This window comes from Primorskyibacter sedentarius (assembly GCF_004342065.1).
In the GTDB taxonomy this organism is placed as follows: Bacteria; Pseudomonadota; Alphaproteobacteria; order Rhodobacterales; family Rhodobacteraceae; genus Primorskyibacter; species Primorskyibacter sedentarius.
In genome coordinates this window covers 287127-342955 of sequence record NZ_SLZU01000003.1, presented here as the reverse complement: position 1 = coordinate 342955, position 55829 = coordinate 287127, and the positions used below count along the sequence as shown (strand labels likewise).

The 55829-nt window shown below is 61.5% G+C and carries 52 protein-coding genes, 2 tRNA genes and 2 pseudogenes (2 of these 56 cut by a window edge); 27 read left to right on the top strand and 29 right to left on the bottom strand.

Annotated features, from left to right (window positions below):
- The 5 genes in view from EDD52_RS07840 to EDD52_RS07820 are tightly spaced (at most 55 nt apart) and all read right to left on the bottom strand, a layout consistent with a single transcriptional unit that may run on beyond the window.
- On the bottom strand, nt 1–275 hold the 5' portion of the coding sequence (locus EDD52_RS07840) for a 5-oxoprolinase subunit C family protein (RefSeq protein ID WP_132243562.1). Its footprint begins 739 nt before the window's first position; only the first 275 of its 1014 coding nucleotides appear in the window; the start codon lies at nt 273–275; its stop codon lies beyond the left edge, outside the window.
- The gene (locus tag EDD52_RS07835; protein WP_132243725.1) at nt 272–1012 is read right to left on the bottom strand and encodes a 5-oxoprolinase subunit B family protein; all 741 of its coding nucleotides are present in this window, start codon (nt 1010–1012) and stop codon (nt 272–274) included. Before EDD52_RS07835 ends, EDD52_RS07840 begins: the two co-directional genes overlap by 4 nt.
- A gap of 5 nt (nt 1013–1017) precedes the next feature.
- Nucleotides 1018–2313 carry a TRAP transporter large permease gene (locus EDD52_RS07830; protein ID WP_132243560.1) on the bottom strand — a complete coding sequence of 432 codons (1296 nt, stop codon included), beginning with the start codon at nt 2311–2313 and terminating at the stop codon, nt 1018–1020.
- Nucleotides 2314–2324: 11 nt separating this feature from the next.
- Nucleotides 2325–2873 carry a TRAP transporter small permease gene (locus EDD52_RS07825; protein ID WP_132243558.1) on the bottom strand — a complete coding sequence of 183 codons (549 nt, stop codon included), beginning with the start codon at nt 2871–2873 and terminating at the stop codon, nt 2325–2327.
- A gap of 55 nt (nt 2874–2928) precedes the next feature.
- Nucleotides 2929–3900: a TRAP transporter substrate-binding protein gene (locus tag EDD52_RS07820; RefSeq protein ID WP_132243556.1), complete on the bottom strand. Its 972-nt coding sequence runs from the start codon at nt 3898–3900 to the stop codon at nt 2929–2931.
- 169 nt (nt 3901–4069) lie between these two features.
- Here EDD52_RS07820 and EDD52_RS07815 point away from each other — a divergent pair, with 169 nt between their 5' ends.
- On the top strand, nt 4070–4591 hold the full coding sequence (locus EDD52_RS07815; protein WP_132243554.1) for a winged helix DNA-binding protein: 522 nt from the start codon (nt 4070–4072) through the stop codon (nt 4589–4591).
- Between the two features lie 95 nt (nt 4592–4686).
- Nucleotides 4687–4938: pseudogene (locus tag EDD52_RS23945) on the top strand (hypothetical protein); the annotation flags it as partial.
- Between the two features lie 306 nt (nt 4939–5244).
- On the opposite strand, the gene EDD52_RS07805 reads toward EDD52_RS23945, so the two are convergent.
- Both EDD52_RS07805 and EDD52_RS07800 read right to left on the bottom strand, forming a co-directional pair.
- Nucleotides 5245–5334, bottom strand: a tRNA-Ser gene (locus EDD52_RS07805).
- Between the two features lie 390 nt (nt 5335–5724).
- Nucleotides 5725–6735 (bottom strand): D-alanyl-D-alanine carboxypeptidase family protein, encoded by a 1011-nt coding sequence (locus tag EDD52_RS07800; RefSeq protein ID WP_279389258.1) that lies wholly within the window; start codon nt 6733–6735, stop codon nt 5725–5727.
- 1103 nt (nt 6736–7838) lie between these two features.
- Here EDD52_RS07800 and EDD52_RS07795 point away from each other — a divergent pair.
- The gene (locus tag EDD52_RS07795) at nt 7839–8219 is read left to right on the top strand and encodes an acyl-CoA thioesterase (protein ID WP_132243550.1); all 381 of its coding nucleotides are present in this window, start codon (nt 7839–7841) and stop codon (nt 8217–8219) included.
- A 195-nt stretch (nt 8220–8414) separates the two neighbouring features.
- Here EDD52_RS07795 and ettA read toward each other — a convergent pair whose 3' ends face one another.
- Nucleotides 8415–10070, bottom strand: coding sequence for an energy-dependent translational throttle protein EttA (ettA, locus tag EDD52_RS07790; RefSeq protein ID WP_132243548.1), 1656 nt, complete (start codon nt 10068–10070; stop codon nt 8415–8417).
- Between the two features lie 209 nt (nt 10071–10279).
- Entirely contained in the window at nt 10280–11155 is an 876-nt protein-coding gene (locus EDD52_RS07785) for a bifunctional helix-turn-helix transcriptional regulator/GNAT family N-acetyltransferase (protein WP_132243546.1), read from the bottom strand.
- A gap of 210 nt (nt 11156–11365) precedes the next feature.
- On the opposite strand from EDD52_RS07785, the gene EDD52_RS07780 reads away from it, so the two are divergent.
- Both EDD52_RS07780 and dacB read left to right on the top strand, forming a co-directional pair.
- Entirely contained in the window at nt 11366–12040 is a 675-nt protein-coding gene (locus EDD52_RS07780; protein ID WP_132243544.1) for a nicotinate-nucleotide adenylyltransferase, read from the top strand.
- Entirely contained in the window at nt 12037–13533 is a 1497-nt protein-coding gene (gene dacB / locus EDD52_RS07775) for a D-alanyl-D-alanine carboxypeptidase/D-alanyl-D-alanine endopeptidase (RefSeq protein WP_132243542.1), read from the top strand. The genes EDD52_RS07780 and dacB overlap by 4 nt, the downstream gene beginning before the upstream one ends.
- A 328-nt stretch (nt 13534–13861) precedes the next feature.
- Here the strand turns inward: dacB and EDD52_RS07770 are convergent, their stop codons facing one another.
- Nucleotides 13862–14263: a tellurite resistance TerB family protein gene (locus tag EDD52_RS07770; RefSeq protein ID WP_132243723.1), complete on the bottom strand. Its 402-nt coding sequence runs from the start codon at nt 14261–14263 to the stop codon at nt 13862–13864.
- Nucleotides 14264–14420: 157 nt separating this feature from the next.
- Here EDD52_RS07770 and EDD52_RS07765 point away from each other — a divergent pair, with 157 nt between their 5' ends.
- From EDD52_RS07765 to EDD52_RS07755, 3 genes are all read left to right on the top strand, one after another.
- Nucleotides 14421–16001 (top strand): lysine--tRNA ligase, encoded by a 1581-nt coding sequence (locus EDD52_RS07765; protein WP_132243540.1) that lies wholly within the window; start codon nt 14421–14423, stop codon nt 15999–16001.
- Between the two features lie 64 nt (nt 16002–16065).
- Nucleotides 16066–16476 (top strand): DUF4864 domain-containing protein, encoded by a 411-nt coding sequence (locus EDD52_RS07760; RefSeq protein WP_132243538.1) that lies wholly within the window; start codon nt 16066–16068, stop codon nt 16474–16476.
- A 253-nt stretch (nt 16477–16729) separates the two neighbouring features.
- A complete protein-coding gene (locus EDD52_RS07755; RefSeq protein WP_132243536.1) occupies nt 16730–19009 on the top strand; it encodes a glycosyl hydrolase family 28-related protein in 2280 nt (759 codons plus the stop codon).
- 53 nt (nt 19010–19062) lie between these two features.
- Here EDD52_RS07755 and EDD52_RS07750 read toward each other — a convergent pair whose 3' ends face one another.
- Together EDD52_RS07750 and EDD52_RS07745 are read right to left on the bottom strand one after the other, a co-directional pair.
- Entirely contained in the window at nt 19063–19365 is a 303-nt protein-coding gene (locus tag EDD52_RS07750) for a hypothetical protein (RefSeq protein ID WP_132243534.1), read from the bottom strand.
- On the bottom strand, nt 19344–19700 hold the full coding sequence (locus EDD52_RS07745) for a hypothetical protein (RefSeq protein WP_132243532.1): 357 nt from the start codon (nt 19698–19700) through the stop codon (nt 19344–19346). Before EDD52_RS07745 ends, EDD52_RS07750 begins: the two co-directional genes overlap by 22 nt.
- A 191-nt stretch (nt 19701–19891) precedes the next feature.
- Here EDD52_RS07745 and parA point away from each other — a divergent pair, with 191 nt between their 5' ends.
- From parA to EDD52_RS07725, 4 genes are all read left to right on the top strand, one after another.
- Entirely contained in the window at nt 19892–20527 is a 636-nt protein-coding gene (parA, locus tag EDD52_RS07740) for a ParA family partition ATPase (protein WP_132243530.1), read from the top strand.
- Nucleotides 20528–20560: 33 nt separating this feature from the next.
- A complete protein-coding gene (locus tag EDD52_RS07735; protein ID WP_132243528.1) occupies nt 20561–21403 on the top strand; it encodes a DUF6206 family protein in 843 nt (280 codons plus the stop codon).
- A gap of 62 nt (nt 21404–21465) precedes the next feature.
- Entirely contained in the window at nt 21466–21786 is a 321-nt protein-coding gene (locus tag EDD52_RS07730; RefSeq protein WP_132243526.1) for an antibiotic biosynthesis monooxygenase family protein, read from the top strand.
- A 175-nt stretch (nt 21787–21961) separates the two neighbouring features.
- Entirely contained in the window at nt 21962–22369 is a 408-nt protein-coding gene (locus tag EDD52_RS07725; RefSeq protein WP_132243524.1) for a universal stress protein, read from the top strand.
- Nucleotides 22370–22489: 120 nt separating this feature from the next.
- Here EDD52_RS07725 and EDD52_RS07720 read toward each other — a convergent pair whose 3' ends face one another.
- Nucleotides 22490–23533 carry an L-idonate 5-dehydrogenase gene (locus tag EDD52_RS07720; RefSeq protein ID WP_132243522.1) on the bottom strand — a complete coding sequence of 348 codons (1044 nt, stop codon included), beginning with the start codon at nt 23531–23533 and terminating at the stop codon, nt 22490–22492.
- A gap of 440 nt (nt 23534–23973) precedes the next feature.
- Between EDD52_RS07720 and EDD52_RS07715 the strand changes: the two genes are divergently transcribed.
- Nucleotides 23974–24050 (top strand) — tRNA-Arg (locus EDD52_RS07715).
- A 310-nt stretch (nt 24051–24360) separates the two neighbouring features.
- Here EDD52_RS07715 and EDD52_RS07710 read toward each other — a convergent pair.
- The 3 genes from EDD52_RS07710 to EDD52_RS07700 are packed head-to-tail and all read right to left on the bottom strand — an operon-like array spanning nt 24361 to nt 29375.
- Nucleotides 24361–26382: a S8 family serine peptidase gene (locus EDD52_RS07710; protein WP_165907479.1), complete on the bottom strand. Its 2022-nt coding sequence runs from the start codon at nt 26380–26382 to the stop codon at nt 24361–24363.
- An 11-nt stretch (nt 26383–26393) separates the two neighbouring features.
- The gene (locus tag EDD52_RS07705) at nt 26394–27590 is read right to left on the bottom strand and encodes a phosphatase PAP2 family protein (RefSeq protein ID WP_132243518.1); all 1197 of its coding nucleotides are present in this window, start codon (nt 27588–27590) and stop codon (nt 26394–26396) included.
- Nucleotides 27591–27623: 33 nt separating this feature from the next.
- On the bottom strand, nt 27624–29375 hold the full coding sequence (locus EDD52_RS07700) for a winged helix-turn-helix domain-containing tetratricopeptide repeat protein (RefSeq protein WP_132243516.1): 1752 nt from the start codon (nt 29373–29375) through the stop codon (nt 27624–27626).
- 384 nt (nt 29376–29759) lie between these two features.
- Between EDD52_RS07700 and EDD52_RS07695 the strand changes: the two genes are divergently transcribed.
- Entirely contained in the window at nt 29760–30128 is a 369-nt protein-coding gene (locus EDD52_RS07695) for a hypothetical protein (RefSeq protein WP_132243514.1), read from the top strand.
- A gap of 135 nt (nt 30129–30263) precedes the next feature.
- Here EDD52_RS07695 and EDD52_RS24360 read toward each other — a convergent pair.
- Nucleotides 30264–30359: pseudogene (locus EDD52_RS24360) on the bottom strand (IS481 family transposase); the annotation flags it as partial.
- Nucleotides 30360–30685: 326 nt separating this feature from the next.
- On the opposite strand from EDD52_RS24360, the gene EDD52_RS07685 reads away from it, so the two are divergent.
- The 4 genes from EDD52_RS07685 to EDD52_RS07670 all read left to right on the top strand — a co-directional run bounded on the left by EDD52_RS07685 (nt 30686) and on the right by EDD52_RS07670 (nt 34969).
- Nucleotides 30686–31471, top strand: a complete 786-nt coding sequence (locus EDD52_RS07685) for an HpcH/HpaI aldolase family protein (RefSeq protein WP_132243512.1) — start codon at nt 30686–30688, stop codon at nt 31469–31471.
- Nucleotides 31472–31592: 121 nt separating this feature from the next.
- The gene (locus EDD52_RS07680) at nt 31593–32687 is read left to right on the top strand and encodes a carboxynorspermidine decarboxylase (protein ID WP_132243721.1); all 1095 of its coding nucleotides are present in this window, start codon (nt 31593–31595) and stop codon (nt 32685–32687) included.
- Nucleotides 32688–32753: 66 nt separating this feature from the next.
- Nucleotides 32754–33989, top strand: a complete 1236-nt coding sequence (locus EDD52_RS07675) for a saccharopine dehydrogenase family protein (protein ID WP_132243510.1) — start codon at nt 32754–32756, stop codon at nt 33987–33989.
- A 74-nt stretch (nt 33990–34063) separates the two neighbouring features.
- Nucleotides 34064–34969 carry a LysR family transcriptional regulator gene (locus tag EDD52_RS07670; RefSeq protein ID WP_132243508.1) on the top strand — a complete coding sequence of 302 codons (906 nt, stop codon included), beginning with the start codon at nt 34064–34066 and terminating at the stop codon, nt 34967–34969.
- A 73-nt stretch (nt 34970–35042) separates the two neighbouring features.
- Here the strand turns inward: EDD52_RS07670 and EDD52_RS07665 are convergent, their stop codons facing one another.
- The 4 genes from EDD52_RS07665 to EDD52_RS07650 all read right to left on the bottom strand — a co-directional run bounded on the left by EDD52_RS07665 (nt 35043) and on the right by EDD52_RS07650 (nt 37992).
- On the bottom strand, nt 35043–36071 hold the full coding sequence (locus EDD52_RS07665; protein ID WP_132243506.1) for a DUF3618 domain-containing protein: 1029 nt from the start codon (nt 36069–36071) through the stop codon (nt 35043–35045).
- The gene (locus tag EDD52_RS07660; RefSeq protein ID WP_132243504.1) at nt 36061–36465 is read right to left on the bottom strand and encodes a phage holin family protein; all 405 of its coding nucleotides are present in this window, start codon (nt 36463–36465) and stop codon (nt 36061–36063) included. The genes EDD52_RS07665 and EDD52_RS07660 overlap by 11 nt, the downstream gene beginning before the upstream one ends.
- Nucleotides 36465–36938, bottom strand: coding sequence for a hypothetical protein (locus tag EDD52_RS07655; RefSeq protein WP_132243502.1), 474 nt, complete (start codon nt 36936–36938; stop codon nt 36465–36467). The genes EDD52_RS07660 and EDD52_RS07655 overlap by 1 nt, the downstream gene beginning before the upstream one ends.
- Before the next feature lie 283 nt (nt 36939–37221).
- Nucleotides 37222–37992, bottom strand: coding sequence for an SDR family NAD(P)-dependent oxidoreductase (locus EDD52_RS07650; protein WP_132243500.1), 771 nt, complete (start codon nt 37990–37992; stop codon nt 37222–37224).
- Between the two features lie 280 nt (nt 37993–38272).
- Between EDD52_RS07650 and EDD52_RS07645 the strand changes: the two genes are divergently transcribed.
- Together EDD52_RS07645 and EDD52_RS07640 are read left to right on the top strand one after the other, a co-directional pair.
- Entirely contained in the window at nt 38273–39442 is a 1170-nt protein-coding gene (locus EDD52_RS07645) for a pyridoxal phosphate-dependent aminotransferase (RefSeq protein ID WP_132243498.1), read from the top strand.
- Nucleotides 39443–39457: 15 nt separating this feature from the next.
- Nucleotides 39458–40405 carry a 2-hydroxyacid dehydrogenase gene (locus EDD52_RS07640; protein ID WP_132243496.1) on the top strand — a complete coding sequence of 316 codons (948 nt, stop codon included), beginning with the start codon at nt 39458–39460 and terminating at the stop codon, nt 40403–40405.
- Between the two features lie 103 nt (nt 40406–40508).
- On the opposite strand, the gene EDD52_RS07635 is transcribed toward EDD52_RS07640, so the two are convergent.
- Together EDD52_RS07635 and EDD52_RS07630 are read right to left on the bottom strand one after the other, a co-directional pair.
- Nucleotides 40509–41354, bottom strand: a complete 846-nt coding sequence (locus EDD52_RS07635; RefSeq protein WP_132243494.1) for a fumarylacetoacetate hydrolase family protein — start codon at nt 41352–41354, stop codon at nt 40509–40511.
- Nucleotides 41351–42067 (bottom strand): GntR family transcriptional regulator, encoded by a 717-nt coding sequence (locus tag EDD52_RS07630; protein ID WP_132243492.1) that lies wholly within the window; start codon nt 42065–42067, stop codon nt 41351–41353. Before EDD52_RS07630 ends, EDD52_RS07635 begins: the two co-directional genes overlap by 4 nt.
- 214 nt (nt 42068–42281) lie before the next feature.
- Between EDD52_RS07630 and EDD52_RS07625 the strand changes: the two genes are divergently transcribed.
- The 7 genes from EDD52_RS07625 (at nt 42282) to EDD52_RS07595 (ending at nt 50078) form a co-directional block, all read left to right on the top strand.
- Nucleotides 42282–43295 (top strand): TRAP transporter substrate-binding protein, encoded by a 1014-nt coding sequence (locus tag EDD52_RS07625; protein WP_132243490.1) that lies wholly within the window; start codon nt 42282–42284, stop codon nt 43293–43295.
- Nucleotides 43296–43430: 135 nt separating this feature from the next.
- A complete protein-coding gene (locus EDD52_RS07620; RefSeq protein ID WP_243651872.1) occupies nt 43431–44213 on the top strand; it encodes a TRAP transporter small permease subunit in 783 nt (260 codons plus the stop codon).
- Nucleotides 44213–45808: a TRAP transporter large permease gene (locus EDD52_RS07615; RefSeq protein WP_132243486.1), complete on the top strand. Its 1596-nt coding sequence runs from the start codon at nt 44213–44215 to the stop codon at nt 45806–45808. The genes EDD52_RS07620 and EDD52_RS07615 overlap by 1 nt, the downstream gene beginning before the upstream one ends.
- A 107-nt stretch (nt 45809–45915) precedes the next feature.
- The gene (locus EDD52_RS07610; RefSeq protein WP_132243484.1) at nt 45916–47406 is read left to right on the top strand and encodes a UxaA family hydrolase; all 1491 of its coding nucleotides are present in this window, start codon (nt 45916–45918) and stop codon (nt 47404–47406) included.
- Nucleotides 47407–47480: 74 nt separating this feature from the next.
- Nucleotides 47481–48437 carry an NAD(P)-dependent oxidoreductase gene (locus tag EDD52_RS07605; RefSeq protein WP_132243482.1) on the top strand — a complete coding sequence of 319 codons (957 nt, stop codon included), beginning with the start codon at nt 47481–47483 and terminating at the stop codon, nt 48435–48437.
- The gene (locus EDD52_RS07600; RefSeq protein WP_132243480.1) at nt 48434–49159 is read left to right on the top strand and encodes an SDR family oxidoreductase; all 726 of its coding nucleotides are present in this window, start codon (nt 48434–48436) and stop codon (nt 49157–49159) included. Before EDD52_RS07605 ends, EDD52_RS07600 begins: the two co-directional genes overlap by 4 nt.
- A gap of 7 nt (nt 49160–49166) precedes the next feature.
- Nucleotides 49167–50078, top strand: a complete 912-nt coding sequence (locus EDD52_RS07595; protein WP_132243478.1) for a DMT family transporter — start codon at nt 49167–49169, stop codon at nt 50076–50078.
- Nucleotides 50079–50090: 12 nt separating this feature from the next.
- Here the strand turns inward: EDD52_RS07595 and denD are convergent, their stop codons facing one another.
- The 6 genes in view from denD to EDD52_RS07565 are tightly spaced (at most 4 nt apart) and all read right to left on the bottom strand, a layout consistent with a single transcriptional unit that may run on beyond the window.
- Nucleotides 50091–51056, bottom strand: coding sequence for a D-erythronate dehydrogenase (gene denD / locus EDD52_RS07590; protein WP_132243476.1), 966 nt, complete (start codon nt 51054–51056; stop codon nt 50091–50093).
- Nucleotides 51053–51979 (bottom strand): sugar kinase, encoded by a 927-nt coding sequence (locus EDD52_RS07585; RefSeq protein ID WP_132243474.1) that lies wholly within the window; start codon nt 51977–51979, stop codon nt 51053–51055. Before EDD52_RS07585 ends, denD begins: the two co-directional genes overlap by 4 nt.
- Before the next feature lies 1 nt (nt 51980).
- The gene (locus EDD52_RS07580; protein ID WP_132243473.1) at nt 51981–52814 is read right to left on the bottom strand and encodes an SMP-30/gluconolactonase/LRE family protein; all 834 of its coding nucleotides are present in this window, start codon (nt 52812–52814) and stop codon (nt 51981–51983) included.
- Nucleotides 52811–53956, bottom strand: a complete 1146-nt coding sequence (locus tag EDD52_RS07575; protein WP_132243471.1) for a fumarylacetoacetate hydrolase family protein — start codon at nt 53954–53956, stop codon at nt 52811–52813. Before EDD52_RS07575 ends, EDD52_RS07580 begins: the two co-directional genes overlap by 4 nt.
- Nucleotides 53943–55349 (bottom strand): FAD-binding oxidoreductase, encoded by a 1407-nt coding sequence (locus EDD52_RS07570; RefSeq protein ID WP_132243469.1) that lies wholly within the window; start codon nt 55347–55349, stop codon nt 53943–53945. Before EDD52_RS07570 ends, EDD52_RS07575 begins: the two co-directional genes overlap by 14 nt.
- A gap of 4 nt (nt 55350–55353) precedes the next feature.
- Nucleotides 55354–55829, bottom strand: the 3' portion of a protein-coding gene (locus EDD52_RS07565; RefSeq protein ID WP_132243467.1) for a dihydrodipicolinate synthase family protein. Its footprint extends 442 nt past the window's final position; the window shows 476 of its 918 coding nt (coding positions 443–918); the start codon falls outside the window, past its right edge; its stop codon occupies nt 55354–55356.

The following is a 55829-nucleotide window of genomic DNA, read 5'->3' as shown; positions in this document are numbered from 1 at the left end:
TGCCAGGCCACGGGTTCGCCGTCGATGGTGGCACGCATGGGCGCGCCGGTGAGCGCGATGCGGATGTCGTCGGTGGCCTCGAACTCGCCGCCCATCGCGGCCATTTCCAGCGCCAGCGTATCGGCTTCGTGACCCAGCAGCGCCGCACCCTCGGCCAGCGCCAGCCGGTCCGCCGCCCCGCCGCGCGACAGGCCGAGCGCGAGACAGCCGCCGCGCCCCATGTCCTGCAAGGTCAGGCCGGGGCCTGCGCGGAGTATCCTGAGTTGTGCGCTCATCGGATCGCCTCGTAAGTCGCGCCGCCATCGGGGTCGCGGCGCATGTTTTCCAGCGTTTCGGGATCGGTGGCAATAAACTGCACCTCGTCGCCGGGGCGCAGGCGGATTGGCTCGTCCGCGTCCGGCTGGAACAGCGTGATCGCGGTCTGGCCGACATGCTGCCAGCCGGTGGGGGCCGAAACACCGAAGAGTACGAACTGGCGGATCGCCACCACCAGCGCGCCGTTCGGCACGCGCTCGGTCAGTTGACTCTGGCGCGGAATGTCCCAAGCCTCGGGCAATTCGCCGAGATAGGGCTGGCCGGGTGCAAAGCCCAGGGCCTGGACCCGGACGCGCGCTTCCGAGAGCGAGGCGACAGCCTCTGCCGCGCTCATCCCCGCCGCTGCGGCTGCCTGTTCCAGTTGAGGGGCCAGCGCTGTGCCGTAAACCGTGGGGACGCGCCAGAACCGGCGGCCTTCGGGCAGGGCGGCGTCGTACCAGTTCCGACTGTCGGCCAGGGCCTGCACCTTCGATGTAAGCTCCTGATGCGACAGGTGCAGCGGATCGAAGCGCAGGAAGCAGGAAACCAGCGTCGAAACGGTCTCTTCGATGCCGTCCCAGCCCTCGCGTACCACCGCCGCGCGAAAGGCAAGCGCGGCGCGGTTGGCAGGCTCGCTCAGCCGGTCGCCGAAGCTGACCAGCAGGCCGTCGACTCCGCCGGTCCGGATCAGCGGAAACTGTGCTTGGTCTTGTTGAATCTGGGTCACATCTGCTCCGGCAGGTAGGTCACGATGGAGGGGAAGATCACGATGATCACCAGCGCGAGGATCATCAGGAAGAAGAACGGCAAGGCCGCACGCGCGACTGTCAGGATATCGCGGCCCGTGAGCGATTGCAGCACGAAGAGGTTGAAGCCCACGGGCGGGGTGATCTGGCTCATTTCGACGACGATCACCAGAAAGATGCCGAACCAGAGCGGGTCGATCCCCGCCTGAAGGACCATCGGCATGATCACGGAAGCTGTCAGCACGACGACCGAGATGCCGTCGAGAAAGCACCCCATGATGACGAAGAACACCGTCAGCGCCGCCAGCAGGGTGAAAGTGGACAGCCCCAACCCGCCGATCCATTCGGCCAGGATGCGGGGGATGCCGGTAAAGCCCATGGCCACGGTCAGGAAAGACGCGCCCGCCAGGATGAAGGCGATCATGCAGGAGGTTACAGTGGCCCCCATCAGCCCAGCGGTGAAGCTTTCACGTGTCAGCGTGCCGGAGCTCCACGAAAGGATGAGTGCCAGCACGACGCCCACGGCGGCGGCATCGGTCGGGGATGCGATCCCGGCATAGATCGAGCCTATGACGCCGCCGATCAGCAGCACGACCGGGAGCAGGCGGCGCGACCGGCGCAGTTTCTCGCGGAAGCTGGCCGAGATGTCCTCCATCGGCAGTTTGTCGCGGTTGAGCAGCGCCCAGATCACGACGTAGCCGACAAAGAGCGATACCAGCAGAACCCCCGGCAACACCCCGGCGATAAAAAGCCGCGCGATGGATTGCTCGGTCGCCACGCCATAGACGATCAGGATGATCGATGGTGGGATCAATAGGCCCAGCGTCGCCGACCCGGCCAGCGTGCCGATCACCAGCCGTTCCGGGTAGCCGCGGCGCGACAATTCCGGGATCGACAGCTTGCCGATGGTGGCCGCGGTGGCAGCGGACGATCCGGAGACCGCGGCGAAGATCCCGCAAGCGAAGACGTTGACGTGCAACAATTGCCCCGGCATCCGGTTCATCCATGGCGAAAGCCCGGTGAACATGTCCTCGGACAGCCGCGAGCGGAACAGGATCTCTCCCATCCAGATAAAGAGCGGCAAGGCGGCCAGCGCCCAGGAATTCGAATGCCCCCACATCGTGGTGGCCATGACCAGCCCCAGCGGCGCATCGGAGAACAGCGCCATGGCGGCGATGCCGACACCGAGGAGCGAGAAGGCAACCCAGAGCCCCGCGCCGAGAAAGGCAAAGAGCAGGACCAGAAGGATGATGGAAAGCGCGGCAATGGACATGGGTCAGGCTCCTATTCGCTGAGCAGGCTTTCGCCCTTGCCGTCCCACGAAGCCGGAGCCCCGCGCAGCAGGCCGATCAATTCATCGAGCAGGGCAATGGCAAGGATGATCAGCCCGAGTGCAACGGGCAGTTGCGGCAGCCAGAGCGGCACCGACACCATGCCGGACGATCGGTCGCCATATTCGAAGGATTCGTAGACCAGAAGGATCAGGTACCAGCTTGCATAGGCGCTCATCGCCAGCGCGACGGTCACGACGAAGATCTCAAAGCCACGCTGCGCCTTTTTCGGCAGGCGGCCCAACAGCAGGGTGACGCGGATGTGCCCCCCCGCCCGCAAAGCATAGGCCAGCGAGAGGAAGGTGGAGGCGGCAAGGAAAAAGCCGGTGAAATCGGCGTAAGACGGGATCGTCAGACCGACGCCGTTGCCAGTCACGGCGGCGGCGATCTTGTCCGCAAGGTTGAGGCAGACCTGGGCAAAGACCAGCGCCACGATGGCAAAGATGAAGAAGGCCGCGAGGCCGCCTGAGGCCCGGTAAATGAAATCCAGTGTCGTGCGCATTTTGTCACCCGTGGCGTTGCGGGACCGGGCGCTCCATGGCGCCCGGCCGAATGGCTTATTGCTGGTAGGCAGACAGAAGGGCCGCACCGGCCTCGCCTGCCTCGGCTTTCCAGTTCTCCAGCATCTGCGCGCCGATCTCGCGGAGGCCGGTCATCAGCTCTTCCGATGGCTCCACCACCGTGATGCCGTTCTCGGCCAGCACTTTTGTCTGCGCCTCGGTCTCGGCCCGGCTCATGTCCCAGCCGCGTGCCTCGGCTGCGGCGGCGGCCTCAAGCACGGCGGCTTGGGTGGGGTCGTCGAGACGGCGGAACGACCGCTTGTTCACCACCACGATGTTTTTGGGAATCCAGGCCTGGATATCGGTGTAATGCGTCAGGAAATCCCACGCCTTGGAATTCACCCCGGTCGAGGGCGAGGTGATCATCGCCTCGACCCGCCCGGTGGAGAATGCCTGCGCAATGTCCGGTACTTCGACCTGTGTTGGTGCCGCCCCTGCCAGGTTGGCGAATTCCTCCAGCGTCGCGTTGTAGGTGCGGAATTTCAGTCCCGCGAGGTCGTCAACGGTGGCGATTTCCTTGGTGGTATAAAGCCCCTGCGGCGGCCACGGCACGGCATAAAGCACCATCATGCCCTGTTCATCCAACAGCCCAGCGATCACGCTCTTCTGTGCCGCCCAAAGCTTTTCTGCGTCGTCATAGTTCGTCGCGAGGAAGGGCAGCGAGTCGGCCCCGAATGCCGGGTTGTCATTTGCCAGAAGCGACAGAAAGAACTCTCCGATCGGGACCTGCCCGCTGCGCACCGCCTTGCTGATCTCGGGATGCTTGAAGAGCGAGGCGGCGGAATGCACCTTGATCTCCAGCCCGCCATCTGTGGCAGCCGCCACGTCGCTTGCGAATTCGGTGATGTTGACAGTGTGAAAGGTGGCGTCCGGGTACGGTGTCGGCATGTCCCAGGTTTCGGCGTGGGCGGGCATGGCCAGCCCGGCCAAGGCGATGGCGGCACCGCCCAGAATACGTGATGCGAACATTTTGCACTCCCTGTTTTTTTGGATATCCCGAGGCTGGCGATACGTTCGCAATTTGTCAACGTTTTGTCAGTGTCTATTGTGAATAGGTGCCTTCTGCGTTGAAACGATGCGGAATTCATGACATGATATGCTTAAAACGTCAGCGAAATGTGTATGAGGAAAGTGCCAGATGTCCGAGCAAGCCCCGGCCAACCGCCGAATCGTTTCGTCCCGCCATCTTGCAGAAGGCGAGGGTTGGGAATTGTCAGAGTTGGAATTTGGCCTGATCGTCGTCTACAACGGGTTCTCGCGCTGGATGAACCGTTGCATGGACGCCGCCGGTCAGCCCGATATGAGCCCGCTTGAGATCCTCATCCTTCACAACGTCAATCACCGCGCCCGTGACAAGCGCCTGTCCGACATCTGTTTCCTGCTCAATATCGAAGACACGCACACAGTGAATTACGCCCTGCGCAAACTCCTGCGGGCCGGGCTGTTGCTGTCTGAAAAGCGCGGCAAGGAAGTGTTTTACCGTACATCACCCGAGGGGGTAGCCCTTTGCACGGCGTATCGCGACGTTCGGCGGCAATGTCTGCTGGAGGGGTTGTCCTCGACCGATTTGGGCGGCGGCGAGCTGCGCGAACTGGCGCGGATGTTGCGGGCGCTTTCGGGCCATTACGACCAGGCCAGCCGCGCCGCCGCCTCGCTTTGAAACCGGAGCTCGTTCGGGCGTCGCGAAACCCGAAGGCTCAGCTCGACTTGGAAGTCCGGAACCGGACCTGAAGCCGAACGACGGCCACGAAGCCGCGCTCGACGGTTCTAACCAAGGCTGAGGAGGAGATGGTCGAGGCATACCGGCGGCATACATGACTGCCGCTGGATGGCGGCCTTTATGCTTTGCAACTGTTGATCCCACATCTGACGCGGTCAGCACTGCATTACTGCCTGCGGCGATACGGCATTGCTCGGCTGCCTGACGTGAAGGCCTCTTCTTGCTGCACAATGCACTGCCGGGCAGCGGACAAGCCGAAGCGCCAAAAGTTCCAGCGCTACCCGATCCATAGCCCGGCAGGCGCGTCTGAGAAATGCTTTCGAGACCCTGAAAGCCGCGCACGACCTGATGCACGCCCAGGAAGCCCTGAACGAGTTGCGCCAGTCGTGATCTTCCCCTGAGACACGCGGGCATAGACACCCCGCGTCAGGCGCGCTGGCGACCCTTCTGCTGCTACAGATGTCAGCGCGCCGCATTGTGAATGAGAGGAAATGTGTAGCAAATTGTGTAGCAACTCGATGGTGTCGGGTATGCCTTGAGTTTGCTAAGTTGTTGTTTGGATAAAATAAAACCTGAAATTGATGCAGGTTTAATGGCGGAGCGACAGGGATTCGAACCCTGGAGACGGTCTCCCGCCTACACACTTTCCAGGCGTGCGCCTTCGACCACTCGGCCACCGCTCCGTCAGGGGCGCTTAGCACAGCTTGCGGAGGGCTCGCAACCCACTAAGTGGGGCCAAAGCGTCGTCAGTGACGACTGCTGTGTTTTCCGGGTCGTTTCTGTGTCGGCCAGTGGGTATGGCGGATCCCAACGGTTGTGTTGTCCGGAGACACTTCCAGCTTTGGAGATCGGAGTGAACGGGCCGATTTGCGGAGCAAGTGCTCGGAGCAGAGCCGACGTACTTTCCTGCCCTAGTTTGCGGATCCGATTTTGGCGCGGGGGTTTGTGTCACACTAGAATCGGACGCTTTGATAGCACCAGTTTTTTCACCCGTGTCGCTTCGCCAGCACCATGTTGACTGGATGTCAGCAGCGCAACAGGCACGGGAGGAGGCGCGGCCGCGTGGGGGCGGCCTAACGCAGGATCGCGGCAAGCGCGACGCCACCGAGCTTTGCGGCGCGTGGTTTGAGGGGAGGGGTGGGCGTTTGGCGCGCCCTGGGCCGGAGGAGACCGCGCGCATCGCCGGAGATACTGTCCGGGCTGTCGCGCCTCTGGCCGTGGATTGATCCGAGCCCGGATGCGGCGCGGGAGGACACATTGATCAGACTCAGGCGTACTGTCGATTGGTCAGGGGCCGGAGCACTGACAAGAAGCGGTTTACTTTTTGGCCGGGTCTGCCTAGTGGGGGCCGGGGGGATCCATTTGACAAGCTCTGGCGCCTGTCTGAAACCTTTGTTCATAAGGGTAGACACGCGGGCAGTCCTGTCGGCAGAGGAACTCGCGCCGAACACAGTAACAATCAGCCGCTTCTTTCCCCTGTGGGCGGAGGCGGTGAGATTGTAGCCCGCCGCGCGCGTGTACCCTGTCTTGATCCCGTCAGCGCCCGAGTAGGCGCCGAGGAACCGCCGGTTGGTATGTGCGATCTTGCGTCCGGCCGACGACGCATGAACCTTGCTGAACAGGTCGAAGAATTCGGGATGATCGAAGAACAACTGGCGCCCCAGCAATGACATATCGCGAGCGGTGGACAAATGCCCCTCGGCTGTGAGCCCATGTGCGTTCCTAAAATGCGTGCGGGTCATGCCGATCCGGGCCGCCGTCGCGTTCATCCGCGCGACAAACCGTTTTGTGTCGCCTCCGATAGCCTCTGCCAGGGCGGTGGCGGCGTCATTTGCAGACTTTATTGCGGTCGCGGTCACCAAATCGCGAAGACTGATACGCTCACCGGCAGACAGGTTCAGCGAAGAACCCGGCACCGAGGCTGCGGTTGAAGAGACAGTCGTCTGGGCGTCCAGATCGATATCGCCAGAGGCGGCTGCCTGGAAGGCGATGTAGAGCGTCATCATTTTGGTCAATGAGGCGGGATGCAGCTGTTTGTCGGCATCTTCGTTAAGGTAAACCTGCCCCGTGCGCATATCCATCACAACCGCGGCGGAAGGAGCGGCCCGAACCAGGTTGGGAACAAGGAGCGACAAGATAAGGCACGCAGTGGCAATAAAAGCGCCGGTAAAAGCCCGAATGTCGTCGGATCTGTGATCTTTGTGCACCTGTCACCCCCGTTCTGGTGGCCGGGCGCGGATGGGGTGCCATCTTGCCCGTCGGGGGAGTCCTACGACATCGGAGTTTAAAGAGCGTGAAGACCGGGGGGATGGCAGGAATGTGCCGGTACCGCCTCCGGAATGCGCGTGGGGTCGCGCATTGGTTCAGATCGCCGCCCAATCGGTAAAGCGAAAGGGTTTCGGGGGCTGAGGCGCGGCTTTTGGTTTCTTCGCCGTGTCTGGTGCGGGTTGGCTATGCTTGGGTTTCATCGGATCTTTCCTCCTGCCTCCAATCATGCCTCAAGACGGGGATCGGCCACAGTCAGGTATTACTGACTGGCGCGAGGCTGAAATGCCAATCCGGCCTGCCTTGATTGCCTCTGGATGCTGAGGCGCGTCACGGGAAGGATTGGCAGCTTGGCTGTCACGGTGTGCTGCTTCGCCTTGGTAGAGTGGCTTAGTTGGCGGTGCGTGCCCCCCTTCGGGCCGTATTCGCCAACAGACGGACTGGTGTGCCAGCCGTGTCAACATAAGCAGCATGAACGCGAAGCCGCCTGCGACAGACAGCAAGATGTGGCAAAGCAACCCCTCAAGCAAAGACGCACGAAAAACGACCATGTAAACCAACGAGGCCGTAAAGCTGGCAAATCCGTTAAGTGTCAAAATGACCAATGCCATCAGAAATTCCCCTTGCGGTGCAATTCATATTCCAATCCGATGATATCAAGCTGCGGGGATGGGGGCGTCCCAGCAATTGGAGAGTGCGCGAGGACATTCGGAGCCCGCGCCTATCCGTTCGAGTAGTTCCGGCAAGTGCGGCGAACCAAACCAGTTTCGGACCGGGGGAACGGAAGCCGGACGTCAGATGCCTGTGCGATAAATGGCGTCCAGTGCTGCACCTTTTGCCGATGTTCGCAAAAACGGCGCGACGTGAAGGGCTTGGCGTCGTTCGGGGCGGTGCTATGGTGAAGAAAACCAAGGAGAGCTGCATGGATATCGAACCCGATGGAGACGTCACGCTGCGGACGTTGGCAATGCCTGCGGACACCAACGTGTCCGGCGATATCTTTGGCGGCTGGGTGCTGAGCCAGATGGACATCGCCGCGGGTATCGTTGCGGGCGAACGCGCGGACGGGCGTGTAGCGACAGTGGCGGTCGACGCGATGAAGTTCATCCGTCCGGTCAAGGTGGGCGATGTGCTGTGTGTCTATTGCAGCATCCAGCGAGTAGGGCGGACGTCCATGGCCATCGAGGTCGAAGCCTGGGTCCGCCGGGGCCGCACCCGCGGCCGCGAAAAAGTGACCGAGGCGATCTTTACCTTCGTTGCAATCGACGAGGAGGGAAAGCCGAGGGAGGTGCCGAAAGTGTAGGGCAGAATAGCGGTATTCAGCAGCCTCTTTCGGGCAAAAACGCTCAAACTTTCTGCGGTTACCCCAAATGGCAATGGGCGACCCTAAGGCCGCCCAAATCTACAAAGCTGGATAGATTTCCATACGATAGACGGTCAAAGTCCGGCGCACAGTGCGATCACATGTCCATGGTCTTCCAGACGCCAGATCCTTCTATCACCGCACAAACTTCTTGAACTTCACCCGTTTCGGCTCCAGCGCGTCGGCGCCGAGGCGGCGTTTCTTGTCTTCTTCGTAATCCTCGAAATTGCCTTCGAACCATTCGACATGGGCGTCGCCTTCGAAGGCGAGGATGTGGGTACAGATCCGGTCGAGGAAAAAGCGATCGTGCGAGATGACCACGGCGCAGCCGGCGAAATCGACAAGGGCATCTTCCAAGGCGCGCAGGGTTTCGACGTCCAGATCGTTGGTCGGTTCGTCAAGCAGCAGCACGTTGCCGCCCTCTTTCAGCAGTCGCGCCATGTGGACGCGGTTGCGTTCCCCGCCCGATAGCTGGCCGACCTTCTTCTGCTGGTCGCCGCCCTTGAAGTTGAACGATCCGCAATAGGCGCGGGAGTTGACCTCGGCATCGCCCAGCTTGATCACTTCGGCCCCGCCAGAGATCGCCTGCCACACGGTGTCATCGGGGTTCAGGTCGTCGCGCGACTGATCGACATAAGACAGTTGCACGGTGTCGCCGTAAGAGACCGTGCCTTCGTCGGGCTGTTCCTGCCCGGTGAGCATCTTGAACAGCGTCGATTTACCCGCGCCGTTGGGGCCGATCACACCGACAATGCCGCCGGGGGGCAGGCTGAAGTCCAGATCCTCGATCAGCAGCTTGTCGCCCATCGCTTTCTTGAGATGTTCGACTTCGATCACCTTGGCGCCAAGACGCGGGCCGTTGGGGATGACGATCTGGGCCTTGCCGACCTTTTCGCGCTCTGACTGGCCCGCGAGTTCTTCGTAGGCCTGAATACGGGCCTTGGACTTGGCCTGGCGGGCCTTCTGGCCTTGCCGCATCCATTCAAGTTCGCGCTCCAGCGTCTTCTGCTTCGACTTGTCTTCGCGCGCTTCCTGCGACAGGCGCTTGGCCTTCTGTTCCAGCCAGGCGGAATAGTTGCCCTCGTAGGGGACACCGCGGCCGCGGTCGAGTTCGAGGATCCAGCTGGTGATATCGTCAAGGAAGTAACGGTCGTGGGTGACGATCAGGATGGTGCCCTTGTAGGCGATCAGGTGGTTTTGCAGCCAGGCGATGGTTTCCGCGTCAAGGTGGTTGGTCGGTTCGTCCAGAAGCAGCATGTCGGGCGCTTCAAGCAGCAGCTTGCACAGCGCCACGCGGCGTTTCTCGCCGCCTGACAGGGTCGCGACATTGGCATCGTCGGGCGGGCAGCGCAGGGCCTCCATCGCAACGTCGATCTGGCTGTCCAGATCCCACAGGTCATTGCTGTCGATCTCGTCCTGAAGGGCGGCCATTTCGTCGGCGGTCTCGTCCGAGTAGTTCATCGCCAATTCGTTGAAACGGTCAAGCTTGGCCTGTTTCTCGGCCACGCCCAGCATGACGTTTTCGCGCACGCTGAGGGTTTCGTCGAGCTGCGGTTCCTGCGGAAGGTAGCCAACCTTGGCACCTTCGGCGGCCCATGCCTCGCCGGTGTAATCCTTGTCGATTCCGGCCATGATTTTCATCAGCGTGGATTTACCCGCGCCGTTGACACCGACGACACCGATCTTCACGCCGGGCAGGAAGCTGAGACGGATGTTCTCAAAGCATTTCTTGCCGCCGGGATAGGTCTTGGAAACACCATCCATGTGGTAGACGTACTGATAAGCTGCCATGTCTGAAACGATCCCGATCTGTGCTGAGGCTTTCCTGAGCGTATAGACCGCCTGTGTGTCGGCTGCAACGCAGGCTATAGGGGGCGGCCCGCGTTTGTACGTTGCGCGAGCCGGGATAATCGGTGGCGCTGCGGGAAGGGTGCTGGAAAGGGCATACTCAGGTGTCTGGCCAAGCCCTCAACCTGACATCTCAGTCTGGGGTGGCGCGGTTACAGGTGCTTTTCGAACCAGTGATGCGCGTATCGCTCGGTGTTGAAGGCGTCAATTTCGTGCCAGCCGGTGCTCCGGTAAAGCGCGATTGCTTCCGTCAATGCCTTGTTCGTATCGAGCCGCAAGGTGGTGATGCCCAAGTCGCTGGCGCGGTGCTCTGCTGCCTGCATCAGCTTGCCCGCCAGCCCGATGCCGCGGGCCGATGGCGCGACCCAAAGGCGCTTGATCTCGGCAAGTTCAGAGCCGTCCCCCTTAACGCCAACGCATCCCAATGGCGCGCCTTCCAACGTGGCGACAAGAAAGCTGCCTCTGGGCGGGGTCAGGTCGGTAATGTCAGGGTCCCGGCTTTGCGCGACGTCGAAACCGGTCTCGAAGCGGCGGGCAAGCGTGTCGTAGTAGCGTTGCAGGCAATGCCGTGCATCCGGGGTTTCCGGGTGATGTTCTGAAATCTCGATGCGGTGCTGGCCCAAAATCGTGGTGATGCGGTCCATCGCCTCAAGCATCGCCTCGGACTGCGCGCCGGACAGGTCGAGAATCCGGCCGGCCCGTTCATTCGACAAGGCATCGTAGGCGAGGATCTCTGCGCATCCCGCTTCTGTCGGGCGGGCGACACGGCGACGGCCATCTTGATCGCAGGGTGTTGTGGTGATCAGACCTTCGTCTTCCAACCCGCGCAGCAGGCGGGACATCAGGCCGGAATCAAGGCCAAGAAGGTCACGTAATTCCGATACCACGGCGCCGGATTCCCCGATCGTGCAAAGCACTCTGGCGGCGCCCAAGGGGCGGCCCCGGCCCAAATAGGAATGGTCAAGAGCGCCAATCTCGGTCGAGACTGCGCGGTTGAAACGTCGGATGCGGGAGATTGCGTCGGTCATCTTGTCTGACTAATCTCAGATAATTCGTGCTGTTGCAATGAACTGTGCGGCTGCCGTTGACAGACATTCCCCGCGCCACTTCCTGATGCGCCCCATTGCGGCATTTGTCTCCTCTTCAAGGCAATTAGCCGTTGATCTTCCCGCCCAAGGGTAGTTTCTGAATTGCGGGCCGTTGGTCGCTGGAACCACGCGAGGCCCACGGGGAGGAGAATGCTGCTGCGGAAGACATATTTGCGTGCGGGCATGCGCGTCGGGCTGCTGGGAGGATCGTTTGATCCGCCGCATGCCGGGCATGTGCGTGTGACGATGGAGGCGCTGCGTCGCTTCGAGCTTGATCAGGTCTGGTGGCTCGTTTCGCCCGGCAACCCGCTCAAGAAACGCGGACCTGCACCGATGGAAGAGCGGATCGCGGCAGCGCGCGCCCTGATCCAACATCCCCGCGTCAGGGTCACGGATTTCGAGGCTCAGGCGGGGACGCGGTACACGGCTGAGACGCTTGCGCAGTTGCAAGGCAGCTATCCCGGCATCCGCTTTGTCTGGCTCATGGGGGCGGACAACCTGGTGCAGTTCAACCGCTGGGACAATTGGAAACAGATCATGGCGACTGTGCCCGTGGGGGTTCTTGCGCGACCGGGCGACCGGATTTCCGCGCGCACCTCTGTCGCCGCGCGCGTTTTCCGCAGCGCAAGACTGCCTGCCAAGGCAAGCCATCTTCTGGCGCTGTCAAAGCCGCCGTCCTGGTGCTTCGTGAATATGCCGATGGTTGATCTCAGCTCTACCGCGATCCGTGCAGCGCGTGCGGCACAGGGGGGCGGTGCCGCGACCGCCGATCACGAGAACTCGACTTGTCGTCCGAATGCGGGGGAGGGTATTGGTCGGGTATGAAGGGACCAATTTCAAGACGGGCATTTCTGGGCGGGGCGGCTGCGTTCGCGGCTGCCGCGCCTGCACTTGCCAATGCGCCGGCACAGTCGTTGCGGCCCGTGGCACGCGGCGAGATGTTGCTGGCCATGGCGTCGACCCCACCGGAAGAGCTGATCGCCAAGGCAAAGCTGAACGGTCAGGTGACCTATTGCGTGGCAGACGTCGCAACGGGTGAAATTATCGAACGGATGGGCCCAAATGTGGGGTTGCCGCCTGCCTCTGTGGCCAAGGCGATAACCGCCGCTTATGCGTTGGAGGTTCTGGGCCCCGATCACCGTTTTCGCACGCGGCTTCTGGCTGCAGGGCCGGTGGTGGATGGCGTGTTGAAAGGCGATCTTATCCTCGCGGGCGGGGCCGATCCCACGCTGGATACGGACGGACTGCATGGCCTTGCCAACGCGTTGAAGGACGCGGGCATCACGGGCGTCGAGGGCGGTTTTCTGGTGTTTGGTGGCGGATTGCCCACCGCTCCGGCGATTGACGCCGCCCAGCCAGACCATGTCGGGTACAATCCCGCCGTGTCCGGCCTGAACCTGAATTTCAACCGCGTGCATTTCGAGTGGCGCCGGAATGGCAGCAACTATGCGGTTTCGATGGATGCGAGATCCCGGACATTGCGACCCGACGTCCATGTCGCAAGGATGAAGGTCATCACCCGCGATGTCCCGATCTACACCTACGAAGACAGCGGTGTGTCGGACAACTGGACCGTGGCGCGCGGGGCGCTTGGCAATGGTGGCGCGCGCTGGTTGCCGGTGCGAAAGCCGGAGATCTATGCCGGCGAAGTCTTCCAGACATTTGCGCGTTCGGTGGGGATAGAGCTGTCGGCGGCAAAACTGCTGGCGGATTTGCCAGACGGGGTCACAGAGCTGGCCGCGCATGTCAGTGCGCCTCTGGCTGTGATCCTGCGGGACATGCTGAAATTCTCGACCAACCTGACGGCAGAGGTGGTGGGGATGGCGACCACTGCGGCGCGTTTGGGTGAGGTGACGTCCTTTCGCATGTCTGCCGCAGAAATGAGCGCCTGGGCCAATGAAAGCTTTGGCACCGATGGTATCGCATTGGTCGATCATTCCGGGCTTGGCGACAAAAGCCGGGTAGAAGCGCCGGACATGGTGGCCTTGTTGGTCGGCGTGCGCGACCGGTTGGAAATGCAGCCGCTGTTGAAGGAAATCCCGATGCGGGACGGGAACCGGAAAATCGTTCAGAACCATCCGGCGAAGGTTCGGGCCAAGACGGGGACGCTCAATTTCGTGAGCGGGCTTGCAGGCTATCTGGACGGGGCAGACGGAAAAACGCTGGCTTTTGCCATATTCGCCGCGGATACCGACCGAAGGGACGGGCTGACCAAGGACGAACGGGAAAATCCGCCGGGAGCGGCATCCTGGAATGCGCGCGCCAAAATCCTGCAGCAAAAACTTCTTGATCGCTGGTTCGCGCTTCACGCCAGCTGACGCGCGTGTTTGGGGCGGGCGGCCATGAAGACCGCCCGCAAGGGAGGAGTCCCGACCTCAGATCGGAAGGGACAGTCGCGGTGCTGCCGCACCGATAATGGGCATCAGACAAAGCAGAAGGATGCCCACAAGGGTCAGTTGTCTGCGGTTCATTTCCAAAATCTCCGGCAAATGGATTTCGCATAAATAAGGACAGGCGGTAATTGCCTGAGCGAAATATAGCACGGAAACCTGTCTGCGGCAGTCAGGAATGGCTTACCCTGCCGCTGGACAGGCAGGATGCCGCGCATGATTGCGCGGCGTCAGAATGTGACCGGGGCGCCCGTTCTCAGGCGCGGACATGGCGCGCCCGCGCTCCGCGTTCGATCGCTGCGGCATGCAAACGGTCCAGGTCCAGCTCGTAACGGATTTCCTCCAACAGGCGAAGCTCTGGTTCGTAAAGCTGGCCATCGGCCGCGGCCACGTCGCAGGCCAGCGCATAGGCAGTTTCGAACAGCCGTTCCGGCAGGTTGTCCCGGATAAGCCCGAACAAGGCGTCCAGCCCGTCCTCTTGTTCGAACAGGTCAAACACCATCTGCGAGGTCTGGTTCATGCGGTCGATGTCATATTCCGCGAAGACGGGCAGGTTGTTGACTGCCGACTGGATCTTGACCAGTTCCGCCGTGCGAATGTTCTCGTCCGAGGCGGAGATAGCCACCATCAGTGCAACCAGACAGTCCTGAGGCGTCATCGGATGGTTTGGCGTGTCGTCTTCGGTGCTCACTGGGTGCGGTCCTTGAAAGAATGAGAGGTACGTTTCAGATTATTGACCTAAGCGGCCCCCCGCAATAGGTACGCTTGCGCTGCCTGCCCCGCGACGGGGCACGCGACCCATGGAGAGTACCCGCATGTCCGAGATCCGCGACGCTGCCCTTGCCTCGAAAGCCTGGCCCTTCGAAGAAGCGCGCCGGATACTCAAACGCTACGAGAAAGCCCCGCCCGAGAAAGGCTATGTGCTGTTCGAAACGGGGTATGGCCCCAGCGGATTGCCCCATATCGGCACATTCGGAGAGGTCGCGCGAACCACGATGGTAAAGCGCGCCTTCGAGCTGATTTCGGATATTCCGACAAGGCTGATCTGTTTTTCGGACGATCTGGACGGCATGCGCAAGATACCCGGCAATATTCCCAATGCGGACCGCTTGCAGGAGCATTTGCAAAAGCCGTTGACCAGCGTTCCCGATCCGTTTGGCGAGTATGAGAGCTTTGGCGATCACAATAACGCCATGCTACGCCGGTTCCTGGACACGTTCGGATTCGAGTATGAATTCTACTCGGCCACCGAATTTTATCGTTCCGGCCAGTTCGACGAGGTGCTGCTGCGCGCCGCTGAACGCTATGATGACATCATGAAGATCATGCTGAAATCGCTGCGCGACGAGCGTGCGCAGACCTATTCGATCTTCCTGCCGATCCACCCTGAAACCGGGCGGGTTCTGTATGTCCCGATGAAAGAGGTCAATGCCAAGGACGGCACGATCACCTTCGACGACCCGGATGGGCGCGAATGGACCCTGCCGGTGACCGGCGGCAACGTGAAACTGCAGTGGAAGCCGGATTTCGGCGCACGCTGGGCCGCGCTGGGTGTCGATTTCGAGATGTACGGCAAGGATCACAGCACCAACACGCCAATCTATGACGGCATCTGCCGGGCGTTGGGGGCGCGCGCGCCAGAGCATTTCACCTATGAGCTGTTCCTTGACGAGAACGGGCAGAAGATCTCGAAGACGTCGGGGAACGGCGTGTCGATCGACCAGTGGCTGACCTATGCCTCGACGGAATCGCTGTCCTATTTCATGTATCTCAAGCCGAAGACGGCCAAGCGGATGCATTTTGATGTGATCCCCAAGGCGGTGGACGAGTATCACCAGCAGTTGCGCGCCTATCCAACGCAGGATCTGAAGGCGCAGCTGAACAACCCTGTGTGGCACATCCACGGCGGCGAGGTGCCCGAAAGCAAAATGGTGGTGCCGTTCTCGATGCTGCTTAATCTTGCCAGCGTGGCGGGGGCCGAGGACAAGGAAACGCTGTGGGGCTTCATGCGTCGCTACGCGCCGGATGCCAGCCCAGAAACCCATGCTGATCTGGATCAGGCGGCTGGGTTCGCGGTGCGTTACTACAACGACTTCGTCAAACCGGCAAAGGTCTTCCGTGCGCCGACAGATCTGGAACGCGAGGCGCTTTTGGCGCTGCGGGACGGGCTGGCCACATGGGACGGTCCCGCCGATGGGGAAGCGTTGCAGGGCTTGGTTTTTGCCTGCGGGCGGGAGCGGTTCGACCCGATGCGCGACTGGTTCAAGGCGCTCTACGAAGTGCTTCTTGGGGCCAGCCAAGGTCCGCGGTTCGGCGGGTTCATCGCGCTCTACGGCGTCGACGAAACCGTTGCCCTGATCGACAAGGCGCTGGCCGGGGACCTGCTGGCCGCCTGAGCCGACGTTTTGACGTGACCACATACTGCCCTATCTCTTCGCACATGCTGCGAGGAGATAGGGAATGCGCAAACTGATTTTCGGGCTGATTGCTGCCATTGCGATTGCAGGAAGCGTCACCGCGCAGACCACACCTGACCCGGATATCGAGAGTGTCATCTCTTCCCAGCTTGACGCTTTCAAAGAGGATGATTTCGCCCGCGCCTTCACCTTTGCCAGCCCGTCGATCCAAGGCATGTTCGGAACGCCAGAGAATTTCGGTACGATGGTGCGCAGGGGCTATCCGATGGTCTGGCGACCGGGGACGGTTGATTTTCTTGAACTGCGCTACCTTGACGGCGCCTTCTGGCAAAAGGTCCAGATCATCGACCAGAGCGGCAGGGTGCACCTGCTTGACTACAAAATGGCAGAAGGCGCGGATGGCTGGCGCATCAGTGGTGTCCAGCTTCTGGAACTGCCGGGTATGGCGGTCTGACGCGACACGCCAGGCGTTTTTCCTTTCATGGCGGCATCATGTCTGTGGTGCCTCAGGTTATCGCGAGGCTGCGAGAGCACTGTCGCGCAACGCCTACCGTCACGGTGCTGTCGGCGGGCGTTAACGCGGTGTTGGTATTTCCCTCAATGCGGTCGGGCGGGCCCCGACACATCTAATCGGCAGGTCGGGAATCCGGCCCTGCGGCGGGCGTGCCCCGTTTGCAGGTGGACTGCGTGCGCGGAAAGGGAATGGAATGAACAAAGCGATTACGGACGGGGTGCAATTTATGCCACCTTCTTTCGGGGCAGGCCTGGCAAGCTGGTCGCGCGGTGACGGCGAGCCGTCATCCGCTACGTATCACAATGTCGCAACGGCGGCCTATGTCCCGGCGGATCAGGATTTTGGCGGGTGTCTGGAACTGCAGAAAACCGACTCAGTGCAGAAACTGCGCTACAAGGGCCAAACCCCGATCCTGCCGGGCTGCTATATCCGGGTGACGGCACGGATCAAGGCGATGTCGGGCAATCTGCCATCTGTCCGTATCTCTGGCTGGGCAGGGGACGCTGATGGCGACCACGTGTCGGGCCTGCCAGAAACGGATGTGGCCGTGCCGCTGACCGCCTACGGCGAGGTTGTCGAGGTGTCGGCCATCATCGGGTCCGGCAATCGCCCGGGTGTTGACCTCGTCTGGGGGACAGGCGCGATTTACGGACATTTCGGGATCGACTTGACCGGCCAGAATGGTGCTGTCGTGCGGATCGATGACATCGTGATCGAGGATGTCACGCAGGTCTTCCTTCGCGATCTGATGAACTGGGTCGACGTGCGGGATTATGGCGCGGTCGGAGACGGGATCACGGATGACAGTGCTGCGTTCGAGGCTGCAGATGCGGCTGCGGATGGCAAGCGGGTGCTCGTGTCCAAGGGGATTTACTACCTTGGAAACAGTGTCACGCTGGAAAACCGCGTTCAGTTTGAGGGCAACGTGGTCATGCCGGATCACGCGATCCTGTCGTTGACCCGCGATTTCCACCTTCCGGCCTATATTGATGCATTCGGGAATGAGGAGCTGGCCTTTCGCAAGGCGTTCCAATCCCTTCTGAACAATTCCGATCACGAGGGGCTGGATCTTGGCGGGCGCCGGGTTTCCATCAGCGGCCCGATCGACATGCAGGCTGCCGTCAACAATCGCACCACCTTTGCGCAACGCCGCCTGATCCGGAATGGCCAGTTGCGGGCAGAGGGCGGCGCCGCCTGGGAAACCGAAACGGTGACCAGTCAGGCGACATATTCTGCGTCGCAGCCCTTTACGCTAAGCAACGTGACGGATGTTGCCAACGTCAAGGTCGGCTCGCTGATCGAGGGCAATGGGGTCGGTCGCGAAGTCTATGTCCGCGCGTGCAACGTGGCGGCGCAGCAGATCACTCTCTCGCAACCGCTTTCCGATGCGGTCGGGACGCAGAATTATTCGTTCACCCGGTTCAAATACATGCTGGATTTCAGCGGGTTCGACAAGCTCACCTATTTCTCGATGTCTGATATCGAGTTCCAGTGCAATAACATGGCAAGCGGGGTTCTGATGCCGCCGCTTGGCGGGATCTTCCAGTTCCGCGACTGTTTCTTCAACCGTCCGCAGAACCGCGCCATCACCTCTCATGGTTCGGGCTGTCAGGGGATGCTGGTGGACCGGTGCAACTTTGAAAGCCCCGAGAACGGGCTTGAAGCGTCGGACCGGCAGGCTGTGGCGATCACCGCCAACGCGAATGACGTGAAACTGCGCGACAACCGCGCCTCGCAGTTCCGCCACTTTGCGGTTCTGTCCGGGTCGAACAACGTCGTGACGGGCAATCACTTCTTCCAGGGCTCTGGTGGCGGGGTACGCACTGCGGGGTTGGTGCTGGCGCTTCGGGCGTGCAACACGACGGTCACCGGGAACTACGTTGACAACTGCTTTATCGAGTGGACGAACGAGCGTGAGCCAGAGCCGGACTATGTCGGCGGGTTCGGCTTTGCCGGGCTTTCCATCACCGACAACGTCTTTCTGGCCGGGGGGGTGGCGAGCTGGTTCTCGTTCATCATCGTCAAACCCTACGGGACCGGGCATTTCGTCAACGGGTTGAACGTGTCAGGCAATACGTTCCGCTGCGTGGATGCGGTGATGAACCGGGTGGAGCGTGTGGATACGAGCTTTGCCAATCTCGAGCTCGACAAGATGCGCAAGATCTACATCTCCAACAATACTCATCACAACGTGGAATATCCGGCCCATAACCCGTTGATCGTCAACCACAGCCAAAATTCGGTTGCCCAGACATGGCAGGTGGATTGTGCGCCCAATCTTCCATTCAACGGGTATGCGATGAATGTCGACGGGGTGAGCCTACGAGGCAAAGTGGCCAACTCAAGCAATACCGCTCAATATGTCATGCCGCATGCGTTCGAAGAGCGCGGCACAGGGCGCAACGAGGTTCATCTTGTCTGGCCCGTCGCGGTCGAGGGCGGTGTGAATGTCCAGGTCCGCATGGACAGGTAAGATTGGCGTGGGCCGGGGCGATGCTTTCGCTCCGGCCCCTTCGTTTCGGGGCGTCAGAAATCCTGCCAGAGTCCGAATTTGAAACTGTAGCTTTCACGATCGTTCAGTGACATTGCGCCGCCGATTTCCAAATGGCGTTTCTTGCCAAAGGGCAGCACGACGGATGGGGCGACGGCCGTCTGTGTTGGCGCCATGATCGGCTTTTCGTTTTGCAATTGCAGGATCAGCATGTGCCCGGCCTTGCTTTTCAGCCCAAACGTCACGTCGAGTTTCAGCGTGACATTCCCTGTCTCGTAAAGCTCTGCCAATCCGTCCGCTGCCAGCCAGCCGTATTTCAGACCGCGTCCCCAGGACATGCCCGGCCGCAGGACGATCTGTTCGTCGATTTGCCCAGTCCCAGCTCTATCGCAACGGGGTTGCCGCGCTTCGTTTCGAAGAGAGGCATGCGAAGGAAGGCAACCGTCCGTGTGGCGCCATCGCTTGACTGACCGGCATCCACACCCAGCGTGTGACGACCATTCAAACCGTATTCGAGGTAAATTGAATTATAGGATGGCGAGAGAGTGTAGGTCTCGTCGAATTCCAGCCGGGTCGCGATACTGGCGAACCCGCTTCCTTTCTGTCTTGGCCAGGCGCCAGCGGATGCCTGCGTGGCCACAAGGCAAAGCAGCAGGATCAGATTCCTCAGCATTTTGACCCGCCCTCGTATCGAGACAAGAAGCATTGCGAGAAGTGATTAATGGCCGGTTAATGGATGCACGGACCACTCTTTCGGGCTCCGGGGCTTGACGTCTTGATTTCCGCGCCGCAGCTTGACCCAAAGCGCGTTTCCAAAAGACGCGAATCAGCGACGAATTGTCGGCAACGAGGAACAAAAACCACATGACAGGAAGCGTCATCACCGTCGCGCAGCAAAAGGGCGGGTCGGGCAAAACTACGGTGGCGGTCAATCTTGCCGTTGGATTTGCCCGTGCGGGCAAGAGCGTCGCAGTCGTGGATGTGGACCCCCAGGGCAGCCTCGGGCGTTGGTTCATGACCCGGGTGGAACGGTTCGAGGACGAAGAGATCGAATTTGCCACATCCTCGGCCTGGGGGGTGACCTATGAATGTCGCAAACTGGCCGACAAACATGATATCATCATCGTCGATACACCGCCGAAGGCCGACAGCGATCTGCGCCCGGCCCTGCGTGCGGCTGATCTGGTGGTTGTGCCCGTCTCGATGAGCCATGTCGATCTTTGGGCGACCGAGGGCGTACTGGATCTGGCGCGGCGCGAAAACAAGCTGGCGATGGTGGTGATGAACCGCGCCCGCGCGGGCACAAGGCTAAGCGCGGATGTCGCCGAAGCGGCCTCCAAACTGGATGCTCAGGTTGCATCTTCGCAGCTTGCGAACCGCGTTGTCTATGCTGAGACGCTGGGGCAGGGGCTGGGTGCGATAGAGGCGCCGCGTGGCCCCGCACGTGCCGAAGTGGCGGCGCTGTGCGAAGAGGTGGCGCTTTTGCTGTCAGAGGGGTAAGCACACCGCAACCGACTGACGGAGCCGCGTGCCATGACAGATCCCGACGCGCTTGTTGCGCTGATCAAAGCCGAACCCTCTACGCGGGGGCACACAATCTCGAAGCTGGGATATTTCTGCGCGCCGTTCCGGCCTGCGAGCGGCCCGCTTTCGGACAAGGTGATCAAGGTTTACCGCGGCCTTCCCGACGCGGCTGCACTTGATCGGCTCAAGCAATGCCATGACGATTATTTCGCGGCCCTTCGCCAATGCGGCGTCACGATCCCCGACACCGAGATGCATCTGGTGAGCATTGACGGTGCGCGCCAGCCCGTGATCGTGCAGGAGGCGCTGCCCGAAGACAGCCTTATGCGACCCCTGATGCAGCGCGCCGGTCTGGATGACGCGCTTGGCATGATGGAAGCGGCGGGGCAATGCATCGCCAGTTTCTGGCACGGATCGCAGAAGATCGACACGCGCATCGGCTTTCACCCCTCGATCCGCAATTTTGCGATTATGGACGGCAAGGCCGTGTTCTTCGACACTTTCCCGCCGCTCATCCATTATTCCCGCGATGAAATGGGCCGGATGTTGCTGCAATATTCCGACAAGCGCCTGATGCGTCTTGTCGGTCCGCTGATGCAGAAACGCGTGACGGGCATTCAGGATGAATGGTATTCCCCGCCCGAAACGCTTGTCGGGCTGGTCGGGTCGGCCTGCCGTCTGCGCCCGCCCGAGGCTGAGGCTTTCCTGGACTGGGGGCGCGATTTTGCGACCCGCGCGATGCAGCCATGGGCCGAAGAGGCGCTGCGCGGCATGCAGGAACCACCGCGCTTGCCCGGATACTGGACCGGATTTCGCAAGATCCTGGGTCTTCAGGGAGAGCCCAACGTCTAGGCACGCAAGGGGCTTTGCCTGTCGCTCCGAACCTGCCAAACTGGCAGAAAACGGAGGATGCCATGCCTACTACGATTGAATATCCAAGCAAGATCCAGACAGTCATCACGACGTTCGAAATGACGCCCGGCACCTGTCAGGATCTTCTGGACGAATTGACAGAGGCCTACGAGGTTTTCATTTCCAAGCAGCCGGGCTTCGTTTCTGCGGGCCTGCATGTCAATGATGCCCAGACCCGGATTGCCAACTATTCGCAATGGAACCGGCGCGAGGATTTTCAGGCGATGCTGCGCAGCCCCGAGATGCGTGAACGCAACCGGCGGATCAACGGGCTGTGCCGGGCCTTCGAGCCGGTGATGTACGAGGTCACGAGCACATTCTGACATGGCATGGATAGTGGCCGCTGCCGCCTGATCGTGCGGCGCTTATGCGGCCGGGGCGCTGAACAAGTTCCTTGCAAGTGTCGCGGATTGCTTTGCGGGACCTGACCTGCGTCAATGATTTGAAAGTGGTTAGCTGTCAGGCTGACACCAAATTTGGATGAAATGGAGTGCGTAGATGTATTGCAATATTCTGGTCCCGGTTTCGTTTGATGAGGACAGGGACATCAAGGGGGCGCTGGACATCGCGCGAGCCCTGTCGATCGAGAATGCAAAGGTCACCCTTCTGCATATCATGGAACAGGTTCCGGCCTATGCGATCAACTACATCCCGGATGACTACCTCAACGAAAGCCGCAACGCGATTGCCACGGAATTGTCAAAAATGGCGTCCACCCTGCCAAATGGCGAGGGCGTGGTGCGGCAAGGGCACTCGGGGCGGGCCATTCTGGATTACGCCGCAGAAATCGGGGCCGATTGCATCGTCATCGCCTCGCACCGGCCGGGCATGCAGGACTACCTTCTGGGCTCGACCGCGCATCAGGTCGTGCGACATGCGCGCTGCTCGGTGCACGTGCTGCGCTGATCCGGTCGTCGCAGTCGGCGAGTCGGGCATGCGGGCGCGGACGGAGGTAACCGCTTTTGCAGGGCCGCAGATCCGCTTGCGCGGGGCCGGGGGGTGGCGCCGCGCAAGCCCGCCTTTGTCTCAGCCCGCGAAGGTCAGGTGAACCTTGACGGCACGTGTTCTGTCCGCAGCGGTTTCGAACGCGGCAAGCGCATCCTCGACCGGAAAGCTTTGCGAGATCATCGGGCGCACATCAATGCTGCGCGACGAGATTGCCTCTGCGGCTTGGGCGAATTCGGGGTGGAACCGGTGGCTGCCCCGGAACGCGATTTCCTTGCCCACCAGCAGGTTGACGGGCAGGGCCACATCGCCCGTGACGCCGACTTGCACAAGCGTCCCCCGTGGGCGGATCGCCTCGATCGCGCCGCGAATGGCGGGTTGCGCCGCAGAGCATTCGAAAACCACGTCGAAATGCCCCTTGTCAGCGCTGAACCGGTCCATGGCAGCTGCGTTGCGCCCCGTGTTGATGGTTTCCGTGGCGCCCATTGCCTCGGCCACTTTCAACGGCACGTCCTGAAGGTCGGTGACGACAATTTCCGAGGCTCCGGCCTCTGCCGAGACAGCGGCGCAAAGTGCCCCGATCGGGCCCGCACCCGTGACCAGAACGCGCTTGCCCGACAGATCACCTGCGTTGTTGCGGGCATGCAGGCAGACCGCCAGAGGTTCAGAACACGCAGCCTCGCTGAGCGAAACGGTATCGCTGACCGGCACGCATTGCCCGGCATCAATCACGATGCGGTCGCGAAACAACCCCTGCTCATGCGGAAAGCGCATCGCGGACCCGCGAAAGCGCATGTTCAGGCAATGCTGATACAGCCCCTCGGAACAATAGCTGCACGCGTTGCAGGGGCGGCTGGGGTTCAGCGCCACATGCTGCCCGACCGTCAGGCCGGTGACGCCCTCGCCAAGTTCCACGACAACGCCCGCAGCTTCGTGCCCGAGGATGATGGGTTCCTTCACCCGGATCGGGCCGAAACCACCATCCTTGTAATAATGCAGGTCGGATCCGCAGATCCCGCCGGCGGCAAGGGCTACAAGCACCTCTCCGGCACCCGGAGAGCCCAATTCGGTGGTCTCAATACGGATATCGGCGGCAGCGTAGAGGCGGCAGACGCGGGTTTGCATGGCGGCTCCTGTCAGGTTTTTCGCAGCGAAATGGCTGCCGCGCCGGTATAGACCGCGCTTTTTCCCGTTGCGAGCGGATTTGATGCGGTGCCGCCCGGAAATCAACCCACCGTCCTGAACCGGGACAGCTGGTAACTGTCGGTCGCGGTTGCGGCCCTCGCAAGTCTTGCATCGAATAGCTTGGGTGCCTGGGGTACGCCCTTGCCATTAAACGGATCGTTCCTGCCGATCACCCTGCGGGAGGCCGCTTCCGCTTGATCAGAACACCAATGTTGCCTGCCGATTTCCTCTTGGGGACGTCCGCGAAATGGCCACGATCCGCATTCGATCCGCATTCGATCCGCATTCGATCCGCATTCGATCTGCCTTCCATGCCCCCACGCCGTCACAGGCCATCAGGTTGACACCGGTCGGAACTTGAATAGAAGGTGGTGCCGTGCGCCCACGTAATTCAACTGGATAGAATATCCGACTTCTAATCGGGCTGTTGGGGGTTCGAGTCCTCCCGTGGGCGCCATTTTCTGGATATATCAGCGCGTGGAAGTGCCTTTGGGACGCCGGTTACTTGCGGGGCGTTGTCAGTTTGGAACTCGTGACATCTGTGCGGGCGGCTTCCATGAACTATGAAATGGCGTGTGAAGCCCGCTGATCCCCTTTGCGAACCGCTGACAGTTGCGCGCTATGAGGCTGGTTATTCAGCGAGCTTCCACGCAAAGGGTTCCCGTCGGCGTCAACGGTGAGCCGTGGCATCTGCAGACGGCAAAGCGATGCCACGGCAGATGCACGCCAAGACCGATGCGGTCTTGTTGCGGCTGCACCGAGCTGGACTACTTTGCCGCGTTTTTCCGCCAGTCCACCTGAATATCGACGCCGCCCGCACCTGTTCTGGTCTCGCCAGTGTCGGGGGGGAGTTCGAACGGATGTTCAGACGCCGCGTGGGCAAGCCAATCGCGCGCCGTAGAAGGCCAGTGCGTGATCTTGTCCGAGGCCAGCCGCGCCACGCGCGGACAGGCGACGCTGGTACCGTCGAGACGCACATATGATCCGCTGCGCGACCCCGCGCTCAGAACGCCCCACCGGACAAGCGACTCGTCGGCCAGGGCCGAGGCGTCCGGGCCATTGCGAGAGGGTTCTGGCGTCATCGGTGTATGGGTCATCGGCCCTGCGGCGGAGTAATCCGAGAGCTGATGGTTCTGTTCGGTATAGCCCGCAACCACCATCGGGGACGCTCCGCCGGCAAATCCGCTCAGCATCCCGGCGCGCCGCACCGGGCAGGGATCGTCTGGCGGATCGACCGGCAGGGGCCTGCCCAGCGGGCCGAACCGTTCATAGCATGCATTGTCGAAGAAGGATTGCCGCCCGCCGGGGCGGTATCCGGGCAAGGTTTCGTCCCGCCTGATCCAGACTTCTATTTGTTCATAAGGCGCGATCACCTTTGGCCGTGTGGTGATCTTCCAGCGCCCCGACGGCGCAAGCGGGGTGTCGGGTTTCAGACTGGCCGTGGGCTCTATTGCCAGGGTGATCAGCCCGCGCGCCGTAGGCAGCGGCTCGAACGTGTAAAGCAATGTTGCGATCACCCGGCCATCGCTGTCGTGCAGCATCTGTATCTGGCCTTGGCGGGCTTCAACCGTCGCACTTTCGGGGCCGAACGGGGGCGTCACCGTCACCGAGACATAATTCGGCGGGAGGGATTGTTCCGAATAAGGCATCCAAAGCTCGACATGGCTGGCCGTTTTGTCATCCGGCAGAACACGCAGATCGAGAGAGATCTCTTGCCGGTCGGCGTCGTCGAACTGCAAGACCGCGTGGGACCGTGCCAGATTTCCGTTCCCCGAAGGCAGGGTCATCCAGCGCTTCTGCGCGGGATCGTCGGCGATGAACTGTTCCAGCAGGCGGGCGACTTCGCTGGTCCCGTCATGCGGGCCGGAAAAATTGCCGAAAGAGAAGTTCAGCACCAGCGGGACCGGATGCCCGCCACATTTGAAGCGCGACGCCTGCTTGCTGAGCAATTGCAGCGCCAGACACAGGGATGGAAGCAAGCTGATGCCAGAGGTGTCTTCGACCACGCGCGGCGGCAAAACCGTGCAGATGATGGGCCGACCCGTCTCTGCGATATCGGGGTCGAACCCTGCGGCGATCCCCATGATATGCGTTCCGTGCGAACGGCGCAGAGAGACCGGCGAAAACTTGCCCTGAGCCAAGTCGGTCTGGCCGGTCCTGGCATAGAACGCCTCTTCATCCAGCAGGTCAGAGAATGTGAGGCTGTGCAGGTAGGTGTCGATCTCGTCCTTGCGCAGAATACGGCCCTGTGTGGCGTCCCCGGCGCTCGTGTCCGGGGGGGTTGGCAGGACCGCGCAATATTCCACCCGTGTCGTTTCGCGGCTTGCGCGAAACAGTTCGTGCGCGATGGCCAGCCCGTCGTCGATCATGCCCATCACGACCGTGCCGGGGGCAACCTCGATATCAGGCAATTCGCCGGGGGCAGCATCGTGGTCAAGCCAGTCTTCGGACGTCACCATGCCCAGATGCACGTTCCTGACGCCGAATTCGTTGCCGGTGTGGTTCATCGCTTCAAGCAGGGGCTTGCGCGCGAAGATCGCGATGAATTGCCCGTCTTTCCGGGCATTTCGGTCGGCCTCGTCATAGGCCGCCGGGATCAGCAGATCTTGCGGAAAGCGCTGCGCGACGGATGCTGCGAATTCGGCAATGCTGGTATCGCCCAGATCGATCATTGCGGACCACCACGCCGTATCGAGAAACGAGGCGAAATCAGAGGCAAGACGTCTGAATGTGAGCGCGTCGATCGGGATGTGGTCGCCCGTGTCCGGCGCTGTCCATTTGGTAACCATGTGCGTGTCTCCTAGCCCTGCGTGCAGGGTTCGAAATCGACCCATTCGGCATGCGCCTTGTCCCAAAGCCAGGCAAGTGCGGGGGATTTGCCGCAATGCGACTTGTGCGACTTGGATTTCGCCCAGACACCGCATGGCCCTTCGGTCTCGGGCCGCTGGGTGTCATCGGCCGCGATATAGAGCTTGTGCCAGTCGAAATCGGCAGAGGGGCTGTAGTGGTGCCCATTGAACCTGGCCGAGGTCCAATCCTGACCTGTGCAGCGTTCGGTGATGAAATCCGCCAGCGTCAGGCCAAGAACGGCACCGGCAGAGCTGTCGACCGGGAAATGCACCCCCGCGACCGTCCGGTTCACCGCGATCCGCGAGGCCAGACGCATCAACATCTCGCCCCAATGCCCGCCGGCCTGATATTGCGGCGCCCCGCCTTGGCGCATCAGCTTCCAGATGATCCGCGCCATCACGAAAGCCTCTGTCGCGTGGCCACTGGGCAGCGAGCCATGTGTCGGTGTCGGGATCATAGGCTGAACCTGCGGTGACAGCTCTATCGGGCGTTTCACCGCCAGAGCATATTTGACCCGCTGTTCACAGAAATTGGTAAAGCGCAGCGCGGTCGCGATAAGCTCTATCGTGTAGGGCGTGCGCTGCGGGTCAAGAAAGCTGATCGTCTGGTAGAACGGGACCGGGGCCGCGACCTGTGACAGGATCTCCGGGCCGCGGTCCTGACGAATGTCGGCATAGCCGTTGACATAGTCCAGCTGTGCCTTGAACACATCCATCTTGGGCGCGGTCAAGGCGGCCAGCTTGTGGTAATCGCAATGCGGGCGATGCTTGCCATCCTTTGCCTCGCGGCGCCAAAGGGTGGCCGTGGCTGTTTCCTCGACATCGACGGTCATCTCGACCTGCGAATCCAGTTCAAAGGAAAAAATGGCTGCCCGCACTTCGCGTGACAGGCGCTTTAGGTTTCGGACATCCTCGGGCACGCCAGGATGCGGCGAGGGGATATTGCCCAGCGGGGCCCCCACGATACCGTCGCGCGTGGTGATGAATGCCTCCGCCGAGATGGGGCTTTCCGGCAGGCCGTATGCTCCGTAAGCGCCCTGTCCGCCATATGCGCCCTGCCCACCATAGGCACCCTGTCCACCATAGGTCCCCTGACCGCCAAAGGCCCCTTGGCCGCCCTGAGGGTATCCGAAAGATTCAGTCGTCATTTCAATATTCCTTGGTTCGGGTAAATTTGGAGGTCATTCGGGCACACCGGCCTCGCGCAGGGCCTGCGCAAACTGTCGGCCAGTGTCGAATTGGGCGCTGGGCGAGGACTTCAGCCAACTTTGAACATGCAGGCCCGGCTGAAGCCGCATCAGCTCCGCTACTGTTTCGCGCGCGGCCTTGATCTTTCCTGACATTTGCTGCGCCACCGCCAGCATGCGCAGGGTCGAGGTATGGGTGCGGTTCAAAAGCAAAGAGGCCTTGGCGTATTTCTCGGCCTTTTCGAAATCACCGGGGGTCAGACAGGCCCCGGCCGCCATGGCGAGGTAGAAAAACCTGTGCGGGTCGAGAGGCGACAGGTGCAATGCGCGTTCGGTATCGCGCACGCCTTCGGCCCCGCGTCCCTGAAACGCCAGCATCATGCCGCGCAAAGACCGGGCATTCGCATCATTCGGGTTTGCCGCCAGCGCCAGGTTGTAACGGTCCTCGGCATCGTCAAGCCGGTGCAGAAGGTTTGTCAGCACATGGCCTTCGCAGGCGAGCGCCAGCACATTCTCGGGGTCAAGATCGAGCGCGCGGCTGGTGCAATGCAGGGCCGCGCGCGCATCGGCATCGGTATCTTCCGACCACCCCTGTACCACCCGCAGCAGGTGCCATCGCGCCGTCCAGGCCAGCGGCACCGGGTGGTTGGGGGCCCGTTCGGACAATGCCTCCAGCATGGCGCGGGCCTTGCGGAAATCGCTGGGTGACAAGCGGTGCATCAGGCCCACGGCTGCAAACATCAGCGAATAGTTCCGCATGTCGGACAGGGGCGTGGTGTTCACGCGCCGGATCTCGTTGATCAGGATCGCGCGCCGTATCTTGGCTATGACCTCGTGGGCGCTGTCGAACTCGCCCAGAAGCTCTGCAACGGGCACATTCAGTCGGAGCGGCCAAAGCATGCGCTGATTGGCAACCTCGGCGAATTCCAGATTGATCTGGAGCGTGTCACCTTGCGGGACAAAGACGCCTGACAGCACGAAATCCGCATTCAACCGCCGTCCGATTTCGGCCAGACCGACATCCCCGTGCACGAATGTGGCCGATGACAGGCGTGAGGTGACATTGATCTCTTCCGAGCTTCCCAATGCGGCGGTCATGAAATCGGCAAAGACGCTTCCCAGAACATCGGGGCCATTCTGAAGGGCATTTTTCAACGGAAGAACGGCAATCGTGGGCAAGAGAGGCTGGTGCGAATGCGAGGACACAATGGGGCCGCTATCCGTCTCTGACAGCAGCCGCCCTGCTCGCGCGTCCGGCTTGTCGTCCAGACATGCAAGGTCTTCGAGCCGCAGGCCCGGATGCAAATGTGCAAGGTCAGGCACATCGGCACTGGTCGGTTTTTCCCCGCGCCCCTTAGGGCGGCGCTTGGGCTTGGACGCGCGCGCCGTCTCCGCCGTCTTGACGGCAGACGCGTGCGAGGGCGAACCGGGCGCGCCGTTCAGGACGTAGCCGCGCTTGGGAATTGTGTTGAGGATCTTGCGGTCCTTGTCGCCAATGGCGCGGCGCAGATCCGCGATGCATTGCGTCAGGCTGTCATCGGTGACGGACAGGCCGGGCCACACATGTTCAATCAATTCGTCACGTGTCACCAGAACACCCAACCGCAGCGCCATGTAGCGCAGCACACGCGCGGATTGCGCGCGCAGAAAGATCGGTGCTCCGTCGGGGCCAAGCAATTGGTCATCTTCGGGCAGGTAGCACGCAGATCCAAGAGCGATCTTTCTGTCGATGTCCGTTTCAGCCATCACACCGAATTCAGCCCCCCCGATCTGAGTCAGCACTTGCTGCCCTAGAGTTGAGCAGGGGGGCGAAGTATTCAACAAAAAAGTGAGTTTTATGGCGCAAGGGATGACCAGCTGTCGGCGTGACTCGTCCCGATTGGCGGGGCCTTGGACCTACCCGACCGGCCCGGCGCGCCAGTAACCCCAATTGCTGTGCTTGAATGACCCGCCTTTGCGCGGTCGCTGGGCGGCCGGGGCCGTTTCGATTTCGGAAAGGTTTCGTACCGGTTTCAGGACGTCAGCACCGTTTGGGACGACACTGATGATGCGGCGGGCGACCTGACACCTCCCAACCCTGAAAAACGCCACGCCGCGGACCTGAAAATTCATTTGAAACGGAGAAAATTTATGGCCGACACAGTTCACAGTTTCGACGAAGAAGCCATCCAGGCCGCCCTTGACGCGGCCAGAGGTCACCAAAACGAACGGCTCAGCGCAGGGGCGCTTGGCACGGAGACACTCAATGCCTACGACGACGGGCATATGTCGCTCGCGGCGAGCTGCATTTCCGTCACCGTTGAAAATGGCAAGGTTTGCCTGAACCTGCCTCTGGGGATTGGAAAATTCTGCTTCCCGATCCCCAGCGTCATTCCGGACGGTACCGCAGCCGAGGCGTGTCTGAGCATTTGCACCACCTTCGGAATCCCGACCGGCGTTCGCGTGACCATCAGCGTTGCGGGCAAGGTGATCCTGTCCAAGAGCTTCGGCAAGTGCTGATCTGAACGCATTGTAACCGGGCCATGAAGACCATTGCTCATGGCCCGGCCTATTCCGAGTAAATCCATTTATTCAAATCCCCTCCGATGCCGACATCTGTCGGTATCGGAGGGTTTTTTGGCATTGCCACCGAACCTGCACCGACGCACGTTTGCGCCACTTCGCGGCGGTCTTCGGATTGATGCCCAACTCCAAGCTCAGCTGCGCGAGCGGAGCCTGCGATCGCCGTATTGCAGCTCTGGCGGCGTGCGTTGTCGTGGCGCCCCCGTGTCGAACTTATCCCGTAAGACGTCCTTCCATTCCTGAAAAAGGATCGCACCATCAAATCGTCGGATTAGACACTAGATCAATTGCGCCGGTTCCGGGTGGGATACGAATGCAACCAGCTGCCCTTCATCTGCTTGCCGGACACTGCCTTGGCGAAGCAGGCGATCGGTGTCATCACGACGGGTCGTCATCGACACCCAAAGGGTGGTAGAGAAAACATGTATTCTCTGGCTCCCGCACACACACGCCGTGACCGGAGCCGCCGCCCGACACAAACCGAAAGACGCCGCATGACCACTTTCAAACAACGCATGGCCTCTGGCGAGATTCTGGCCGGAACGTTTCTCAAGACCCCTGCGCATGAAATGATCGAAGTTTTGGCGAAGTCGAGGCTCGATTTCGTCTGCCTTGATGCGGAACACGCGCCGTTTGACCGTGCCCGCATGGACATCTGCCTGGCCATGGCGCGGGCGCTGGATTTTCCGGTGCTGGTGCGGCTTCCGGTGGGAGCGCCGGTCGAGATGCTCAAGGCGCTCGACAGCGGTGCGGTGGGTGTCGTCGTGCCACATGTGGACAGCGTCGAGAAGGCTCAGGATATCGCCCGCGCGGCCCGCTTCGGAGAAGGCGGGAGGGGCTATGCCGGTTCGACCCGGTGGGCGGGGTTTGCCACGCGGTCGATGGCGGACGTGCTGCAACAAAGCGCGGATGAAACCATCGTGATCGCCCAGATCGAAGAGCCAGCAGGCGTCAAGGCGGCGGCCGGGATCGCAGCGGTCGACGGGATAGACGGGCTGTTCGTGGGGCCTGCCGACCTTGCCGTGTGCTATGGCAAAACCGACATGTCCGACCCGAAAGTGCTTGATGCAATGCGCGAAACCGGTGCGGCGGCGCGGGCGGCGGGCAAGGCCTTCATGACCTTTGCGGCCAATTCCGATGCCGCGCCCGATTTGATGGATATGGGGGTGAGCATGTTCTTTGTCGCCTCCGAACACGCGTTCCTTCTGCGCGGCGCGAATGCCGAGGCAGAGGCGCTGCATGCGGCGGGCGCGGATAAGGGTGCTGGCCCAGAGAGGTGATGCCTGAGTTGAAGACCGCAGGGCGCGTCCCGGGCGTCGTGCCTCTCAGCGCCTTGCCCGGCAGCGGCAAACGACCTATATGGCGAGGCTCCTGCCAGCCGGTCCGAGGGCGAGTAACATGCTGCAAACACCCTATTACCTGATCGACAAGTCGCGGCTGCTGCCAAACCTTGAAAAGATTGCGCATCTGCGCGAGGCATCCGGCGCCAAGGCGTTGCTGGCATTGAAATGTTTCGCCACATGGTCGGTCTTCGACATGATGAGCGACTATATGGATGGCACCACCTCCAGCTCTTTGTTCGAGGTAAAGCTGGGACGCGAGAAATTCCCCGGCGAGACGCACGCCTATTCCGTCGCCTGGGCGGAACATGAGATCGACGAAACGCTCGCCAATTCCGACAAGGTGATTTTCAACACCGCGGCCCAGCTTGGCCGTTTCGAAGAGGTCAGTCGCGGCCATACCCGCGGGTTGCGGGTCAATCCCGGCGTGTCGACATCCGGCTTTGATCTGGCCGATCCCGCGCGCCCCTTCAGCCGGTTGGGCGAACACGATCCGGCGGATATTGAACCTGTGGCGGACCTCATCAGCGGCTTCATGTTCCACAACAACTGCGAGAATGAGGACTTTGACCGGTTCAACGAGATGCTCGGCCTGATCGAGGCGCGTTTCGGCCACCTGATCCGCCGCATGGGCTGGATCAGCCTTGGCGGCGGCATCCATTTCACCGGCGAAGGCTATCCGCTGGACAGGCTGGCGGAGCGGCTCAAACGCTTTGCGGGCGAGAATGAGGTGCAGGTCTATCTGGAACCGGGCGAGGCCGCGATCACCAATTCGACCACGCTGGAAGTGACGGTGCTGGACACGCTTTTCAACGGCAAGGACCTGGCCATCGTCGACAGTTCGATCGAGGCGCATATGCTGGATCTGCTGATCTACCGCGAAAGCGCCAGGATCGCGCCGAATGACGGGCCCGAAGAGTGGATGATCTGCGGCAAGTCCTGCCTTGCCGGCGATATCTTTGGCGAATTCCGGTTTCCCGCGCCGATCAAACCCGGCGACAGGCTTTCGATTCAAGATGCGGCGGGTTACACAATGGTCAAGAAAAACTGGTTCAATGGCGTGAAAATGCCTGCCATCGCGATCCGCGAGATGGATGGGACCACGCGGCTGGTCCGCGACTTCACCTACGAGGATTTTGCGGCAGCCCTGTCGTGACCCTCTAGCCCGGGCGCAAAGAGTAGCGCGCCACGATTTTCCTGCGAACAAAAGGGGTTCTGTCTGTTGAAAAAGAACGTTCTCATCATCGGGGCCGGGGGTGTTGCCCAGGTCGTCGCGCATAAATGCGCACAGAACAACGACGTGCTGGGCGACATTCATATCGCCAGCCGGACCAAGGCCAAATGCGACGAAATCATCGCATCGGTGCATGAAAAATCCGCGATGAAGCAAGACGGCGTCATTGCTGCGCATCAGCTCGACGCGTTGAACCTTGCCGCGGTTGTGGCGCTGATCGGCGAGACCGGCGCGCAGATCGTGATCAACGTGGGCAGCCCATTCGTCAACATGACGGTGCTGGATGCCTGCATCGAAACCGGTGCGGCCTATATCGACACCGCGATCCACGAAGAACCCGACAAGATCTGCGAAACCCCGCCGTGGTACGGCAATTACGAGTGGAAAAAGCGTGATCTCTGCGCCGAGAAGGGCGTGACCGCGATCCTTGGTGCTGGCTTTGATCCGGGTGTGGTCAACGCGTTCGCCCGCTTTGCCGCTGACCAGATGGACGAGGTCAGGAGCATCGATATCGTTGACATCAACGCAGGCTCTCACGGCAAGTATTTCGCAACCAATTTCGACCCGGAGATCAATTTCCGTGAATTCACCGGGACGGTGTATTCCTGGCAGAGCGGCGCATGGCAGGAAAATGCCATGTTCGAGGTTGGCCGCGAATGGGATCTGCCCGTGGTGGGCAAGCAGATGGCCTACATGTCGGGCCATGACGAGGTGCATTCGCTTTCGGCCAACTATCCCAAAGCCGACGTCCGGTTCTGGATGGGTTTTGGCGAGCATTACATCAACGTCTTCACCGTGTTGAAGAACCTTGGGCTGCTGTCCGAACAACCCGTCAAGACCGCCGAAGGGCAGGTAGTCGTTCCGCTGAAGGTGGTCAAGGCCGTACTGCCTGATCCCGCCTCGCTGGCGCCGAACTACACGGGCAAGACCTGTATCGGTGATCTGGTCAAAGGCACGAAAGACGGCCAAGAGGTCGAGCTTTTCGTCTATAACGTCGCCGATCATGCCGAGGCTTACAAAGAGGTTGGCAGTCAGGGCATCAGCTACACGGCCGGGGTTCCGCCCGTCGCGGCGGCGATGCTTATCGCCACTGGTGAGTGGGACGCGAAGACGATGAAAAACGTCGAAGAGATGGACCCCAAGCCGTTCTTCACGCTGCTTGACCGGATCGGTCTGCCGACCCGCGTGCGGGACAAGGATGGCGACCGCGCCTGGGACGCGTGATCTGAGACAGGGCAGGGCGGCGCGTCCGCCCCTCGCCTCTTTTGTTCCGCACGGCCTTGCGCCAGAGTGTGGCGATGATTGCAAAACTCGAAATGCTGATTGCACTGGCGCGGACGAAGCATTTCGGCCGCGCGGCAGAGCATCTGGGCATCACTCAGCCAACATTGTCCGCCGGCATCAAGCAGTTGGAAAAACAGCTTGGGGTGCAATTGGTCCTGCGCGGCTCCCGATTTGGCGGGCTGACGCCGGAGGGGAAACGCGCGCTGGTCTGGGCGCGGCAAATCGTTGGCGACACGCGGCGCCTGCGCGATGAAATGCGCTTTCGCCGCGAAGGGCTGTCAGGGCTTTTGCGGATTGCGGTGATCCCCACGGCGCTGACCTGGGCCTCGCGTCTGGCAGCAGAGTTCAACCGGGTACATCCGCAGGTGGAATTCACCATCCTCTCGCGGTCTTCGGCCGATATTCTGGAGATGCTGGAAAACCTCGATATCGACGCGGGCATTTCCTATCTTGATAACGAACCGCTGGGCAGGGTGTCGAAGGCATTTCTGTACACAGAGAATCACACGCTGATCTGCCCTGCGGATCATCCCCTCGCAGACCGGGCAGAGCTTGACTGGGCCGAGGTCGGGGCGCAGCGGCTATGCCTGCTGACGCCCGACATGCAGAACCGGCGCATCATCAACAAGTTACTGAATGACGCGGGCGTGGCGCCGGTGACCGGGTTCGAATCGAACTCTACTGTGGTGCTGGTCAGTCAGGTCCGCGAGGCGGGCCTGTGCGCCGTATTGCCCGAAGATCTCGCGCGGTTTCTGACCCTCGGGCGGGATCTGCGCATGATCCCCATCGTGCAGGGCGAACCGGGGCATTCTGTTGGTCTTGTGGCGCAATACCATGATCCGCACACCCCGGTGTTGCAGGCCCTGCTGGACGTTGCGGCGAAGCTGTCGCGCAGGCACGAAGCGCCCGTCGACCGGTGATCGAAACCCTTGCAGAGCAAGAAAAAACCCCCGGAGCGATGGCGCCGGGGGTCGGGGTCTTACAAAGATCTTGTCAGTGCGTCGTCTTGCCCAGATCTTCGTTCTTGGCGGTGGTCTTGGCCGCCTCTGCCGCGCGGTTTCCAGCCTCTTCCACGGCATCCTTCACGTCGGATACAGAGGGGTTGCCGGTCTTTTCCTTCAGCGTGGCCTTGCCTTCCTCATAGGCGGCGCGGCCCGCGTCCAGCGCCTTGCGGCTCTCTTCTTCCAGCACGCGCTCTGCCTCGGACAGGAAGCGGTCGGAATGAGACCCGAAGGCGCGGTTTTCCCGCTCTGTCCGCTGCAACATCGCACCGACAGCAGCGCCACCGGCCAGGGCCAGAGTGCCGACGATCAGCGGATGCTCTTCATAGAAGCTGCGGGCGCGGCTGGCGCCTTCGGTCGCGGCATCCTGAGCGCGGCGGCTCAGCACATAGGCACGCTCGCGGGCTTCGACGACGCGGGCGCGCGCCTCGGTGCCCAGATGCTCTGTTCCTTCGGCAAAACGTGCACGAAGGCGCTCGGCCTGAGCTTGCAGACGGGCCCGACGCAGGGCGACGGCTTCGCTGATCTCTTCGCCCTTCGCGCGGGCGGCGTCGCGCAATTCGTCAACGCGGCTTTGCGAAACCTGCGGCGTGTCGTCTAGATCCGCCATCCATGCGGGGGAGCGCCTGTCCATTACGGGCGTGGCCCTTACGGTGCGCCCCTGAACCGGCGCACCGGTCGCGCTGTCGCTGTCACCGCCCGAGCCGGGCAGATTGTCACGAACACGCCGGCCCAGATCGCGGCCTTTGCCGCCCAGCCGTTCGCCGCCGCGACGGATATCGCCTGCGGAGGGGCCGGTGTTGGACAAGGCAAGCGCCAGTCCTGCGCCAACAAGTGCCAGCGCCAGAGGGTTGCGCTTTGCAACCGATACGGCGGCGGTGCCCAGATCATTCGCAAGTTCAGATGCGTTTTGCAGGGCGTGTTCGGGCGACAAGCGGTCACCCAGATCTTCCAGCGTCGCCCCAAGGCGGGCACGACGGCGTTCGAGGTCTCGTTCGAGTTCATTTGAATCAACCGACATGGGTTTTCTCCTTCATGACTTGTGCGTCCTTGCGGACATTGTTCGCGGTACGCTCGGGGGTGAGCGATGTATTCTTGACCTTGGCCAACCCGGACTTGATGAGCACGAGCGCGACCAGCGCGAGGACCGCGCCAACGGCGAGCGCTGCGTAGCCCGCGTGCAGCCCGTATGCGATCAGTCCGAAGATGGCCGCAGCGGCGAGCGCGTGCAGGGCGACAAGCACCACCACAACGCCCGCGACGACCATCCCCATGGCAGATCCGACGGTCTGGGCCTTCTCGGACATCTCGGCCTTCAGCAGGTCGACCTCTCCCCGAAACAGGCCGGAGATCTGATCGACAAGCGATTGCAGCAGGGCCGTTGTCGAGGGTCTGCCGTGATCGTCATGCGGCATCAGCTATACTCCGGCCAATCTTCGGACAGGGTATCGGCGTTTGGTGCCGTATTGTCCGAAGCCTTCAGAAAGCGCGCCCCGGCAAAGCCGAGAAGCGCTGCCGCGCCGAGAAAGGCAACCGGTTGGCGGCGGGCATAGCCTGCCAGCTCGTCAACCCCTTGCCGCAGGTCCGCTGTCGCGATGTTGTCGGACAGGTCGGCAATCCCGTCAGCAACACGCGACATCGCCTGTTCCTGAATGGTGCCATCCTGAAGGTCACGCGCGGCCTTGCGCAACGCGCCACCCAGGCTGCCGACCTCGTCTGCCACACGTTGGCGCGCTGCATTGGCTTGCTGCTGTGCAATCCGCTCTGCTTCGCCACGCACGTGATCGACCGTGCTGCGGGCGTCTTCCTTGATCTCTTCGGCCGCGGCTTTGACCTCGGCCTTGGCATTCTCAAAGTCCTTGTGGACGGTGTTACCTTGCGTCGCCATATCCATCCTCCTGAACGTCCCGCAGATTGGGTTCATGCGGGGTCTTCGCAGCGACCATCATGGCCGCCCATTACAGGAAGAAGAGCGCAGAGAGCGCATTGGTTCCATGATCTGACACAAGAAACGCGAGAAAACCACAGATTGCGAAAGACGTGCGGTAACTGGCGAAAACAAGGGAACCGATGCCGTTTTCGCGCGTTGTAACACGCGCCGACATGCTCAATGCTGTCGTGCCGCGCAACGGCCGATCTGCGTGGGTATCAATAGCTTTATTGGTCTCGGATCAGCCCGTCATACCCACGCCGCCATCCACGACCAGCGCCTGACCCGTCATCATCCGGCTCGCATCAGAGGCGAGAAAGAGCACCGGTTCCACGATGTCGACCGGGGCGAGGTGCTCTTTGAGGCACATCAGCGCCATATGCGCGTCGAGCTTTTCCGGCGTCGCCCATTTCTCCTGCTGCTTTTCGGTCAGAACCCAGCCCGGCGCCAATGCGTTCACCCTGATCCCGTCGGGCCCGAATTCGCGCGCAAGGCTGCGTGTCATGCCGTTGATGCCGGAATTAGCTGTCGTGTAACCGGGCATGCCGGTCGCGCCCATCAGGTAGCTGACGGAGGTGAAGTTGACGATAGATCCGCGTCCTGCGGCCTTCATCGCGGGAAGCACCGCCTGTGCGGCAAAGAAATAGGATTTCAGGTTGATCGCCTGGCACCAGTCCCAGAATTCCTCGGTCACGTCGAGCGTGTCGTGCCGCAGATCATTGGCGGCATTGCTCACAAGGATGCGGGCCGGGCCCTGCATCTCGGCGGATTTGGCGACAGCGTCCCGGATCTGGGTGACATCCGTCATGTCGCAGGGCAGGTAGATGGGGCGATTGCCGGTGGCCGCGGCCATTTCCTCACAAAACGGGTTGCCATCCGACCGCTGCACGAAGGTCACGCGCGCGCCCTGTCGCAGAAAGCCTTCGGTCAGCGCCGCACCGATGCCAGAGCCACCGCCGGTGATGAACACGCTGGCCCCGTCAAGATCGTGATAGCTGCTGGACAATTTCATGGGTCTGGGCCTCGTCGTCATGAACCCCGATCTTGCGGGGCAATGGTTTGGGGAGGGGCGAAATCGCGCTGACTGTGCCGGGTGCCCCTTTGCTTGTCAACGCCACGGCAGGCCCCCTTTTGCGGGCACAGGATTGGCGGATGGTGCGCATTTGTCCGCAGTCGCGATTGCCGCGCCGATCCACTTGGTATACCAAAACCGCGGAGAGATGCCCTGACCCGTGCCGACCCGTCCATCAGGTGGGAGGCGCCGCGCCCGGGCGAATGTGGGAGGCCCCTTGATGACCCAATTGAAATTCGCCGAATCGCTGAGCCGACTCGGCACCGAATCCGCCTTCGAAGTCCTGGCGCGTGCCGGAAAGCTTGCCGCAGAGGGGCGGGACATCATCAATCTGGGCATTGGTCAGCCGGATTTCCGCACGCCCGAACATATCGTGGAGGCGGGGATCAAGGCGCTGCGCGACGGCCATCACGGCTATACCCCGGCCAATGGTCTGCTGCCGCTGCGCGAGGCGGTGACTGCCGACCTGCATCGCCGCCACGGGGTCGAGGTCAATCCCGACAACGTCGTCGTCGTGCCCGGCGGCAAACCCACCATGTTCTTTGCCGTGCTGATGTTCGGGCAGCCGGGGGTAGAGATCATGTACCCCAACCCCGGCTTCCCGATCTACGAATCCGTCATTCGCTATTCCGGTGCCACGCCCGTGCCGATTGCGCTGGAGGAAAAGAACGGCTTTGCTTTCTCGGCAGATGCGCTGCTGTCGCAGATCACTGATCGCACGCGGCTCATAATCATCAACTCCCCCGCGAACCCCACTGGCGGGGTCACGCCCAAGGAAGAGATCGACAAGCTGGTTAAAGGGCTTGAGGCACACCCGCATGTCGCGCTGATGTCCGACGAGATTTACTCCAACATGCTCTATGGCGGGCGCGAACATGTCAGCCTGCTGCAATATCCCGAAATTCGTGACCGGCTGATCATGCTGGATGGCTGGTCCAAGACTTATGCGATGACCGGCTGGCGCCTTGGATATGCCGTCTGGCCGGATGCCTGCGTGGACCATGTCACCCGGCTTTGCATCAACGATCATTCCTGCGTCAATGCGGCCACGCAATTTGCCGGGATCGCGGCGCTGAACGGCCCGCAGGATGCGGTGCGCGAGATGGTTGCGCAATTCGATGCCCGCCGCCAGGTGATCGTTGATGCGCTGAATGGTCTGCCGGGGTTTCGCTGCCCGGATGCTGCGGGGGCCTTCTATGCCTTCCCCAATATCGAAGGCACCGGCATGACCGCCCGCGAGGCGCAGGACCGGTTCCTGAACGAAGCAGGCGTTGCGACTGTTGCTGGCACCAGCTTTGGCAAATGGGGAGAGGGCTACCTGCGCTTTTCCTACGCCAACTCGACCGAGAACATCCAGACGGCGATCGAACGCATCGCCGCAATACTTTAAAACAAGAGGTTTTCCATGTCTGATCCCGTCCTTCTGATCTCTGGCGCCGCGTTCACCGACGAAGAGCGCGCCCGGCTTGAGGCATCGATGCCATTTGCCTTCGTGTCAGGCCCGCCCGACATGGCCGCGCTGGAGGAGGGCACGCGCAAAAGCATCCGCGCGATTGCTTTCAAGGGGCATCATGCGCTGACCGGGGCAGAGATGGACCTGTTCCCGAGCCTGGGCGTGATCGCCAATTACGGCGTGGGGTATGATGCCATCGACATCGCTGCCGCCACCGCGCGCGGGATCAAGGTCACCAACACGCCAGACGTGCTGAACGATGATGTGGCTGATCTGGCCGTGGCGATGCTGATCGCCCAATGCCGCAACATGGTGGCGGGCGATGCGCTTGTGCGTTCTGGTCGCTGGTCGGCGGGCGAAAGCTTTCCGCTGAACCGCCAGATGAGTGGCAGCACGGTCGGCATTGTCGGGCTGGGCCGGATCGGGCGTGAAATCGCCAACCGGCTGGCCGCGTTCAAATGCGAGATCCACTACACATCGCGCTCCGAAAAAGAGACCCCCGGGTGGACCTATCACAGCTCGCCGGTGGAGATGGCGAAAGCCGTCGACGTCCTCGTGGTGGCTCTGGTCGGGGGCAAGGAAACGGAAGGGCATGTCTCCAGGCAGGTCATTGACGCGTTGGGCCCGCGTGGCATCGTCATCAACATCTCGCGCGGCAGCACGATTGACGAAGGGGCGCTGCTTGACGCGCTGGAAGAGGGCCGGATCGCGGGCGCGGGGCTGGACGTTTTCCTGAACGAGCCGAAGGTCGATCCGCGCTTTCTGAAGCTCGACAATGTGCATCTTCAGCCGCACCAGGGCTCTGGCAGTGTGGAAACCCGTCGCCGCATGGCAAAGCTGCAATTGGCGAATATCGAGGCGTTTCTTGCCGGTGAGCCGCTGCAGACGCCGGTAAACTGACCGTCGCTTGAGTGGTGAAACGTAAGGCGCGCGGGAACGAAAGTTCCCGCGCGCCGGTCGGATCGGGCGCAAGCCTGATCCGAAGCTATCAAAGCGCCACGACCTATTCGGCTGCGGTGGTTTCCTGCCGTTGCGCGCCAAGGCCCACCACTTCGACTTCCATCACATCGCCGGGGCGCAGGAACCGCTGAGGTTTCATGCCCATACCCACGCCCGAAGGGGTGCCGGTGGCAATAATGTCGCCGGGAACGAGCTTCATGAATTGCGACATGTGCGAAATGCACTGCGCGACCGTGAAGATCATGTCGGACGTGTTGGAATCCTGCACGACCTCGCCGTTCAGGGTCAGCTTCACATCAAGGTTCTGCGGATCGCCAACCTCGTCCGCGGTGACAAGGTAGGGACCGGTCGGGCCGAATGTGGGGGCGGATTTGCCCTTGATCCACTGACCGCCGCGTTCAATCTGGAAAGCGCGTTCCGACACATCGTTGATGGTGCAATAGCCCGCCACGTAATCCAGCGCGTCGGCCTCTGACACATAGAGGCACTCGCGCCCGATCACGACGCCCAGCTCAACCTCCCAGTCGCCCTTCTCAGAGCCGCGCGGGATGATCACCGGATCGAACGGGCCCGACAGGGCAGAGCTTGCCTTGGAAAAGATGATCGGCTCCTTGGGGGGCTCTGCGCCCGTCTCTGCGGCATGCTTGGCATAGTTCAAACCGACGCAGAAGAAGTTCGGCACATTGGCAAGACAAGACCCGATCCGGCCCGGATCGTTCACGATGGGCAGGCTGGCCGGATCGATCTGGCGCAGCGCCTCCAGTTCGTCCAGCGACACTGTCGGCCCGGCAAAATCCGCCACATGCGCCGACACGTCCCGGACATTGCCATCTGCATCCAGAATGCCGGGTTTTTCCTGTCCGACGGGGCCGAACCTGAGTAGTTTCATTTCTCTTCCTTTCGGGGTTGGTCATGGGGGTCGCTTTGCGTGCCTTCAGGGATGGGCCCCTCACCGGCGTCGCGCGCGTGGAAGTAATCTCCGATGTTTACAACGAGATGTTCCAGATGTTCTTCGATATCACGGGTGATCGCGGTCTCGTCGCGCGTTTCCAGCGCGGCCACGATCTGGCCGTGTTGGCGCAGCACCCTGTCGCGTGCCTTGCGTCTGCGGGCAGACAGGAACCGGGCCCGCCAAAGCCGCTCTAGATAGCTGCGGTGGGTCTCTGCCAGCGGCAGGTTATGCGAGGCCTGCGCAATGGCCACGTGAAACGACATGTCGACCTCGAACAGGTCAACCGGGTCGGTATAGTCGTAGATTGCGCTGAAATGTTCGTGGATGCCGCGAATCCCTGCGATCTGGTCAACTGTCGCGTGGCGGCAGGCAAGTTTGCCGGACAGAACCTCAAGCGCGGAAAGAACCGCAATCGCGTCGGTCACTTCCTTCAGCGTCGGATCGGCCACCACCGGGCTGCGCGAAGGGCGCAGCAAGACCAGCCCTTCCTTGGCGAGGATGCGGATCGCCTCGCGCATCGGCGTGCGGCTGACGCCGAGCTCTGCCGCGCTGTCGCGTTCCTTGATCTGGGCACCCGGTGCCAGCGTGCCGCGCAAGATGTCCCGGCGCAGCGAAGCGGCGATCTTCTCGGGCAGGCTGTTGTCAGTCATCAGTCTCTTTTCCAAATCAAAGCCGAGAAAATCGCATTCGTTTCAAAGAACTGCGGGTTCGCGCAAGCTTTGTTTCAATCTGGTATACCAAAAATGATTGATTGTCGATAACGACATCGCTAGCGTGCCTGTAACTGGTTACGACCAGCTGGCGTGTCGCGGGCCATGATCGCGGCAGAATAAAAAGCAGAACATGTCTTTTAGGGAGGAAAACATGAAGATTGCTCAGATGATGAAGACGGCTGCCGCGGCCGCGCTGATTGCCGGAACGGCAAGCGCACAGGATGTCACCCTGCGGATCCAGACCCATTACGCGACCGAACACCCCACCGGGCAGATGTTGACGCAGTTCATCGATGACGTGCAGGTCATGTCGGGCGGCGAGATTGCCATCGAGATGTTCTATTCGTCCTCTGTCGTGGCGACCACGGAAACCTTCGATGCCGCGATCAACGGCATTCTGGATTGCGACGCCACCGGTGGTGCCTACCAGACGGGCAAGAACCCCGCTTTCCAATTCGTTGGCGACATCATGGGCGGATATGAAACCCCCTGGCAGCAGTATAGCTGGCTCTATCACGGCGACGGTTACGAGGCCGCGCAAGAGCTGTACAACGCGCAGAACATGCAACTGGTCGGCTGGTCGATCTATGGCCAGGAATCGCTGTCCTCCTCAAAGCCGATCGCCGGTTTCGAGGACGTGAAAGGCTGGAAGTTCCGGTCGCCCCCGGGCATGGAAACCGAGATTTTCGAAGAGCTTGGCGCCTCCCCGATCGTGATGGATTTCACAGAGATTTTCACCGCGCTTGAGACAGGCATCATCGATGGCGCCGACGCGTCCGGCCTTGCCAACAACGTGGGTCTTGGCCTGTATGACATCGTGAAGCACGCGACCTATCCGGGCTTTCACTCCATGCCGTCCGACCACCTGGCATGTAACCTCGATATCTGGAACGGTCTGAGCGATCAGCACAAGCGCATCATCGATACCGCCTGGCAGAAGCTGGCCTTCCAGATTGCGCTGTCCAACGAAAAGCTGAACGCCGAGGCTGCTGCACAGCTGACAGCCGACGGTGTGACCTTGTATGACTGGTCGCCCGAAGACCGCGCGACATTCCGCAAGGCCGCGCAGACCGCATGGGCCGATTGGGGTACACGCTCGCCCGAGGCCGGCAAGATCCTTGAAAGCCACATGGCCTACATGAAGCAGCTGGGCCTGGTCGAGTGATCCGAAAGGCTTGACCGCAAGGTTTGGCCATATTGGACAAGGCGGGTCCCTCAGAGCAGGGGCTCGCCCTTTTTTCACCTGACAAGTTAGGGGGGGCTGACTTCGATGCAGAACAACAGTCTGTGGCTGGGCTCCATGAGGCGGCCCATCAAATTGGCGATGATCGGTTTCAGTGCGCTGACCGCACTTCTTTTCGTCTGGCTCGCGATCAACACGATCATTTCCGAAGACGCCATCGGCATGCACGAGATGATCCGGCCAGCCGGTCGGCCCGTCGTTACTGTGATGCTTTTCCTGATCATCGCGACCCTGCTTTCGGCGTCGCTTTACCTGTCTGACACGAAGGGCGTGATCGAACAGGAACCGAGCGGTTTCTTCGACATCATCTCCTTGGTCTGTTCGCGTCTGGCGATGATCGCTGTCGGGCTGATCGTGCTGGTGATGTTCTTCGAGGTGGTGTCGCGCTACGTGTTTTCAAGGCCGACGCTCTGGGCGAACGAGCTTTCCTTGTGGATCGCGTCCTTCGTCTTTTTGCTGGCCGGGCAATACGCGATGCAGCAGCGCAGCCATATCCGGATCTACGTGGTCTACGACATCATGCCCCGCTGGATGCAAAAGACGGCCGATGTCATCTCTGTCGGGTTGATCTGCACGTTTACCCTGGCTTTGGTCTGGGGTGGCTATAACGACGCGCTGCGGCGCTTTCTGCGGATGGAGACGTTCGGCACCGCATGGGATCCGCCCATTCCCGGCACTGTCAAACCTGCGATCCTGTTCATCATCGTGCTGGTCACGATCCAGGCGGTGTCCAACCTGATTGCCGACTGGAACAAGGCGCCAGAGCATCATTCCGCAGCCGATGACATCGACGAGGTGGAGATCGAGAACATCCGCCGCACCCTTGAGGGAGACAAGTAATGGTCGATATCGGGACACTCTCCCTGATACTCTTGCTGGGCATGTTCGCGCTGCTGGCAATCGGTATGCCACTGGGGTTTGCCTCGGCTTTCCTGGCCGTGGTGACGCTGGTGCTGAAATTCGATGTCGACATCCTGTTCCGCACCTTCGGGCAGGGGCCGCTATCTGTTCTGGGGCAGGCGGTCTACCGGCAGATGACGAATTACGTGCTGATCTCGGTGCCGTTGTTCATCTTCATGGCAGCGCTGCTGGAACGATCTGGCATCGCGCGGGACATGTATTCCTCGCTTAACGTCTGGCTGTCGCGGACGCGGGGTGGCATCGCGTTTGTAACCTCGATCATGGCGGTCATCATGGCGGCGATGTCCGGCATCATCGGCGGTGAGGTCGTTCTGCTGGGTCTGATCGCGCTGCCGCAGATGCTGCGCCTTGGCTACAACCAGAACCTCGCCATCGGGACAATCTGTGCCAGTGGCAGCCTGGGAACAATGATCCCGCCCTCGATCGTGCTGATCTTCTACGGTCTGGTGACAGAGACTTCGATCAAGGCACTGTTCACCGCGTCATTCCTGCCGGGCTTCATGCTGGCGTCGTTCTTCATCCTCTACATCTTCATCCGCACGCAGCTGGACCCCTCTCAGGCCCCGCTTCCGCCGGACAATCCGGATGACCCGAAGGGGCGCGAGAAGGGGCTGCTTTTCCTTGGCTTCCTGGCGCGTTTCGGCATGTGGATCACCGCCGTGCTGATCCTGCGGGCGCTGTTCTTCACCGCGACAAGCGCCAATGTGGTGACGGAAGGGGTCGATCCGATCTTCCTTGGCATGGTCAGCGATCTGCCCTGGCTGATCGGCGCTTTCGTCCTCTTCGCCATTGTCGTCTTTGTCGTCGTCGGGCGCGAACGCACCGCGATTGGCTGGGAAATGGGCAAGGGTCTGATCGCGCCAACCGTTGTGATCGGCGTTGTTCTGGGCTCGATCTATGGCGGGATCACAGGGATTACCGAGGCGGCCGGGATGGGCGTCGTCGCGGTCTTTGTCATCGGCGCGCTTCGCCGCGAGATGAGCTTTGAGATCGTCTGGGACAGCCTGATGCGCACGCTGAAATCCACCGGCACGATCATCTGGGTGACCATCGGTGCGGCAGCGCTGGCGGCGGCCTACACGCTTGCAGGGGGGCCGACCTATGTGGCCAACCTGATCGTGGGGGCGGATATGCCGACGATGGGTGTCATCCTGGTGATGATGTTCATCTTCCTGATCATGGGGATGTTCATGGATTGGGTCGGGATCGTGCTGCTGATCATGCCGGTATTCCTGCCCATCGTGGTGCGCCTTCCGGCGGAAGAGATCGGCTTTCTTGGCCATGTCGACCCGCGCTATGTTCCGATCTGGTTCGGCGTGGTGTTCTGCATGAACATGCAGGTCAGTTTCCTGTCGCCACCTTTCGGGCCCGCGGCCTTCTACCTCAAATCAGTTGCCCCGCCAGAGATTTCGCTGACCGATATCTTCAAGGGCTTCCTGCCGTTCATTGCCATCCAGTTGATTGCATTGTCGGTCTTGCTGATCTGGCCGCCGATTGTCACACTCTTCTTGTAGCAAGGTATAGCGGTACCATCCGGCCCGGCGATCTCGAAACGCCGGGCCCCTTTTTCAAAAGACCTTCCGGGCCTGATTTCGGCCCGTTTTCCGTGTGAGGACACAACATGAAAACCGTTCGACTGTCGCCCGAGGACAATGTCGTCACCGCCATCTCGCCGCTCGCGGTGGGGGATGAAGGGGCCACGACCCTGATCCCGCGGGGGCACAAGATGGCGGCGGTGGCGATTGCGAAAGGCGCGCCTGTCACCAAATACGCGCAAGTGATCGGATATGCCGCCGAAGACATCGCGCAGGGCGCGCATGTGCACACCCACAACCTTGAATTTCGCAACGTCGATACGGAATACGAATTTTCCACCAACCTGCGCCCCGTCGCCCCGGCAAAGATGCGTGATACGTTCATGGGCTATCGCCGTCCCTCGGGGCGTGTTGGCACGCGCAACTATATTGCCGTTCTGACATCGGTAAATTGTTCGGCCACCGCGGCGCGCAACATAGCCGCCCATTTCACCGAGGAACGCCTTGCGGCCTATCCAAATGTCGACGGCGTCGTGGCTTTCGTGCATGGCACGGGCTGTGGCATGGCCGGGTCCGGTGACGGGTTCGAGGCGCTGCAACGCGTGATGTGGGGCTATGCCCGCAATCCCAATGTCGCCGCCGTGCTGATGGCGGGGTTGGGCTGCGAGATGAACCAGATTGACTGGCTGATCGAGGCCTACGGCCTGGTGCCCGGCCCGCTGTTCCAGTCGATGAACATTCAGGACGTCGGCGGCCTGCGCAAGACGGTCGAGCTTGGCATCAGGAAGATCGAAGCGATGCTGCCTCTGGTCAACGATGTGCAGCGCGAGGAATGCCCGGCCTCCGAGTTGATGGTCGCGCTGCAATGCGGCGGTTCTGACGCGTGGTCCGGCATCACCGCCAACCCGGCGCTGGGATATGCCTGTGATTTGCTGGTCGCGCAGGGGGCAACGGGGGTTCTGGCCGAAACGCCCGAGATCTACGGCGCAGAGCATCTTCTGACTGCCCGTGCTGCGGACCGCGAAACGGGGGAGAAGCTGATTGGCCTGATCCGCTGGTGGGAGGATTACACCCTGCGCAACAAGGGCAGCATGGACAACAACCCCAGCCCCGGAAACAAGAAGGGTGGCCTGACCACCATTCTGGAGAAATCGCTGGGTGCTGCGGCCAAGGGCGGGACGACGCCGCTGACCGGCGTTTACAAATATGCCGAGCCGGTGACAAAGCCCGGTTTCGCCTTTATGGACAGCCCCGGCTACGATCCGGCCAGTGTGACCGGGCAGATCGCATCGGGCTGCAATCTTGTGACCTTCACCACCGGGCGCGGATCTGCGTTCGGGGCAAAACCTTCGCCGTCGCTGAAGATCGCGACGAATACCGAAATGTATACCCGAATGACCGAGGATATGGACATCAACGCGGGCCGTATCCTTACTGATGGGGCCAGTGTCGAAGAGGTCGGGCGCGAGATTTACAAAACACTTTTGCGGGTGGCCAGCGGAGAGCAGACAAAATCCGAGGCACAGGGGCTTGGCGACTACGAGTTTGTCCCCTGGCAGATCGGCGCGGTGATGTAGAGGCCCCGGGTCAGGCCCGGGGCAGGGCGCGACAACCGCCACCCGTTCCCCCCTGTTCCGGCATTGGTCCTGTGATGAATAGATTTCCCCGCATCCATAGGTGCAGGGGAGCATGGTGGCGGCAAGAAAACATGGAGAAAGACATGAGCAAACCAAGCATAGGTTTCATCGGACTGGGCCTGATGGGCGCGGCCATGGTTGGACGGCTTCAGGACATGGGCTACGGCGTGACGGTGATGGCCAACCGGTCCCGCAAGGCGGTGGATGCGGCTGTGGCGCGCGGCGCGGCAGAGGCTGAGACCGCCGCCGCTTTGACGGCGGTCAGCGACATCGTCATGTTCTGCATGGACACGTCTGAGAGCGTTGAAAGCCGCGTCTACGGTGCGGGCGGCGTGCTGGAGGGGCTGCGCACCGGGTCTGTGGTGATTGACTTCGGCACTTCATTGCCGGGTTCGACCCGCAAGATTGCCGCTGACGTGGCGGAGCGCGGCTCTGCCTATCTGGACGCGCCTCTGGGCCGCACGCCCGCCCATGCCAAGGACGGGCTGCTGAACATCATGTGCGCGGGCGACGAGGCCGCGTTCGAGCGGGTGAAGCCGGTGTTGGAGGATCTGGGTGAGAACGTCTTTCACCTGGGCGCATCCGGCGCGGGCCACACGATCAAGCTGATCAACAACTTCTTCGCCATGACAACCGCCTGCGCCATGTCCGAGGCCTTTGCGATCTGCGACGCCGCAGGCATCGGGCGAGAGACGATGTACAGCGCGGTTTCGGCCGGGCCGCTCAAATCCGGAATGATGGAGTTCATCCACAATTACGCCAAGGACGGGCAGATCGATCTGGCGTTCTCTGTCGCCAATGCCAAGAAGGACGTCGGCTATTACCGGTCTATGGCCGAAGGACTGGGTGCCACGTCGCGCATGTCGGGGGCTGCGGATGCGACCCTTGGCGAGGCGGTCTCTGAAGGGTTCGGCGACCATATGGTGCCCGAAATGGTAGATTTCCTGAGCAAGAAGATGACCACCAAATGAGATTGGAAGGCAAACGCGCCTTCATCACGGCGGCAGGGCAAGGTATCGGCCGCGCCATCGCCGACGCCTATTTGCGCGAGGGTGCCATCGTGACAGCGACAGATCTGAATGCCGGTCTACTGAAAGGGCTGGACGGCGCGACGTGTTTTGCGCTGGATGTCACCGATAAGGCGGCGTTGCAATCTGCGGTGGTCGAAGCTGCCCCTGACATTCTGGTGAACTGCGCGGGCGTGGTGCATGCGGGATCGATTGCAGATGCGACGGACGCGGAATTCGACGTTGCCATGAACCTCAACATGCGGTCGCAGTTTCACGCGATGCAGGCAGCGTTGCCGGGCATGGTCGACCGTGGCGGCGGATCGATCATCAACATCGCCTCCGTCGCCTCGACGGTTCTGGCGGCACCGAACCGGTATCTTTACGCGACATCGAAGGCGGCGGTCATTGCGTCGACGAAAGCCGTCGCGATCGATTACATAAGGCAAGGCATCCGCGCCAATGCGATCTGTCCCGGCACGGTCGATAGCCCCAGCCTGCACGAGCGCCTGAAGGCCACGGGCGATTACGACGCGGCCAAAGAGGCATTCATCGCCCGCCAACCGATGGGCCGTATTGGCCTGCCGGAAGAGATTGCGCATCTCGCGGTGTATCTGGGATCGGACGAAAGCAGCTTTACCACCGGACAGGCGCATGTGATCGATGGTGGGTGGGCCAACGGTTGAAACCCGAATGAGCGTCTTGAAACCGAAAGAAGACCGGCCGGGACTGGGGCTCTTGCTGATGGCAATGGCGGTGCTGGGCTTCACCTGCATCGACACGTCTGCCAAATGGCTGATGCTGTCGGGGCTCGCGGTGGTGCAGGTGGTTTTCCTGCGCTATCTCGGCCACTTCATACTGTCTCTGGTGGTGTTCCTGCCAACGGAAGGGGCCGAAGCGCTTCGTTCCAAAAGTCCCAAATTGCAGATGGCCCGCTCTGCCTGTCTGCTGGGCAGCACCGCGCTTAATTTCGTGGCACTGCAATTCCTGCCGATCACCGTAACGACCGCGATCATGTTCAGCATGCCGGTCACGGTGACGGTCCTGTCAGTGCTGCTGCTGGGCGAGACGGTGGGCCTGCGGCGTGTGCTGGCGGTGCTGGTGGGGTTCTGCGGCGTTTTGGTTGTGGTGCAGCCCTGGGGAGTAGATTTCCACCCTGCGATCTTTCTGTCGCTGGGGGCGCTTTGCTGTGCGTCGCTTTACTTCGTCATGACGCGGATGCTGGCGGGCAAGGAATCCAACGCCACCAGCCAGATCTGGTCGAGCGGTCTGGCGGCGCTCTGCATGCTGCCTCTCGTGATACATCACTGGCAATGGCCCGACAGTACCGTAGGCTGGGTGGTGATGGGGCTGATCGGGACGTTTGGCTTTGGCGCCCATGCGGCGGCGACCGTGGCGCACAGGCTTGCCGATGCGTCGCTGCTGGCGCCGATGAATTACCTTCAGCTGATTTCCGCCTCGGCGGCCGGGGTGCTGGTCTTTGGCACCTGGCCCACGATGTGGACGCTTGCGGGCGCGCTCATCATCGTGGGATCGGGGCTGTATATCTGGCGGCGCGAACGGCGGCTTGGTCGCGAGGCGCGCCAGACACCGCCGGTTCGCTGACGCGCCCAAAGCCTAGGCGCCGGGCAGATCATCCTTGATATAGTAGCGAACGTTATCCTCGAAACTGTCATCGGCCTTCAGGCCAAGCGATAGCGCCTTGGCGGGGTTGAGGTCGTATTTCCAGCCTTTGACGATTGCGTTGATCTCGGGCTGTTCCTCGAACCGGATAAGCTTTGCCGGATCGGGGCCCGCCACGGCAGTCATGGCATCGATCATCTGGCCGATGGTCCAGGTCCGTCCGGGCATCATCATGGACCGGCTGCTGCCCATCGCATCACCGTCGATCTCTGCGCCGAGGATCAGGTTTTCCACACAGCGCCGTGGCGACAGATAGTAATGCGGGAAATCAAGATCGACCGGGCAGACGGCCTCTTGCCCGTTCAGCGGTTCGCGGATGATCGACGACATGAAGCTGGACGCCGCAAGGTTGGGTTTGCCGGGCCGGACCGAGATGGTCGGCAGCCGGAAAGCGCGCCCGTCGATGAAACCGCGCCGGGAATAGTCGTTGACCAGAAGCTCCCCGATCGCCTTTTGCGCCCCATAGGAGGTTTGCGGATTGGGGATCGTCCAATCTTCGATCGGGTCGGGCACATCGCCCCCGAACACGGCCAGTGACGAGGTAAAGACCAGCACCGGTGCGGATTGCAGCGCCCGGCAGCGTTCCAGCACGTTCAGAACCCCGTGCAGATTGACGCGCATGCCGATATCGAAATCGCTTTCGGCATGGGCCGAGACGACGGCGGCCAGCAGATAGATCACATCCGTGCTCTCGTCGATCAGGCCTGCTACCGCCGCGGCATCGGAAATGTCGCAGCTGGCGGATGCCACGGGGAAGGGCGCCTCTGGCTGCGGTGGATCGGCGATATCCGCCAGCACCATGCTGCTGATGGTCTGTCCGCGCAATTCGCCGCGCTCTGCCAGCCGTCGGGCGAGCTTTTGGCCGACGACGCCACCGCCACCGATGATCAGGATGTTCAAGACGCTGCCCCCTCTATATCGGTCATGTCCAGATCAACCAACGCGCCGCGCGCCTGCACGACCTGCGCGGCGACGGCCATGGCCAGATGGGCGGCCTCGGCAATGCCGCGTTCCATGGCTAGTCCCGCGAGGAAGCCCGCGCCGAAACTGTCGCCTGCAGCCGTGGTGTCGATCACCGGGTCGATCTTGACGGGCTGGAATTCCTGCGTGCCTTCGCCATGATCCCAGACGGTCAGCGTGCCCGCCCCGTCCTTGACCGCGATCGTTTTCGCGCCGCAGTCGCGGTAGCGGGCGATTGTCTCTGCCGGGGCGGTGTCGCCGAATAGCCCCTGTTCCTCGTCAAAGGAGGGCAGAACTGTGTCCGACACCTCGGCCCCCATGCGCAGCCCCGCGCGCATCGTGGCCTCGTCTTCCCACAGTTGCGGGCGCAGATTGGTATCGAACGCGACATGCGTGCCATTGGCACGGGCGCGCGACAGCGCTTCGCAGAACGCCTCGCGCCCCTCCGGGGGCAGGATTGCAAGGCTGATGCCGGAAAACTGCGCGACATCCGCACCGTCCAGCTGCGCGCGGAGCCAGTCAGGATCATCTGCCAGAAGCTTTGCCGCCGATTGCCCGCGCCAGTAAGAGAAGCTGCGTTCGCCATCCTTCAACTGGATCATGTAAAGCCCCAGAGTGCGGTCCGCGACCTGCCGGATCGACCGCGTCTCGATCCCGTGCCCGCGCATCAGGTCCAGCATGTCGTCAGAGACCGCATCCTGCCCCGCGACCGTACAGTAACCGACGGCCCAGTCCTGCGGCAGCAGGCGGCGGGCGTAATAGGCAGTATTGAACGTGTCACCGGCAAAACCGCGGCGATAAAGCTGGTCTCCGGCTGGTGCAAGTTCCACCATGCATTCGCCAAGTGTCAGAAAACGCTTCATTTCAAAGGATAACCTCGAATTCTTGCTGGCCTTCGCCATCGGCTTCAATCTCGAACGTCTGCCCATCCATCGGGCTGGGATCGGACAGGCGCTGCGCGGCGCTTGTAATGAACATTCGCGAACTGCCCTCTCCCGCGAAGGCAGGGCAGGTCACCTGCTTTACGGGCATTTCCATTTGCTGGATCAGGTTGCCTTCCTTGTCATGGCAGGTCAACAGACCGGGGCCGTAATTTGCGCACCAAAGGTTGCCTGCCTTGTCGACCACCGCGCCATCCGGGCGGGGCAGTTCCGCGAACTTCTCGGGGTCGCCCTTGGGCCAGCCCTCCTTTTGGTCCAGCGGCTGGCGCCAGACCTGCCGGGTCGGGGTGTCGGTGAAATAGGCGCAGGACCCGTCGGGGGCAAAGCTGATCGCGTTGGGAATGGTGATCTTGCCGAACATCGCCCGGACCTCGCCGCGGTAGAAGCGATGGATCGTCCCGGCCTTTTCCTCTGCCGATTTGCCCATCGTGCCGATCCAGAACCCGCCCCATGGATCGGCGCGCCCGTCATTGGACCGGGTGACCTTGTTGTCGGCCTCCAGCGGTGCGATGTCTTCGCGGTCGCCCGTGGCGGGGTCAAAGGCAAAAATTCCGGTCTCTCCGGCCACGAACAGCCGGTCGCCCAGACGCCCCAAGGCCGAGACATGTTCGCCCATCTGCCAGAATGCGGTATCCTCGACGCCGCGTGTCAGGATGCGTCGATTGTTGATGTCGCACCAGAACAGAGCCGAAAGACCCGGATGCCAGAGCGGCCCTTCGCCCAGCGAGCAGCGGGTTTCGTCATAGATGCCGATCATAGCAGGCCCCTTTTTGAAAGATTGCGCATCAGCGCGCCAGCGCCGAAGCGCCATTCCGGACATTCGGTGGACAGGCGCACGGTGTTCGTCAAGGCCCCAAGGCCGGGTTCGCTGATCGTGACTACGTCGCCCGTCTTGTGGGTGAAGCCCTGTCCGGGCGTGTCACGGTCCTGTATCGGCGCGAAAAGCGTGCCCAGAAACAGCATGAACCCGTCCGGATACTGATGATGCCGCCCGATGGTCTGGGCCACGATATCCTCGGGGCGGCGGCTGATCTTGGTCATGCTGGAATGGCCATCAAGGACAAAGCCATCCTCGCCTTCGACGCGCAGGGTCAATTCGGCGCTGCGCACGTTCTCCATACCATAGCTGTCGTCAAGGAGCCGAAGGAACGGGCCAATTGAACAGGAGGCGTTGTTATCCTTCGCCTTGCCCAGCAGCAGGGCAGAGCGGCCTTCGATATCGCGCAGGTTCACATCGTTGCCAAGGGTTGCGCCCAGGATACGCCCGCGGCTGTTGATGGCCAGCACGATTTCGGGTTCCGGGTTGTTCCAATGTGACATCGGGTGCAGCCCGACGCTGGCACCGTAACCCACGGCAGCCATGGGTTGCGACTTGGTGAACACTTCGGCATCCGGGCCAATGCCGACTTCCAGATATTGCGACCAAAGCCCTTCGGCCTGAAGCACGGATTTGACCTGCATCGCCTGATCGCTGCCCGGTTCGATCCCCGACAGGGAATCGCCGATGACGGATTGCACCTTTTGCCGGATCTCCTGCGCGCGGTCGGCATTGCCTGCGGCCTGTTCTTCGATGACGCGTTCGACCATGGATTCCGCGAATGTCACGCCGCTCGCCTTGATCGCCTGCAGATCGCAGGGCGGCAGAAGGCGCAGCCCATTCGCGCCCTCGGTTGAACCCGCAGCAAGATCGGACAGCGTGGTGATCTGTTCGCCCTGCGCTGCGCGGACATGTGCGCCGGGGTCGTCCAGTTCCAGCAGGTCGCGCATGGTGGGTGCCTCACGCGAGGTGATGTCGATGACAGCATCGCCGTCCAGTCGCACCAATGCAGGGCCCACATCATCGCGCCAGACCCGACCGACCAGCGTGGCATTTGGATGTTCGTTGCTATTGGGCAGCATTTGCGTCTCCGTCAGGATGGGGTGGGGGCAGGATCTTGCCGGGATTGAGGATGTTGTTGGGGTCGAGCGCCGCCTTGATCGCGCGCATCGCATCCAGCGCATCGGGGCTGTGTTCCTTGCCCATGTATTTCATCTTGCCCAGGCCGATGCCGTGTTCGCCGGTGACCGTTCCGCCAAGGCGCAGGGCCATATCCGCCAGTTCGCCGGCAAATCGCGTGATGCGGGCGACCTCTTCGGCATTGGCAGGGTCTACGCGGCATCCGCAGTGAAAGTTGCCGTCGCCCACATGGCCCACGATGGTGCAGGTGATGTCCAGCTCCCGGCTGCGGCGCTGCGCGGTTGTCACGGCCTCTGCCAGCTGGGAAATCGGCACACAGACATCTGTTGCCAGCGTCTTCTTGCCGGGTTGCAGCGCATTGTTGGCATAGTGCCCGCCATGCCGCATCCGCCACAATTCATTGCGATCCTCTGGCTTTTCGGCCCAGGTGAAGCCAGAGCCGCCGAAGTCTTCGGCTATCGCGCCGAAATTCGCGGACTGTTCGGCAACGCCCGCGGCAGAGCCCTGAAATTCGACAAACAGATGCGGCGCTTCGGGGAGGTCTTTTTTCATATACAGGTTGAAGCCGCGCACCATCATTTCGTCCACCAGTTCGATGCGGGCCATGGGAATACCGGACTGGATGGTGGTGATGACGCAGTTCACCGCATCCTCTATCGATGGAAAACGGCAGGTTGCGGCGGATACGGCCTCTGGCTGGCCCTGCAGGCGGAGCGTCTGTTCCGTGATGATGCCCAGCGTCCCCTCCGACCCGACCATCAGCCGCGTCAGGTCGTACCCTGCGCTGGATTTGCGCGCGCGGCTGCCGGTGCGGATGACGCGGCCATCGGCCAGCACCACCTCCAGCGCCAGAACGTTGTCTTTCATCGTCCCGAACTTCACCGCTGTCGTGCCAGAGGCGCGCGTCGCGGCCATACCACCCAAAGAGGCATTGGCGCCGGGGTCCACGGGGAAATAGAGACCCGTCGCCCGAAGCTCCACGTTCAGCTCTTCGCGGGTCAGGCCAGGCTGGATCACCACATCCATATCCTCGGCATTTATCTGCAACACCCTGTTCATCCGGCTCATATCGAGGCTGATGCCGCCTTGCACGGGCAGGTGATGCCCCTCCAGCGAGGTGCCGGTGCCAAAGGCCACAACGGGACAGCCGTGCTGGTTGCAGATCCGCATGAGGTCGGACACTTCTTGCGTGGTCTCGGGAAAGACAACGGCGTCGGGCAGGGCCAGTGCGAAATGGCTTTCATTGGTGCCGTGTTGTTCAAGAAGCGCCTCAGACGTTGCCAGCCTGTTCCCGAATAGCGGGCGCAGCGCATCAATGGCAGAAGCGATGCTCATGGTGTCATTTCCCCCATGACAGGACGATCGGATCAAGCGGGCGCATGAGGTCCAGCAAGAGCCCGCGCGTGTCGGGATGCAAGGGCGGAATGGGATGCCGGCAGAAGTCTGACGCGATCACGCCGCCTTCGACCATGGCCGCCTTGGCCGCGCGAAAGCCGCATTGGCGGTTTTCATGGTTCACGACAGGCAGCACCCGTCCATAGCCGTCGATAGCGGCCTGGCGATTGCCCGCAAGAAAGTCGGTCACGATCGGGCCGATCAGATCGGGGATCAGCGCGCTGGTCATTGTGCCAGTGGCGCCCGCATCAAGATCGGCCAGAAGCGTGATTGCTTCCTCGCCATCGAACGGGCCCTCGATGGCGTCGCCGCCTTCGGCAATCAGGCTGCGCAGCTTGGCGGCGGCTTGCGGGCATTCTATCTTGAACAGCTTCAGCATCTCAATCTCGCGCGCCATCTTGACCAGCAGAGATACCGGCA

What these genes read in the sequence shown, in the direction of transcription:
- EDD52_RS07830 (WP_132243560.1), bottom strand. Translation starts at nt 2,313, where the DNA reads ATGTCCATTGCCGCGCTTTCCATCATCCTTCTGGTCCTGCTCTTTGCC.
- EDD52_RS07825 (WP_132243558.1), bottom strand. Translation starts at nt 2,873, where the DNA reads ATGCGCACGACACTGGATTTCATTTACCGGGCCTCAGGCGGCCTCGCG.
- EDD52_RS07820 (WP_132243556.1), bottom strand. Translation starts at nt 3,900, where the DNA reads ATGTTCGCATCACGTATTCTGGGCGGTGCCGCCATCGCCTTGGCCGGG.
- EDD52_RS07815 (WP_132243554.1), top strand. Translation starts at nt 4,070, where the DNA reads ATGTCCGAGCAAGCCCCGGCCAACCGCCGAATCGTTTCGTCCCGCCAT.
- EDD52_RS07795 (WP_132243550.1), top strand. Translation starts at nt 7,839, where the DNA reads ATGGATATCGAACCCGATGGAGACGTCACGCTGCGGACGTTGGCAATG.
- ettA (WP_132243548.1), bottom strand. Translation starts at nt 10,070, where the DNA reads ATGGCAGCTTATCAGTACGTCTACCACATGGATGGTGTTTCCAAGACC.
- EDD52_RS07785 (WP_132243546.1), bottom strand. Translation starts at nt 11,155, where the DNA reads ATGACCGACGCAATCTCCCGCATCCGACGTTTCAACCGCGCAGTCTCG.
- EDD52_RS07780 (WP_132243544.1), top strand. Translation starts at nt 11,366, where the DNA reads ATGCTGCTGCGGAAGACATATTTGCGTGCGGGCATGCGCGTCGGGCTG.
- dacB (WP_132243542.1), top strand. Translation starts at nt 12,037, where the DNA reads ATGAAGGGACCAATTTCAAGACGGGCATTTCTGGGCGGGGCGGCTGCG.
- EDD52_RS07770 (WP_132243723.1), bottom strand. Translation starts at nt 14,263, where the DNA reads ATGACGCCTCAGGACTGTCTGGTTGCACTGATGGTGGCTATCTCCGCC.
- EDD52_RS07765 (WP_132243540.1), top strand. Translation starts at nt 14,421, where the DNA reads ATGTCCGAGATCCGCGACGCTGCCCTTGCCTCGAAAGCCTGGCCCTTC.
- EDD52_RS07760 (WP_132243538.1), top strand. Translation starts at nt 16,066, where the DNA reads ATGCGCAAACTGATTTTCGGGCTGATTGCTGCCATTGCGATTGCAGGA.
- EDD52_RS07755 (WP_132243536.1), top strand. Translation starts at nt 16,730, where the DNA reads ATGAACAAAGCGATTACGGACGGGGTGCAATTTATGCCACCTTCTTTC.
- EDD52_RS07750 (WP_132243534.1), bottom strand. Translation starts at nt 19,365, where the DNA reads ATGTCCTGGGGACGCGGTCTGAAATACGGCTGGCTGGCAGCGGACGGA.
- EDD52_RS07745 (WP_132243532.1), bottom strand. Translation starts at nt 19,700, where the DNA reads ATGCTGAGGAATCTGATCCTGCTGCTTTGCCTTGTGGCCACGCAGGCA.
- parA (WP_132243530.1), top strand. Translation starts at nt 19,892, where the DNA reads ATGACAGGAAGCGTCATCACCGTCGCGCAGCAAAAGGGCGGGTCGGGC.
- EDD52_RS07735 (WP_132243528.1), top strand. Translation starts at nt 20,561, where the DNA reads ATGACAGATCCCGACGCGCTTGTTGCGCTGATCAAAGCCGAACCCTCT.
- EDD52_RS07730 (WP_132243526.1), top strand. Translation starts at nt 21,466, where the DNA reads ATGCCTACTACGATTGAATATCCAAGCAAGATCCAGACAGTCATCACG.
- EDD52_RS07725 (WP_132243524.1), top strand. Translation starts at nt 21,962, where the DNA reads ATGTATTGCAATATTCTGGTCCCGGTTTCGTTTGATGAGGACAGGGAC.
- EDD52_RS07720 (WP_132243522.1), bottom strand. Translation starts at nt 23,533, where the DNA reads ATGCAAACCCGCGTCTGCCGCCTCTACGCTGCCGCCGATATCCGTATT.
- EDD52_RS07710 (WP_165907479.1), bottom strand. Translation starts at nt 26,382, where the DNA reads ATGGTTACCAAATGGACAGCGCCGGACACGGGCGACCACATCCCGATC.
- EDD52_RS07705 (WP_132243518.1), bottom strand. Translation starts at nt 27,590, where the DNA reads ATGACGACTGAATCTTTCGGATACCCTCAGGGCGGCCAAGGGGCCTTT.
- EDD52_RS07700 (WP_132243516.1), bottom strand. Translation starts at nt 29,375, where the DNA reads ATGGCTGAAACGGACATCGACAGAAAGATCGCTCTTGGATCTGCGTGC.
- EDD52_RS07695 (WP_132243514.1), top strand. Translation starts at nt 29,760, where the DNA reads ATGGCCGACACAGTTCACAGTTTCGACGAAGAAGCCATCCAGGCCGCC.
- EDD52_RS07685 (WP_132243512.1), top strand. Translation starts at nt 30,686, where the DNA reads ATGACCACTTTCAAACAACGCATGGCCTCTGGCGAGATTCTGGCCGGA.
- EDD52_RS07670 (WP_132243508.1), top strand. Translation starts at nt 34,064, where the DNA reads ATGATTGCAAAACTCGAAATGCTGATTGCACTGGCGCGGACGAAGCAT.
- EDD52_RS07665 (WP_132243506.1), bottom strand. Translation starts at nt 36,071, where the DNA reads ATGTCGGTTGATTCAAATGAACTCGAACGAGACCTCGAACGCCGTCGT.
- EDD52_RS07660 (WP_132243504.1), bottom strand. Translation starts at nt 36,465, where the DNA reads ATGCCGCATGACGATCACGGCAGACCCTCGACAACGGCCCTGCTGCAA.
- EDD52_RS07655 (WP_132243502.1), bottom strand. Translation starts at nt 36,938, where the DNA reads ATGGCGACGCAAGGTAACACCGTCCACAAGGACTTTGAGAATGCCAAG.
- EDD52_RS07650 (WP_132243500.1), bottom strand. Translation starts at nt 37,992, where the DNA reads ATGAAATTGTCCAGCAGCTATCACGATCTTGACGGGGCCAGCGTGTTC.
- EDD52_RS07645 (WP_132243498.1), top strand. Translation starts at nt 38,273, where the DNA reads ATGACCCAATTGAAATTCGCCGAATCGCTGAGCCGACTCGGCACCGAA.
- EDD52_RS07640 (WP_132243496.1), top strand. Translation starts at nt 39,458, where the DNA reads ATGTCTGATCCCGTCCTTCTGATCTCTGGCGCCGCGTTCACCGACGAA.
- EDD52_RS07635 (WP_132243494.1), bottom strand. Translation starts at nt 41,354, where the DNA reads ATGAAACTACTCAGGTTCGGCCCCGTCGGACAGGAAAAACCCGGCATT.
- EDD52_RS07630 (WP_132243492.1), bottom strand. Translation starts at nt 42,067, where the DNA reads ATGACTGACAACAGCCTGCCCGAGAAGATCGCCGCTTCGCTGCGCCGG.
- EDD52_RS07625 (WP_132243490.1), top strand. Translation starts at nt 42,282, where the DNA reads ATGAAGATTGCTCAGATGATGAAGACGGCTGCCGCGGCCGCGCTGATT.
- EDD52_RS07620 (WP_243651872.1), top strand. Translation starts at nt 43,431, where the DNA reads ATGAGGCGGCCCATCAAATTGGCGATGATCGGTTTCAGTGCGCTGACC.
- EDD52_RS07615 (WP_132243486.1), top strand. Translation starts at nt 44,213, where the DNA reads ATGGTCGATATCGGGACACTCTCCCTGATACTCTTGCTGGGCATGTTC.
- EDD52_RS07610 (WP_132243484.1), top strand. Translation starts at nt 45,916, where the DNA reads ATGAAAACCGTTCGACTGTCGCCCGAGGACAATGTCGTCACCGCCATC.
- EDD52_RS07605 (WP_132243482.1), top strand. Translation starts at nt 47,481, where the DNA reads ATGAATAGATTTCCCCGCATCCATAGGTGCAGGGGAGCATGGTGGCGG.
- EDD52_RS07600 (WP_132243480.1), top strand. Translation starts at nt 48,434, where the DNA reads ATGAGATTGGAAGGCAAACGCGCCTTCATCACGGCGGCAGGGCAAGGT.
- EDD52_RS07595 (WP_132243478.1), top strand. Translation starts at nt 49,167, where the DNA reads ATGAGCGTCTTGAAACCGAAAGAAGACCGGCCGGGACTGGGGCTCTTG.
- EDD52_RS07585 (WP_132243474.1), bottom strand. Translation starts at nt 51,979, where the DNA reads ATGAAGCGTTTTCTGACACTTGGCGAATGCATGGTGGAACTTGCACCA.
- EDD52_RS07580 (WP_132243473.1), bottom strand. Translation starts at nt 52,814, where the DNA reads ATGATCGGCATCTATGACGAAACCCGCTGCTCGCTGGGCGAAGGGCCG.
- EDD52_RS07575 (WP_132243471.1), bottom strand. Translation starts at nt 53,956, where the DNA reads ATGCTGCCCAATAGCAACGAACATCCAAATGCCACGCTGGTCGGTCGG.
- EDD52_RS07570 (WP_132243469.1), bottom strand. Translation starts at nt 55,349, where the DNA reads ATGAGCATCGCTTCTGCCATTGATGCGCTGCGCCCGCTATTCGGGAAC.